The 57,671-nt window shown below is 22.3% G+C and carries 42 protein-coding genes, 6 tRNA genes and 3 pseudogenes (2 of these 51 cut by a window edge); 46 read left to right on the forward strand and 5 right to left on the reverse strand.

What is annotated here, in order from left to right:
* Positions 1-531, reverse strand: the 5' portion of a protein-coding gene (gene ppa, locus WEOB_RS00930) for an inorganic diphosphatase (RefSeq protein WP_281264035.1). It extends 6 nt beyond the left edge of the window; only the first 531 of its 537 coding nucleotides appear in the window; its start codon is at positions 529-531; its stop codon lies off the left edge, out of view.
* A 1,047-nt stretch (positions 532-1,578) separates the two neighbouring features.
* Here ppa and rplU point away from each other — a divergent pair.
* The 17 genes from rplU (at position 1,579) to infA (ending at position 19,689) form a co-directional block, all read left to right on the forward strand.
* Positions 1,579-1,896 carry a 50S ribosomal protein L21 gene (gene rplU, locus WEOB_RS00935; protein WP_281264036.1) on the forward strand — a complete coding sequence of 106 codons (318 nt, stop codon included), beginning with the start codon at positions 1,579-1,581 and terminating at the stop codon, positions 1,894-1,896.
* 33 nt (positions 1,897-1,929) lie between these two features.
* Positions 1,930-2,181 carry a 50S ribosomal protein L27 gene (gene rpmA, locus WEOB_RS00940; RefSeq protein ID WP_281264037.1) on the forward strand — a complete coding sequence of 84 codons (252 nt, stop codon included), beginning with the start codon at positions 1,930-1,932 and terminating at the stop codon, positions 2,179-2,181.
* Between the two features lie 426 nt (positions 2,182-2,607).
* Positions 2,608-3,627 carry an Obg family GTPase CgtA gene (gene cgtA, locus WEOB_RS00945; RefSeq protein WP_281264038.1) on the forward strand — a complete coding sequence of 340 codons (1,020 nt, stop codon included), beginning with the start codon at positions 2,608-2,610 and terminating at the stop codon, positions 3,625-3,627.
* A 456-nt stretch (positions 3,628-4,083) separates the two neighbouring features.
* Entirely contained in the window at positions 4,084-4,560 is a 477-nt protein-coding gene (greA, locus tag WEOB_RS00950) for a transcription elongation factor GreA (RefSeq protein ID WP_281264039.1), read from the forward strand.
* Between the two features lie 346 nt (positions 4,561-4,906).
* Positions 4,907-5,527 (forward strand): RlmE family RNA methyltransferase, encoded by a 621-nt coding sequence (locus WEOB_RS00955; protein ID WP_281264040.1) that lies wholly within the window; start codon positions 4,907-4,909, stop codon positions 5,525-5,527.
* A gap of 61 nt (positions 5,528-5,588) precedes the next feature.
* Positions 5,589-7,469, forward strand: coding sequence for an ATP-dependent zinc metalloprotease FtsH (ftsH, locus tag WEOB_RS00960; protein WP_281264041.1), 1,881 nt, complete (start codon positions 5,589-5,591; stop codon positions 7,467-7,469).
* Positions 7,470-7,666: 197 nt separating this feature from the next.
* Positions 7,667-8,479: a dihydropteroate synthase gene (gene folP / locus WEOB_RS00965; protein ID WP_281264068.1), complete on the forward strand. Its 813-nt coding sequence runs from the start codon at positions 7,667-7,669 to the stop codon at positions 8,477-8,479.
* Between the two features lie 1,252 nt (positions 8,480-9,731).
* On the forward strand, positions 9,732-10,055 hold the full coding sequence (secG, locus tag WEOB_RS00970) for a preprotein translocase subunit SecG (protein ID WP_281264042.1): 324 nt from the start codon (positions 9,732-9,734) through the stop codon (positions 10,053-10,055).
* A 20-nt stretch (positions 10,056-10,075) separates the two neighbouring features.
* Positions 10,076-10,160 (forward strand) — tRNA-Leu (locus tag WEOB_RS00975).
* 19 nt (positions 10,161-10,179) lie between these two features.
* Positions 10,180-10,253: transfer RNA gene (locus WEOB_RS00980), tRNA-Met, on the forward strand.
* Positions 10,254-10,750: 497 nt separating this feature from the next.
* A complete protein-coding gene (nusA, locus tag WEOB_RS00985) occupies positions 10,751-12,241 on the forward strand; it encodes a transcription termination factor NusA (protein ID WP_281264043.1) in 1,491 nt (496 codons plus the stop codon).
* Between the two features lie 30 nt (positions 12,242-12,271).
* On the forward strand, positions 12,272-14,836 hold the full coding sequence (infB, locus tag WEOB_RS00990) for a translation initiation factor IF-2 (protein ID WP_281264044.1): 2,565 nt from the start codon (positions 12,272-12,274) through the stop codon (positions 14,834-14,836).
* A gap of 101 nt (positions 14,837-14,937) precedes the next feature.
* Complete coding sequence (rbfA, locus tag WEOB_RS00995; RefSeq protein ID WP_281264045.1) at positions 14,938-15,306, forward strand: 30S ribosome-binding factor RbfA; 369 nt, start codon at positions 14,938-14,940, stop codon at positions 15,304-15,306.
* A gap of 40 nt (positions 15,307-15,346) precedes the next feature.
* The gene (gene truB, locus WEOB_RS01000; protein WP_281264046.1) at positions 15,347-16,285 is read left to right on the forward strand and encodes a tRNA pseudouridine(55) synthase TruB; all 939 of its coding nucleotides are present in this window, start codon (positions 15,347-15,349) and stop codon (positions 16,283-16,285) included.
* A 70-nt stretch (positions 16,286-16,355) separates the two neighbouring features.
* The gene (gene rpsO, locus WEOB_RS01005; RefSeq protein WP_281264047.1) at positions 16,356-16,625 is read left to right on the forward strand and encodes a 30S ribosomal protein S15; all 270 of its coding nucleotides are present in this window, start codon (positions 16,356-16,358) and stop codon (positions 16,623-16,625) included.
* A gap of 253 nt (positions 16,626-16,878) precedes the next feature.
* Positions 16,879-18,963: a polyribonucleotide nucleotidyltransferase gene (gene pnp, locus WEOB_RS01010; RefSeq protein WP_281264048.1), complete on the forward strand. Its 2,085-nt coding sequence runs from the start codon at positions 16,879-16,881 to the stop codon at positions 18,961-18,963.
* A gap of 507 nt (positions 18,964-19,470) precedes the next feature.
* Complete coding sequence (gene infA / locus WEOB_RS01015) at positions 19,471-19,689, forward strand: translation initiation factor IF-1 (protein WP_281264049.1); 219 nt, start codon at positions 19,471-19,473, stop codon at positions 19,687-19,689.
* Positions 19,690-19,852: 163 nt separating this feature from the next.
* Here infA and trxB read toward each other — a convergent pair whose 3' ends face one another.
* Positions 19,853-20,812, reverse strand: coding sequence for a thioredoxin-disulfide reductase (gene trxB, locus WEOB_RS01020; protein WP_281264050.1), 960 nt, complete (start codon positions 20,810-20,812; stop codon positions 19,853-19,855).
* A gap of 676 nt (positions 20,813-21,488) precedes the next feature.
* Between trxB and serS the strand changes: the two genes are divergently transcribed.
* The 14 genes and pseudogenes from serS (at position 21,489) to mfd (ending at position 40,936) form a co-directional block, all read left to right on the forward strand.
* Positions 21,489-22,796, forward strand: coding sequence for a serine--tRNA ligase (serS, locus tag WEOB_RS01025; protein WP_281264051.1), 1,308 nt, complete (start codon positions 21,489-21,491; stop codon positions 22,794-22,796).
* Positions 22,797-23,232: 436 nt separating this feature from the next.
* Positions 23,233-23,315 (forward strand) — tRNA-Leu (locus tag WEOB_RS01030).
* Between the two features lie 36 nt (positions 23,316-23,351).
* Positions 23,352-23,423, forward strand: a tRNA-Gln gene (locus WEOB_RS01035).
* A 65-nt stretch (positions 23,424-23,488) separates the two neighbouring features.
* Positions 23,489-23,562 (forward strand) — tRNA-Met (locus tag WEOB_RS01040).
* A gap of 383 nt (positions 23,563-23,945) precedes the next feature.
* Positions 23,946-25,274 (forward strand): annotated as a pseudogene (gene miaB, locus WEOB_RS01045) (tRNA (N6-isopentenyl adenosine(37)-C2)-methylthiotransferase MiaB); the annotation flags it as partial.
* A 334-nt stretch (positions 25,275-25,608) separates the two neighbouring features.
* Positions 25,609-25,959 carry an rRNA maturation RNase YbeY gene (gene ybeY / locus WEOB_RS01050; RefSeq protein ID WP_281264069.1) on the forward strand — a complete coding sequence of 117 codons (351 nt, stop codon included), beginning with the start codon at positions 25,609-25,611 and terminating at the stop codon, positions 25,957-25,959.
* Positions 25,960-26,522: 563 nt separating this feature from the next.
* Positions 26,523-29,129 (forward strand): leucine--tRNA ligase, encoded by a 2,607-nt coding sequence (leuS, locus tag WEOB_RS01055; RefSeq protein WP_281264052.1) that lies wholly within the window; start codon positions 26,523-26,525, stop codon positions 29,127-29,129.
* 45 nt (positions 29,130-29,174) lie between these two features.
* On the forward strand, positions 29,175-30,221 hold the full coding sequence (holA, locus tag WEOB_RS01060) for a DNA polymerase III subunit delta (RefSeq protein WP_281264053.1): 1,047 nt from the start codon (positions 29,175-29,177) through the stop codon (positions 30,219-30,221).
* A 912-nt stretch (positions 30,222-31,133) separates the two neighbouring features.
* Positions 31,134-32,966 carry a penicillin-binding protein 2 gene (gene mrdA / locus WEOB_RS01065; RefSeq protein WP_281264054.1) on the forward strand — a complete coding sequence of 611 codons (1,833 nt, stop codon included), beginning with the start codon at positions 31,134-31,136 and terminating at the stop codon, positions 32,964-32,966.
* Positions 32,967-33,034: 68 nt separating this feature from the next.
* A complete protein-coding gene (rodA, locus tag WEOB_RS01070; protein ID WP_281264070.1) occupies positions 33,035-34,144 on the forward strand; it encodes a rod shape-determining protein RodA in 1,110 nt (369 codons plus the stop codon).
* A 409-nt stretch (positions 34,145-34,553) separates the two neighbouring features.
* Positions 34,554-35,213 (forward strand): lipoyl(octanoyl) transferase LipB, encoded by a 660-nt coding sequence (lipB, locus tag WEOB_RS01075; protein WP_281264055.1) that lies wholly within the window; start codon positions 34,554-34,556, stop codon positions 35,211-35,213.
* 167 nt (positions 35,214-35,380) lie between these two features.
* Positions 35,381-36,247, forward strand: a pseudogene (gene lipA / locus WEOB_RS01080) (lipoyl synthase); the annotation flags it as partial.
* A 198-nt stretch (positions 36,248-36,445) separates the two neighbouring features.
* Positions 36,446-37,555 carry a tRNA 2-thiouridine(34) synthase MnmA gene (gene mnmA, locus WEOB_RS01085; RefSeq protein WP_281263721.1) on the forward strand — a complete coding sequence of 370 codons (1,110 nt, stop codon included), beginning with the start codon at positions 36,446-36,448 and terminating at the stop codon, positions 37,553-37,555.
* A gap of 1,281 nt (positions 37,556-38,836) precedes the next feature.
* A complete protein-coding gene (mfd, locus tag WEOB_RS01090; protein ID WP_281263722.1) occupies positions 38,837-40,936 on the forward strand; it encodes a transcription-repair coupling factor in 2,100 nt (699 codons plus the stop codon).
* A 313-nt stretch (positions 40,937-41,249) separates the two neighbouring features.
* Here the strand turns inward: mfd and WEOB_RS01095 are convergent, their stop codons facing one another.
* Positions 41,250-41,594: an HIT domain-containing protein gene (locus WEOB_RS01095; protein WP_281263723.1), complete on the reverse strand. Its 345-nt coding sequence runs from the start codon at positions 41,592-41,594 to the stop codon at positions 41,250-41,252.
* Positions 41,595-42,233: 639 nt separating this feature from the next.
* A tRNA-Ser gene (locus WEOB_RS01100) sits at positions 42,234-42,317 on the reverse strand.
* Positions 42,318-42,503: 186 nt separating this feature from the next.
* On the opposite strand from WEOB_RS01100, the gene WEOB_RS01105 reads away from it, so the two are divergent.
* The 3 genes from WEOB_RS01105 (at position 42,504) to hspQ (ending at position 44,256) form a co-directional block, all read left to right on the forward strand.
* A complete protein-coding gene (locus WEOB_RS01105; RefSeq protein WP_281263724.1) occupies positions 42,504-43,157 on the forward strand; it encodes a Bax inhibitor-1 family protein in 654 nt (217 codons plus the stop codon).
* Positions 43,158-43,437: 280 nt separating this feature from the next.
* Positions 43,438-43,776, forward strand: a complete 339-nt coding sequence (locus WEOB_RS01110; RefSeq protein WP_420885184.1) for a TusE/DsrC/DsvC family sulfur relay protein — start codon at positions 43,438-43,440, stop codon at positions 43,774-43,776.
* Positions 43,777-43,938: 162 nt separating this feature from the next.
* A complete protein-coding gene (gene hspQ, locus WEOB_RS01115; RefSeq protein ID WP_281263725.1) occupies positions 43,939-44,256 on the forward strand; it encodes a heat shock protein HspQ in 318 nt (105 codons plus the stop codon).
* A gap of 514 nt (positions 44,257-44,770) precedes the next feature.
* Here hspQ and WEOB_RS01120 read toward each other — a convergent pair.
* Positions 44,771-46,279, reverse strand: a pseudogene (locus WEOB_RS01120) (Rne/Rng family ribonuclease); the annotation flags it as partial.
* Between the two features lie 561 nt (positions 46,280-46,840).
* Between WEOB_RS01120 and rluC the strand changes: the two are divergent.
* The 12 genes from rluC to asnS form a co-directional block, all read left to right on the forward strand.
* The gene (gene rluC / locus WEOB_RS01125) at positions 46,841-47,803 is read left to right on the forward strand and encodes a 23S rRNA pseudouridine(955/2504/2580) synthase RluC (RefSeq protein ID WP_281263726.1); all 963 of its coding nucleotides are present in this window, start codon (positions 46,841-46,843) and stop codon (positions 47,801-47,803) included.
* A 559-nt stretch (positions 47,804-48,362) separates the two neighbouring features.
* A complete protein-coding gene (gene rpmF / locus WEOB_RS01130) occupies positions 48,363-48,548 on the forward strand; it encodes a 50S ribosomal protein L32 (RefSeq protein WP_281263727.1) in 186 nt (61 codons plus the stop codon).
* 551 nt (positions 48,549-49,099) lie between these two features.
* Positions 49,100-49,351: a hypothetical protein gene (locus WEOB_RS01135; RefSeq protein ID WP_281263728.1), complete on the forward strand. Its 252-nt coding sequence runs from the start codon at positions 49,100-49,102 to the stop codon at positions 49,349-49,351.
* Positions 49,352-49,715: 364 nt separating this feature from the next.
* A complete protein-coding gene (gene fabD, locus WEOB_RS01140) occupies positions 49,716-50,660 on the forward strand; it encodes an ACP S-malonyltransferase (RefSeq protein WP_281263729.1) in 945 nt (314 codons plus the stop codon).
* 2 nt (positions 50,661-50,662) lie between these two features.
* Positions 50,663-51,403, forward strand: a complete 741-nt coding sequence (fabG, locus tag WEOB_RS01145) for a 3-oxoacyl-[acyl-carrier-protein] reductase (RefSeq protein ID WP_281263730.1) — start codon at positions 50,663-50,665, stop codon at positions 51,401-51,403.
* 109 nt (positions 51,404-51,512) lie between these two features.
* Entirely contained in the window at positions 51,513-51,755 is a 243-nt protein-coding gene (gene acpP / locus WEOB_RS01150; protein WP_281263731.1) for an acyl carrier protein, read from the forward strand.
* 252 nt (positions 51,756-52,007) lie between these two features.
* Positions 52,008-52,631, forward strand: a complete 624-nt coding sequence (tmk, locus tag WEOB_RS01155; protein WP_281263732.1) for a dTMP kinase — start codon at positions 52,008-52,010, stop codon at positions 52,629-52,631.
* Positions 52,628-53,632, forward strand: coding sequence for a DNA polymerase III subunit delta' C-terminal domain-containing protein (locus WEOB_RS01160; RefSeq protein ID WP_281263733.1), 1,005 nt, complete (start codon positions 52,628-52,630; stop codon positions 53,630-53,632). Before tmk ends, WEOB_RS01160 begins: the two co-directional genes overlap by 4 nt.
* Positions 53,633-53,652: 20 nt before the next feature.
* Positions 53,653-54,447: a YchF/TatD family DNA exonuclease gene (locus tag WEOB_RS01165; protein ID WP_281263734.1), complete on the forward strand. Its 795-nt coding sequence runs from the start codon at positions 53,653-53,655 to the stop codon at positions 54,445-54,447.
* A gap of 617 nt (positions 54,448-55,064) precedes the next feature.
* Positions 55,065-55,619, forward strand: a complete 555-nt coding sequence (locus tag WEOB_RS01170; RefSeq protein WP_281263735.1) for an OmpA family protein — start codon at positions 55,065-55,067, stop codon at positions 55,617-55,619.
* Positions 55,620-55,720: 101 nt separating this feature from the next.
* On the forward strand, positions 55,721-56,239 hold the full coding sequence (gene fldA, locus WEOB_RS01175) for a flavodoxin FldA (protein WP_281263736.1): 519 nt from the start codon (positions 55,721-55,723) through the stop codon (positions 56,237-56,239).
* A gap of 1,403 nt (positions 56,240-57,642) precedes the next feature.
* Positions 57,643-57,671: the 5' portion of an asparagine--tRNA ligase gene (asnS, locus tag WEOB_RS01180; RefSeq protein WP_281263737.1), read on the forward strand. The gene runs 1,378 nt beyond the window's last position; 29 of the gene's 1,407 nt are visible here — the first part of the coding sequence; it begins with the start codon at positions 57,643-57,645; the stop codon falls past the right edge of the window.

Below are 57,671 nucleotides of genomic sequence, written 5' to 3' on the forward strand. Positions count from 1 at the left end.
CCTTCCATTTAAAGAACTTAAAATTTCTTTTTTAGCTTCATTAGCGTTTTCCCAAGAGTGAATTTTTACCCATTTATTTTCTTCTAGATCTTTGTAATGTTGAAAAAAATGAATTATTTGTTTTTTTAAAAATTCTGGAAAATGGTTAATGTCTGTGCAAAAGTTATATTCTTGAGATATTTTTTTGTGTGGAACAGCTAATATTTTATTATCTATTCCTGATTCATCAGTCATATTTAACATTCCTATTGGTCTACATTGTATAACTGAACCAGGTTGTAAGGGGAAAGGGGATGGAACTAATACATCTATTGGATCTTTATCCAAAGCTATAGTACCATTAATATATCCATAATTACAAGGATATGTCATCATTGTTGGTATAAATCGATCAACAAATAAATTCCCGGTTTTTTTATTTATTTCATATTTTATTGGATAAGTATTTGCTGAAATTTCAATAATAACATATATATCTTCGGGTATTTTCTCTCCAGGTGGTATTTGTTTAAAATTTTTATTTATGATCATATTTTTTATTAGTTACAGTTAGATATAAATTATTTTTATATATTTTAATGAAATACAGAATTTTATGAGATTAAATATTAAATTTTATGTATAATATTTCAACAAAACCTATTTCTTATAGTATCATATTTTTATAAATAATTGAAAGATTTTTCAATAATAAGTAATTATTAAATTAACTTTTTGTTTTAAAATTATTTATAAGGGTGTTAAATAGATTATTATTTTACCTGAACAATATAATCAATGTTATGTTTTACTAAAATAAATATAGATTTTACATAAAATTATTTATATTTTCAAATAAAAATTTTTATTTTGTAAATTTATTTTTTATATTGTTGCTATAATGAATTTTTTTATTATAAAAATCGTAAATATTTTGTTGTTTTATATCGTTGGTATTATAAGAGAATTTTTGTGAATTGGATTAGAAATTTAGTATATGTTTTAAATTTAATATGAAATTTTATTTAATATAATTGGATTTATTTTGTTTATATATTGTATTTTGATATGGAAATAAATGTAAAATTTTTAATTTTATAACTGAATTTATATAATTTGAATGTTATTATTAATTTACAAATATAGTTTATAAAATGATTTTATATTATCTGAATAATATATGAATTTTAATTTAAGAATATTAAAATAATTTATTAATAAAAAAAATTGGTTTATTAATGTTTTATTTAGCAAATAATTTGAGGAAATTTTCATTTTTAAAATTTTAGATTATAAAGCTATATTTAGTGTTTCAATTGAAAAAATTTAAATACATGAAATGTAAATTTTATAAATTAATGTTTTTACCATGTAATTGTTATGTTTATATGATTTAAATATAATTTAGTATGTAATTATAAATACAAATTATTATAAGATTTGTTTTACAAATTTTAATTTTTAAAATTATTTTGGTATTTTATGTTTTGTATTAATACGTTAAGTACAAAGTTTTTATAAGATAAATGTTATTTAAAATCTACGAAAATATTAGATAAACGTTTTTTGAAAGTATGGATAAAGAAAAGGATGATATTTATGCACGCTATATTTCAATATGGTAGTAAACAATATAAAGTAAAAGAAAATCAAGTTATTTATATTGAAAAATTGAATTTAGAGATAAACGAAATTTTGATTTTTGATAAAATAATTATGCTTATTTATAATAGAAATGTTAGAGTTGGTTTTCCATTTATTAATAATAGCAAAATTATAGCTAAAGTTTTAAAGCATGGTCGCTTTGATAAACTTGTTATTGTTAAATTTCATCGTCGCAAGCATTATAAAAAAATTCAAGGGCATCGTCAATGGTATACTAAAATTAAAATTAATAATATTATTGAAAATGGGTAATAATTATTTAAACAAAAGTTATAGAGGTATATTATGGCACATAAGAAAGCTGGTGGATCAACTAGAAATGGTCGAGATTCTATAGGAAAACGATTAGGAATAAAACATTTTGGTGGTGAACTAGTAAATCCTGGATTTATTATCATCAGACAACGAGGTACTAAATTTCATCCTGGAAAAGGAGTAGGTTGTGGAAGGGATTATACTTTATTTTCGTTGAAAAATGGTCAAGTGAAATTTGGAATAAAAGGACCCAAAAAGAAGAAAATTGTTTCTGTTGTTTAAATAAAATCTTATTTTAATATTTTTCGTTTATTAAATTTTACTATTTGTGAATTGCAATTATATATTAATCATATTATTTTATTAATGAGAAATTTATTTTGTATTTACAATAATTAGAATATTATTAAATAATTTTTATAAATTATTAGTAGAATTTTTGAAATTGTATATTTATAATTTTGTTTTTATATGAATATAATATGAAATTTATGTACTAAAATTTAAGTTAGTACACTAATATTGTTGAAATTATTCGTGTTATGTTAACAAATATATTTATTATCATCAAATATTATTTTATTAGTAATATTTTATATCAAAAGAAGTCATTTGGTTATATTATGTTGTGAATACTAAAATGTTAATTTTGATATGTGTAAAAGTTTTATTTTTAAAATAAAATTATTCATTATAATATAGGATTATATGCAGTTTATTGATGAAGTAATTATTAAAGTTTTTGCTGGAAATGGGGGGAATGGTTGTATTAGTTTCCGTAGGGAAAAACATATTTCTCGTGGTGAACCAAATGGAGGGGACGGCGGGAACGGAGGAAATGTTTGGTTGTTAGCAGAAAAAAATTTAAATACTCTAGTGGATTTTCAATTTAAAAAAAAATTTTTTGCTGAATGCGGTTGCAATGGGGGAAGTTCAAATTGTACGGGAAAAAATGGAAAAGATATGTATATTAAAGTCCCTGTAGGAACCAGAGTAGTAAATTTGGATACCAATAAAATTATAGGAGATATGATTTTCGATAAACAGAGTTTAATGATAGCTAAAGGTGGTTTTCATGGATTTGGTAATGCTAGATTTAAATCATTTTTTAATAGTTCTTTAAATAAAAAAGTTTTTGGAAAAAGAGGTGAAATTTGTTGTGTTGAATTAAAATTAATTTTACTAGCAGATGTTGGAATTGTTGGATTGCCTAACGCAGGCAAATCTACTATGGTACGTACATTAACTGCAGCTAGACCGAAAGTAGCAGAATATCCGTTTACTACTTTGTTTCCAAATTTAGGTGTTGTAAAATTAAATTTTGAGAATAATTTTGTTATTGCGGATTTACCTGGTTTAATCGAAGGGGCATCTCGTGGAGTGGGATTGGGTATACGTTTTTTAAAACATTTGGAAAGATGTTATATATTGTTGCATTTAATTGATTTAGCTCCAATAAACGGAAGTGATTTGATTAAAAATATTAAAATAATTTTTAAGGAATTAGATTCATATGGTAATGTATTAAAACATAAACCTCATTGGTTAATATTTAATAAGATGGATCTTATAGAATTTAGTAAAGTTAAATTTTTTATAAAAACTATTTTAAAAAAATTACATTGGAATAAGAAATATTATGTAATTTCTGCATTGCATAAAAATAGTATGCAAAAATTGTGTTTTGATATTGCAAAATTTATCAAGGAAAATTCTGCAAAGAACTAATATAGTTTGATAATATTTTAAAAATGTTAATAGATTTAAAATATTCTTTTATAAAGAATGTTGTATTTATGAAAATTTGTTTTTGTTTTTTTAGTTTTATTAAAATAAAATATTTTTATAAAATTTTGAAATTTAGCTGAAATTTAATATTTATTTTATATGGGATTTAAACATTTGAAATAAATATATTGAAAATTAAAATTTTATTTACAAAATTTTAAATAAATTTTGTATTCTATTTATAAATGATTTTAATAAATTAGTTATTTATATAATGAAATTTTAATTAGTTTAGAAATTGGATTTTTTAAAAAAATAAATAAAAATTTATACAATATTTATTTATGAAGTAACATAGATTTCTAATGATTTTTTGATTTAAAATTTTAAAAATTTATTTGGTTTTTAGTAGTTGTTTATATATTATTATCGAAATTATATGAAAAGGCATAATGTATGAAACAAATTCCGATGACCTTGCAAGGTTTGGAAAAACTTCGAAAAGAACTTGAGTATCTTAAGAATGTACGTCGTTCTCAAATTATTGAAGTTCTTACAGAATCTAGAAAGCATGGAGATTTAAAGGAAAATTCTGAATATCATTCAGCAAGAGAACAACAGGCTTTTTGTGAAGGTCGTATTCAAGAAATTGAAAGCAAACTTTCTCATGCGCAAGTTATTGATGTAACTAAAATTATACCAAGTAAAAAAGTAATTTTTGGTGTAACAGTTAGTATTGATAATTTGTGTACAAAAGAAAAACGTAAATATCGTATTGTTGGAGATGATGAAGCGGATTTTAGAAAAAATTTAATTTCTATTAATTCTCCTATTGCAAGAGGATTAGTTGGTAGGAAAGAAGGAGACACTGTTGTTATTAAAACCCCTAGAGGTAATGTAAAATATAAAATTCTTAAAGTTGAGTATATATAATTTTACTTTAAGAATAAGATTTTTATAATATGTATATTTATATATCTAAAAATTAACATAAATTTATATAATTTTAGTTTTCAAATAATATTTTCTAATTCATTATATGCTATTTATGTATTTATTATTTTTATATACAATATATAAGATTATATTTGTATTTAGAATATTTGTGTATATTCTAGTTTTTGTCAAATAAAATAATTGATGTTATCATATTATTAAGTGTTAGATCTTGTTCAGGATAATATTTATTTCAATTATTTATGAAGTATAAAAGTTTCATAATATTTTGTATAATTTAAGTTGTTCTTTAATATATAAAAAAATTAAGTTATGGTATTTTATGGGAAATCGTTCCTTAAATTCTTTTCGTTGGTTACAAGAACATATTAATGACACATATGTGAAACAAGCAAAAATTAAAAAATTGAGATCTCGTTCTTGGTTTAAAATACAAGATATACAAAGAAGTGATAGATTATTTTATCCTGGTATGGTTATAATAGAATTAGGTTCTTCTCCTGGAGGTTGGTCAAAATATATACTCTCAAAAATCGGGGATAAAGGTAGTATTATTGCTTGCGACATAATTTCTATGTCTGTTATGAAAGGTGTAGATTTTATACAAGGGGATATTTACAACACTATAACTATAAAAAAAATTTTTAAAAAAGCTAAAAATAAAAATATTCAATTAATTTTATCTGACATATCTCATAATCTTAGTGGAATTGCTGTAATTGATATTGCAAAATCTATATATCTTGTGAAATTTATATTAAAAAATATTTGTAGTATTCTTGTAAAAGGGGGAGATTTTCTAGTAAAAATTTTTCAAGGAGAGGGTTTTGAAGAATGTGTGCACGAAATACGTTTATTATTTGAAAAAGTTAAAATTCGAAAGCCCGTAGCTTCTAGATCTCGTTCTAGGGAGGTTTATATTGTTGCAAAAAAAAAGAGATGAAAATTGTTACATGTTAATTTATTTTGATACTGTTAAAATATGAGGTTAATTTTTGAGAAATATGGCTAAAAACCTGATTCTTTGGTTAATAATTGCAGTGATTTTAATGTCTTTATTTCAAAATTTTGGTTCTAATGATTCTGGAAATGGTAAAGTAGATTATTCTACTTTTGTGTCGGAATTAGATCAAGGTCAAATAAAAGAAGTATATATTAATGGGAATGATATTACTGTAATTAAAAAAAATAATAATCGTTATATTACTTATATTCCGATTCATGATTCAAAATTACTTGATTTGTTATTAAGTAGAAATGTTAAGGTGGTTGGTGAACCTCCTGAAGAACCTAGTTTATTAACATCAATTTTTATTTCTTGGTTTCCAATGCTTTTATTAATTGGGGTATGGATTTTTTTTATGAGGCAAATGCAAGGTGGTGGGAAAGGAGCTATGTCTTTTGGAAAAAGTAAGGCTCGCATGTTATCGGAAAACCAAATAAAAACAACTTTTGCTGATGTAGCAGGTTGTGATGAAGCTAAAGAAGAAGTAAAGGAATTAGTAGACTATTTACGAGAACCGGGTCGTTTTCAAAGATTAGGGGGAAAAATTCCTAAAGGAATATTGATGGTTGGTCCTCCCGGGACTGGAAAAACGTTGTTAGCAAAAGCAATAGCAGGGGAAGCGAAGGTTCCATTTTTTACTATTTCTGGTTCTGATTTTGTCGAAATGTTTGTTGGTGTTGGGGCTTCTAGAGTTCGTGATATGTTTGATCAAGCAAAGAAGTCATCTCCTTGTATTATTTTTATTGATGAAATTGATGCAGTAGGTAGACAAAGAGGTACAGGTTTAGGTGGTGGACATGACGAACGTGAACAAACTTTGAATCAAATGTTGGTTGAAATGGATGGTTTTGAAGGGAATGAAGGGATTATTGTTATTGCTGCTACTAACCGTCCTGATGTTTTAGATCCAGCATTATTACGTCCAGGTAGATTTGATAGGCAGGTTGTTGTTGGATTACCCGATGTTCGAGGAAGGGAACAAATCTTAAAAGTTCACATGATTCATGTTCCTGTTTCTTCTGATGTAAATGTTTCGGTTATAGCTAGAGGTACTCCTGGATTTTCTGGAGCAGATTTAGCTAATTTAGTAAATGAAGCTGCTTTATTTGCTGCGCGAAAAGATAAAAAAATAGTATTTATGGAAGAATTTGAACAAGCTAAAGATAAAATTATGATGGGGACAGAACGTAGATCTATGGTTATGACAGAAATACAAAAGGAATCTACAGCTTATCATGAAGCAGGACATGCTATTATTGGTCGTTTAGTTCCTGAGCATGATCCAGTTCATAAAGTTACTATTATTCCAAGAGGTTGTGCTTTAGGAGTAACATTTTTTCTGCCAGAAGGGGATTCCATTACTGCAAATCGCCAAAAATTGGAAAGTCAAATTTCTACTTTATATGGTGGTAGATTAGCTGAAGAAATTATCTATGGAGAAGAGAAAATATCAACTGGATCATTTAATGATATTAAAGTTGCTACGTCAATTGCGCGTAATATGGTAACACAATGGGGTTTTTCAAAAAAATTGGGCCCTTTATTATATGCTGATGAAGAGGGTGAAGTATTTCTTGGTCGTTCTGTTGCGAAAGCAAAACATATGTCGGATGAAACAGCTCGTATTATTGATCAAGAAGTAAAATTATTAATTGAACGAAATTATACTCGAGCTCGTATTTTATTATTGGAAAATTTAGATATTCTTCATTCTATGAAAGATGCTTTAATGAAATATGAAACTATTGATGCATTTCAAATTGATGATTTAATGGATAGAAATATTGTTCGTCCTCCTTCTGGGTGGAAAGATAATTCCATTTATATTAAAAAAGAAAATAATATTTCCACAACTTCTTCAGATATAAATAATAATTAATTTTATTTAAGCGAAATTAAATATAAAAATGTTAAATTTTTTTATATTTATCTTTAAGTAAATAATTTGATTTTATGAATTAAAGTTTTGAAATTTGTTTTTTCATGTTTTATTATATTGGTATTTAAACTAATGGTTTTGTTGTGAAATTGATTATTAGTAATAATAAAAAAGTTGATTTGACTTTCCCTAAAGTTATGGGAATATTGAATGTAACACCAGATTCTTTTTTTGATGGTGGAAAATATAATAAAGTATCTTGCGCGGTTGATCGCGTTTTTTATATGATCAAGAATGGAGCTACTTTTATTGATATAGGAGGGGAATCTACTAGACCAGGCTCGGATATTGTTGAAGAAGAAGAAGAAATGGATCGAGTAATTCCAATAATAGAAGCATTGGCAAGTCGTTTTGATACAATTATTTCAGTAAATACTTCTAGAACATTAGTAATGAAACAAAGTTTATTAGTTGGGGCACATTTAATTAATGATGTTCGTTGTTTTAGTGAAAAGGGATCTTTAGATGTAATATCTAAATTTCGGATACCAATATGTTTAGTGCATATGAAAGGAACTCCGAAAACTATGCAGAGAAAACCAAAATATAACAATATTATATCAGAAATAAAGGATTTTTTTTCTGAAAAAATCTCTTATTTTGAATTGCATGGAATAAATAAATCTAAATTATTATTAGATCCTGGATTTGGTTTTGGGAAAACAGTATCACATAATTATGATTTATTATCAAATTTAAAAGAATTCAATTGTTTTGAATTACCGATATTGGTTGGTATGTCTCGAAAATCTATGATAAGTAAATTTCTTAATGTTTCTTTCGATAAATGTATGTTAGGGAGTATTACTTGTGCAGTTATCGCAGCAATGCAAGGAGCAAAAATTATTCGAACCCATGACGTTAAAGAAACTATGGATGCTTTACATATTGTTTCTTATATTTTAAAAAAATCAAATAAATTTAACAATAAAGATACTAATAAATGTTAATTATTTTTAATTCTTATACAGAAAATTTTTTATATTTGTATTTTATGTTTTTGAATTTATTTTTTAAATTAGAAGAAAAATGTATTTAATAATATCAAAGAAATATTTATACTTAATATATAAAATAGCTTTGTAGATAATATATTAAAATTACTAATTTTGTTTGTATATAGAGTTTAGTTTATAATATTATATAAATGTTGTTTATTTTAGATATTTGATAATAAATTCTTATAAAGGTATAATAAATAGGATTTCCTTGATAAAAAGAATAATGTGTGTTTTTGTATTTGATGAATTGATAAATTTTATATTTTAATAAGAAAAATTTTTGTTATTTTATACATATAAATATTAGATTGGTTTATTATAATTTTGTGTGAATTGGAATTGATATAATATAAATGTTCATATGTAGTGTTTAATTAAACAAGAATGATTTTTTTTTAATTTTGAATTATGAGTATTTTATTATATTAAAAATAAATTTTTTCTAAATTTTTATAATAATTATTAAGATAAATGTTTTGATTTAGCGTGAATATTATAATTTTATGAAATTTTATATAAATAGGTAATTGATTTTGTTGTTTATTTTTGGATATTTAATTAAAGATTAAATTTGTATTTTAGATAATTATAAGTTATATATCGTATTTTAATTTAGATTAGTAATTCTAATTCAGAGATTTATATTATTTACACTAAAGTTAAATTAGTATAGATGTTGTTTTTATATTAGTAAATAAAATTGTTTAATTAGTACATAGAATTTTTGTTAAATGTATTTTATTATTATATAAACAAAGATTATCAATTTGGAAAAAAATTATTATATTCGTGTTTATGAATTTTGTTATTTTTTTATGTTATAATTAGATTCATTATGAATAATGCTTTGTAGATAAAGTGTTTTAAATTCTGTTTAAGATTTTATTGAATTAAATTAATAGAAATAAAAGTGTAGAACTTATGAATTTTTGTATAGTTTAACAATGTTATTTGTGAACACGAAGTTATATGAATAGATATTTTGCATATAAATAATTTCGTGTATGAGTTATGAATTGTATCAAATTTCTAATTTTGAAATCTTGTTCTATTATTTTAAAAATAAAATTAATTTTGTTCCTTTGCATAAATGTTGTTGCAATTGTTTTATTATGTTCTATAATTTTCTTATATAATATGTTTTGGTAAGTAATATTTAATTTAAAATTTATTTTATTATAAAATTTTAGGTGCATTTATCATGTATGAATTAGTATTAGTTATATTTTTAATAGAATCAATAAGTTTAATAATATTGATTATGCTACAACAAGTGAATATGAATTCAAGTTTTTCATATAGTAATGTAAATAGCACTGATATGTTTTTATCTTCAAGTAGTTCTAGTAATTTTATGACTAAATTAATAACTGTTTTTGCTGCAATTTTTTTTTTTCTAAGTTTAGTTCTAGTAAATTTTAGTAATCATCAATATATATGTGGAACTGAATGGGAAGATTTGGTGACAAGAGAAGATATGTGGAAAATGAAAAAAAATTCTTTAGTTGAAGATATTCCATATTAAATTTTAGATAATTGACTTTTACCGAGGTGGTGGAATTGGTATACACGCTACTTTGAGGTGGTAGTGCCCAGTTTGGGTGTGCGGGTTCAAATCCTGTCCTCGGTATTTATATGCATTTATTTATCGCGGGGTGGAGCAGTTTGGTAGCTCGTCGGGCTCATAACCCGAAGGTCATTGGTTCAAATCCAATCCCCGCAACCTTTTTTTAAATATTTTAGATAATGTGATTATATTAATTTTGTTATTATCTATTTTATAAGATGTATTTATTAATTCTTTTTAAAAGAATCAAGGTAGTTTTTAATTTTATTTTATTTTGTAAATTATCTAATATTTATTAGGTAAAATTATCGTAGTATGATGTTATTTGGTAACAAATATATATTTATATAATATTTTAAAGAAATAAAATTTCTATTAGGAATTTTTTATTAATATATAAAATTAATATTTATTAAATATTTTGTGTAAGTAATGTAATTTTTCGGATTAGATTTATTGTAAATTTATTCATATATAAAAATATAGAATTCTTTTTCATTAAAAGTCGTAAATAATAGAAAGATAAAGTATAATTATTATTTATAAAGTAATATGAATCTTTGAAGGAACCTGTTATTTTATTTATTTCTAATTACAATTTTTGAATTGATTTAAAAAATTTTTATATCAAATATTTTATTGAGATCATTAAAATGAATAAAGAAGTTCTTTCTGTTATTGAATCTGTTTCTAATGAAAAGGCTATTCCTAAAGAAAAAATTTTTGAAGCTTTAGAAACGGCTTTAGCTATGGCTACAAAAAAGCAATGTGCCCATGATATTGAGGTAAGAGTCAGTATTAATAGAAAATCGGGAAATTTTGTAACATTTCGACGTTGGCTTATTGTAAATGAGGTGATTCATCCTACCCGTGAAATTACCATAGATGCTGTACACATTGATACCCCTCAAGCTCAATTAGGGGAATATATTGAAGATGAAATGCAATCTATAATTTTTGATCGAATTACCACTCAAACTGCTAAACAAGTAATTGTACAAAAAGTTCGCTACGCAGAAAAGATGACAATACTTGAACAATTTCGTGAATATAAGGGAAAAATTATTAGTGGTGTGGTAAAAAAAATAGATACAGATATTATAAGAATGGATTTAGGAAATAATATAGACGCAATAATTACTCGAGAGGATATGTTGCCAAAAGAAAATTTTCGCATCGGGGATCGTATTCGTGGGGTATTATATTCAATACGTCCTGAAGCTAAAATTTCACAATTATTTGTTAGTAGATCTAAAAAAGAAATGTTAATGGAATTATTTCGTATTGAAGTTCCGGAAATAAATGAGGGAATTGTTGAGATTAAATCTATTGCTCGAGACCCAGGTTTTCGAGCTAAAATTGCTGTTAAGACAAAAGATAAACGTGTAGATCCTATTGGGGCATGTGTTGGTATGCGAGGATCTCGCGTTCAAGCTATTTCTGATGAACTTAACGGGGAACGTATAGATATTATTCTTTGGAATGATAATCCCGCTCAATTCGTCATAAATTCTATGTCTCCTTCTGATGTTAGTTCTATAATCTTAGATGAAGATAAACATACCATGGATATTGCAGTTGAAGAAAGTAATCTAGCACAAGCTATTGGTAAAAACGGGCAAAATGTTAGATTAGCTTCGCAGATTAGTGGGTGGGAGTTAAATATTATGACGATAGATGAGTTACAAAAAAAGCGTCAAGAAGAAATTTCTGTATCTTTAAATATTTTTACTAAAGATTTAGGTCTTGATAAAGATATTGCTATGATTTTAATAAATTCAGGGTTTTCTTCGTTAGAAGAATTGGCATATGTTCCAATAAACGAATTATTAGAAATTAAAGAGATTGATAGAAAAACAATTAAAGAATTACGGGAAAGAGCAAAAAGTGTTTTGACTGCAATTACATTGGATAAAGAAAAAAATTCTTATAGTAAAAATGTACCTTCTGAGGATTTATTATCATTACCGAAACTTGATAAAGAAATAGCATTTAAATTGGCAAAATGTGGAATTTGCACACTAGAAGATCTTGCAGAACAAGGAATTGATGACTTATTGGAAATTGAAGGATTAAATAGCAAAAAAGCTGGAGAATTAATTTTAGCAGCACGTAATATTTGTTGGTTTAGCGATAATGTATAATTTCCAATGTAAATAAAATTACGAGGTATTATGACAAATATAACAGTAAAATTGCTTTCCTTAGAAATACAAATTTCTGTAGGGCATTTATTACAGCAATTTTCAGATATTGGTATTAATAAAACTGAATTGGATTATGTAACGAAAGAAGAAAAAGAAATATTATTATTGCATTTAAAAAAAAATCAAGAGAAATATTTGAATAAATTAACTGTGCAAAGAAAAAAACAAAGTACGTTAAACATTTTTAATATAGAAGGAAAGAATAAATCTATTCATATAGAAATAAGAAAAAAGCGCACTTATTTAAAAGAAGATTTGAATGAAAATACCGTTAAAAATGATTTTTTTAAAAAAAATAAAATTGTTAATAATTTAAGTTATTTGAAAAATGAAAATATAGATTTGCAACAAAGAATCAAAAAAACATGTATTTTTGTAAAAAATAAAAAATCTTTTGAAAAGAATAAAATTTCAAAAAACGAAATTTTATCCTTAAAAAACAATTCTAAGAAATCTTTTAAAAACATGAAAAAAGGTTTTGTAAAAGGAAAATTTAAACATAATAGTATATCAATTTCAAAAAAGAAAAATGTTTTTTTGAATGATTCTGCTTACACTAAACATCATACTTTATATAATGAAAAAAAAGAAGATAAATTTAATTATAAAATAAAAAATAAAAAATGTTTTTATGATAGAGCTTTTACGGAAAAAAAAATAAATCGTTTTATACCTAAAAGAAATAAAAAAAAATCATTTTTACCTTGTAATAATATAACTAAAAAATATGAAACTTTAAATTTATCAATTTCAAAACATAATAATATAAATATTAAAAGAACGAAAAATAAATGTTGTATAGTTATTGGGGAGAATATTACTTTATTGAAATTAGCAAATAAAATGTCTATAAAAGTGCAAAAAATTTTTAATATATTGAAAAATTTAAACATTTTTATTGAAAAAGTTGATCAAATTATTTCTCAAAATATTGCAAAATTAATTGCAGAAAATGTGGGTTATAGAGTTGTTTTGTATCGAGAAGATGCAATAGAGACTTCTATAATGTCTAATAGAAATGTTGGCGTTAATTTTGTTCCATTAGTTCGAGCTCCTGTTGTTACTGTTATGGGTCATGTAGATCATGGTAAAACTTCATTGTTGGACTATATTCGTTCCGAAAAAACTGCTTTAAAAGAAATCGGGGGGATTACTCAAAGCATAGGAGCTTATCATGTAAAAACTAAAAATGGAATGATTACTTTTATTGACACACCAGGGCACGCAGCATTTAGTTCTATGAGAACAAGGGGAGTAAAAATTACAGATATTGTTTTGCTAATAATAGCCGCTGATGATGGAATAATGCCCCAAACTGTTGAAGCTATTCAACATGCTAAAACAGAAAAAGTTCCTATAATAGTTGTTATTAATAAAATTGATAGATTGACAGAAAATTTAGATAATATTAAAAAAGAGTTGTCGGGGTATGGAATTTTATCAGAAGATTGGGGTGGGGAAAATCAATTTGTTTATACTTCCGCGAAAACTGGTCAAGGAATTGATGATTTATTAAGCGCTATTTTAGCGCAAGCGGAAATTATGGAATTAAAAGCTATTCATGAAGGAATGGCTAGCGGTATTGTTATTGAATCTTATTTGAATAAAGGGTGGGGACCTGTTGCTACTATTTTAGTAAAAGAAGGGAAGTTGAAATGCGGTGATATTGTTTTATGTGGATTTGAATATGGTAAAATTCGAGCTATTAGAAATGATATAGGACATAATGTTATTTCCGCAGGACCTTCTATGCCAGTTGAAATACTTGGTTTATCTAATACCCCAAATGTAGGTGATAAAATTGTTGTTGTTTATGATGAGAAAAAAGCAAAAGAAGTTGCTACATATCGAAAAGAAAAATTTAGAGAAATTAAATTAGAAAAACAAAAAAAAATTTTTACATTAGAAAATGTATTTTCTATTTCTAATAAAAATAAAATATTTATATTAAAAATTGTATTGAAATCTAATACCAATGGTTCACTTGAAGCTATTGTTAATTCGTTAAAATCGTTATCTAATGAAAAAATTATAGTAAAAATTGTTGGAATGGGTGTAGGTAATATTACAGAAAGCGATGTTGTGTTAGCAGCTTCTTCTAAAACAATATTAATTGGTTTTAATGTCCGATGTGAAGAGTTTGTTCATAAAATTTTAATAGAAGAAAATGTAGATTTTTGCTGTTATTCTGTAATTTATGATTTAATTAATGATGTAAAAAAGAAAATTTTTAATTTTATTTCATTAAAAGATAAAAGAAAAATTATTGGTTTAGTTGAAGTTCGTAATATTTTTCGTCCAATATCATGTAATATGATGGTTATTGGTTGTGTTGTGATAAAAGGTGTTGTGAAGCGTTATAGTAAAATTCGTGTATTACGTAATAGAGAAATGATTTATGAGGGAAAAATGGAATCTTTGCGTAGATTTAAACATGATGTTAATGAAGTTCAAAGTGGAATGGAATGTGGGATTAGCATAAAAAATTTTCATGAAGTTCGTTTAAAAGATATAATTGAAGTGTTAGAATGAAAAATAATATAAGATAAATTTATAATTATTTTATATCAGATTTTATATTAAAACTTTAATTTGTTAATTAATGTAAAAATTTTGGTGTTGAATTAAATAAAATGTTAACAAAATGCATTCGTACAAAACGTGTTGCGAAAGAAATGCATAAAAAGATTTCTTTTATTTTACAACGTTTTGTTAAAGATCCTAGGATTGGTATAGTTACTATTTCTCATGTTACTGTTTCTAGAGATTTAAGTTATGCTAAAGTTTTTGTTACTTTTCTTAATTTTCGGGAAATAGGAAAGATAAAAATTGCTATCAGATTATTACAAAATATGTCTAAATTAATTCGTCATTTGATTATAAAAGACATAAAATTGCGTTTGTTTCCTAAATTAACTTTTATTTATGATAAATCTTTATTAAATGGAATAAATATATCTAGATTAGTTGAAAAACTTAATAGAAATAATTTATTTAAATAATGTGAAATATTGAAATTAAAAATTTTATATAAAATTTTTTATGTATTATCGGAACATACATGGAGTAGTCTTTTTAGATAAACCGGTGGGATTATCTTCTAATATTTTTTTACAAAAAGTGAAGGTTTTGTTGCGTGTAAATAAGGCAGGTTATATTGGAACATTAGATCCTCAAGCATCCGGTATGTTGCCAATTTGTTTTGGGGAAGCAACAAAATTTTCTCAATATTTATTGAATACTAGCAAACATTATCGGGTTGTTGCTAAACTTGGAGAAAAAACTGATACATTTGATTCTGAAGGAAATATTATTAATATAAGACCTGTAAATATTAATCTTCATAAATTAAAAATTGCTTTATCTTCATTTTTTGGAAGAATTAATCAAATACCTCCGATGTTTTCAGCTATAAAATATCAGGGTAAACCACTGTATAAATATGCTAGAAAAGGTGTTTTTTTTTCCAGAAAAGTAAGATCTGTTTTTGTTTATAATTTAAAATTAATTTATTATGATAAAATAAGTATTGCAATAGATATTATTTGTTCAAAAGGTACTTATATTCGAGCTATTATTGATGATTTAGGGGAAAAACTTGGTTGCGGAGCTCATGTGATTTCGTTACGGCGTTTGGGTATTGGTATTTTTTCAAGTTCATGTATGGTAGATTTTGAAAAATTAAAGTCTAAATTATATGAAAAAGATGTTGAAGATTTATATAAAAAAGAATTTTTCTCAATAAATAATATTTTATTAGATATGCCTATAATTAATTTATCGTCCCATATTGTAGAAAAAATAAAATGTGGGGAATCGGTAATAATTTCTACAAATTTGTTAAAAAGTGGATTAGTATGTTTAATTGAAGAAAATATTAATAAAAATTTTATTGGAATTGGAAGGATTAGTATTTCTACCGGTAAATTAATTCCGGTTCGTTTAGTAACAAGAAATAAAATTGTAAAATCGTTTATATAAAATATAAAAATTTTTCTAAATTTTTAATATTTTTGTATTTTCTTTAAAAGAAAATTGGAGCTTTTGTGTTATGTTAATAGATAGTCAATCAAAAAAAAAAATTATATTAAAATTTGGTAATACTACTAAAAATAGTGGTTCTTCTGAAGTGCAAATTGCAATTTTAACTTTTAAAATTAATCATTTACAAAACCATTTTTTGGTTCATAAAAAAGATCATCATAGTAGATGTGGTTTATTGTATATGGTATCTAAAAGAAAAAAATTACTTAATTATCTAAGAAAAAAAAATGTTTCTATTTATATAGAATTAATTAAGAAATTAGGATTACGACATTAAATACTATTAGAAAATTTTTTGAAATTATTGATATTAATTTAATTTTGAATTTAATATTTAACTAAACTAATGCTAGTTATTAAAAGAAAATATTTTATTAAAAATAATAAAAATAACTAATGTATATAGAATATAATTTGAGTGATATGAATGTAATTTTTATATATGATTTTATATCTATATCTGATATAATGAAATTTGTAGATCATTTTATTTTTAAAAATATTTTGCATATTTTAAAAAGGAAAGTATTGTGTTAAGTTCTGTAATTAGTAAATTCCAATATGGAAAACATATTGTTACATTGGAATCAGGTTTGATTGCCAGAAAAGCTACTTCTTCAATTATGGTTAGTATGGATGATACAGTAGTACTTGTTTCTGTAGTTGTGGAAAAAAAAGAAAAGTTAGGGAAGAGTTTTTTCCCTTTAATTGTAAATTATCAGGAAAGAGCTTATGCTGCTGGCAGATTTCCAGGGGGTTTTTTTAGAAGAGAAGGAAGACCAAACGAAAACGAAGTATTAGTTTCTCGTTTAATTGACAGATCAGTTAGACCTCTTTTTCCAGATGATTTTTTTGATGAAGTGCAAATTGTTTCTACTGTAATGTCGATTGATCCTCAAATTAACCCTGATATTGTTTCTATTATTGGTGTTTCTGCAGCACTTAGTATATCTGGTATTCCATTTAACGGACCTATTGGGGCTGCACGTGTTGGTTATATTAACGAAAAATATGTTTTAAATCCTACTGTAGATGAATTACGTATTAGCGAATTAGATTTAATAGTTTCTGGAACTAATGATGCAATATTGATGGTAGAATCAGAATCAAATTTATTAAATGAAGACAAAATATTAAACGCAATTGTTTATGGGCAAGAAAAGCAAAGAGTAATAATTGAAAAAATTAATAAGTTAGTTTCTGAAATAGGAAAAAATAAATATACATGGAATTCTTTAGCGAAAAATGAAAAGATTTCTTCAAAAATTTCTAAATTAGCTAAATTTGATTTGGAAAATGCATATAAAATTTTTGATAAAAAAGAAAGGTGTTGTGTTATTGATTCAATTAAAATGAAGGTATTAAAATTTTTTTCAAAAGAAAATGATGATGTAAATGAGGATGAAATTGAACTTATTCTAAAAAATATAGAAAGAAATATAATTCGAAATCGAGTTTTATGTAATAAGTTTCGTATTGATGGTAGAAAAAATAATGAAATTCGCGATGTAAATGTTCGCGTAGGTATTTTCCCTCGTACTCATGGTTCATCATTATTTGTTAAAGGGGAAACTCAATCTTTAGTAATTGTGACTCTTGGAACTGAGCGTGATGCACAGAATATAGATGCATTAACTGGTGATCGTATTGAACGTTTTTTATTTCATTATAATTTTCCTTCATATTGTGTTGGAGAAATAGGCATGATTGGACCCCCTAAACGTAGAGAGATTGGCCATGGAAGATTGATTAAACGTTCTATGATGGCGGTTATGCCTTCCATTGAAGATTTTCCGTATACTATTCGCGTGGTTTCAGAAATAACAGAATCGAATGGATCTTCTTCTATGTCATCTGTATGTGGAGCATCCCTGGCTTTAATGGATGCAGGAGTTCCTATAAAATTTGTTATTGCTGGTATTGCTATGGGTTTAGTTAAAGATGGAAATCGTTTTGAAATATTGTCTGATATTTTAGGAGATGAGGATCATTTAGGGGACATGGATTTTAAAGTTTCTGGTGGTAAAAAAGGTATTACAGCATTACAAATGGATATTAAAATCGTAGGAATAACTCACGATATCATAAAAATTGCATTAAAAAAAGCGAAAAGTGCTATTTTGTCTATAATTGATAAAATGGAAAAAATTATTGATCGTCCAAAAAAAGATATTTCTAAATACGCTCCTAGAATTTATATAATTAAAATTAATCCTGATAAAATAAGAGATGTCATTGGTAAAGGAGGTTCTATTATTCGCGCGTTAACTGAAAAAACAGGTTCGGTTATTGAAATTAAGGGGGATGGAACCGTAAAAATAGCTTCTGTAGATATTGAAAAAGCTCATTATGTTATTCGTTGTATTGAAGAGATCGTTGATGCTAAAATTGAAGTAAATCGTGTTTATAATGGAAAAGTAACCAGAATTGTTAATTTTGGTGCTTTTGTTTCTATTGTTGGTGGAAAAGAAGGTTTAGTTCACATTTCTCAAATTACTAATAAACATGTGAAAAAAGTGGATGACTATTTAAAGTTAGGACAAAAAGTGTTAGTAAAAGTTTTAGAAATAGATAATCAAGGTCGTGTTCGTTTAAGTATTAAAAAAGCAAAATAATTATAAAATATTGATTATACAAATATTAAATTGTAAAATATTTAAGTTTCACATATCATAAAACAGATATTTAGATAAATAAGAATTATTTTTAATTTTAGATCATTTGTTTTTAAGAAAATTATTTATTATATTGAGAATCATATGTAATGTTGTGATTTACATTGAAATCGAGTTTTTATACATTATTTGTAATTATGATTTTATATGAAAGTAAATATACAAATGTTTTTTATTAAATTTTATTTATTTATAATATTAAATAGAATCGTAAGTTTATGTAGAAAATTTATTTTTCTAGAGAATAAATTTGTGTGTTTTGATTTTATTTTTTAAATTAATAAAATATATTTTATTTAGTTTTTATTAAATTATAAAATTAAAAAAATTCGCATTTTATATATAAAATTATTATATTTCAATATAAGGGTATTTTATATTTAATTTTATTTTAATATGAAAATAAATTTCATTTTGAATATTTTTATAAATTTTAGGAAAGAATCAATGTTGAAAAAAAATAATCTTGAAATGTCAGGAATTGTGTTAAGTACACTTCCTAATACTATGTTTCGCGTGGAATTAGAAAATGGACATATGATAATTGCACATATATCTGGTAAAATAAGGAAAAATTATATCCGAATTCTTACAGGTGATAAGGTTACTGTAGAATTAACTCCTTATGATTTAAATAAAGGAAGGATTATATTTAGAAATCGATAAAATTCATGATTAGAAAATTTAAATTTATTTAATCTAAAAAATTTAGTGTATTAATTTTTATAATTTTTAGATTAATAATTTTCTATTTTATTTTGAATTTTTAAATAATAAAATAAAATCAAATTCAAAGAATATTCTTACAATTAAATTTAATGAAATAATTTTATAAAAAAAATAATTTATTCAAATATTTTTCAGCATCTAATGCTGCCATACAGCCAGTTCCTGCTGAAGTAATTGCTTGTCTATATTGATTATCTGTAACATCTCCTGCTGCAAATATTCCCGGTACAGAAGTAGAAGTAATGTTGTTTTTTTTAGATTTGTTGGTGTATATATATCCATCTTCTAATTTTAGTTGATTTATAAATAAAGAAGTATTCGGATTATATCCTATTGCAATAAATATACCAGAAATTTCTAAATATTTTTTAATATTTGTGTCTATCTTTTGTATATATATTCCAGTGATTTTTTTGTTGTTTCCTCTAATTTCTTTCAAAATATGATTTTTGTGTAAAATTATATTACTATATTTTGATTTATTTATTATTTCTTTAATAAGAATCTTTTCTGCTTTAAAATTATTACTTCGATGAATTAAATGAACTTCTTTTGCTATTTTAGAGAGATATAAAGCTTCTTCTACAGCTGTGTTTCCTCCACCGATTACCGCTATTTTTTTATTTTTGTAAAAAAAACCATCGCATATAGCGCAAGTAGAGATTCCTTTTCCTTGATAATTTTTTTCATTATGTATTCCTATGCTTTTAGGAACAGATCCAGTGGCAATAATTAATGCATTAAAAGTATATTTATAGTTTTTACTTTTCAGATAAAATGGTTTTTTTTTGAAATTTACTTTAGTTACATGATCATGAATAATATTCGTGCCAAATTTTTTTGCATGAATGTGCATTCTTTCCATTAATTTTGATCCAGTTATTGTTTTTGGATCTCCTGGCCAATTTTCTATTTGGTTAGTATTAATTAATTGTCCTCCTTTTTCTCTTCCGGTAATAAGAACTGGTTTTAAATTAGCTCTAGATGCATATATAGCTGCAGTGTATCCTGCTGGACCTGATCCCAATATAAGTAATTTACTATGTTTTTTTTTTTTCATATTTAATGTATGAGTTATAAATTTTTTAAAGTTTTAGTTTAAAATCAGTATTTTAATTATTTTAAAAAACGATTTAGTGAAATAATAATCTTATAAAGAGTTTTTTAAATTATTTTTATATATCAATTCTTATTTTTTATAAGAAAAAATTCTACATTTTATATTCTATTTTAGAATTCATTGTTTTTATATAAAAATCTACTGTTAAATATGATCTTTAGTTGAATGTCATATTTTAAATATGTAAAATTATATTATGTTTTTTTTATAATGTCTAATAATTAACAAAAATTTTGTGAATATTTGGTATATTTTTGGTATAATGTTTAACTGTAATAATTATATAAATTATCTTATTAAAATTTTTGTAATTCTATATTTTATAAATTTATAGATTTTGTATTTTACACATTTACTTTTAAATTAAATTTTATTTAATATATTTAGATATTGTGATTTATTTAAATTTAAGTATATTTATACAATTTTAAAAAATTAATTTCAATAAATTTTTGTAAATTCATTAAAGTATTTTGATAAATAACATATGAAATATTTTAATATAAAAGCTTACAAATTTTTTTGGCATGTTGTTTAATATTGTAATATATTTAAATTAATAAGTTATTTATGGAATAAATTTTTAAAATTTTTCATATTAATTAAATATAAAATTATGCTTGATTATAATTTATTACGTGACAAACTTGAAGTAATTTTTGAAAAATTATCTAGAAGAAATTTTTTATTAGATATCAAAACTTTTAAATGTCAAGAAAAAAACAGAAAAATATTACAAAATAAAATGGAAATTTTACAACAAAAGAGAAATTTTTTATCTAAGATTATAGGAAAAAGAAAAAGTTGTGGAAAAGATGTAACAAAATTATATAAAGAAGTTAAAAAAATTAATTTAGATTTAAAAATAAAAAAAAGTGCATTCAATATTTTAAAAACAAAAATACATGATTATATGTCCTTGTTACCAAATATTCCAGATAATACAGTTCCGTTAGGGATTAATTATAAAAATAATGTGGAAATTTTAAAATGGGGTATTCCTAAAAAATTTGATTTTTCTATTCGAGATCATGTAGAATTAGGAAGTATTGTAAATGGATTAGATTTTTCTTCCGCATCAAATTTAACTGGTTCACGTTTTGTAGTCATGTGTGGAAAAATTGCTTATATGCATAGAGCATTAGTGCAATTTATGTTAGATGTGCATATTGAGAAACACGGATATTATGAATATTCAGTTCCTTATTTAGTCAATCATACTACATTATATGGAAGTGGACAAATCCCTGTTTTATTTAATGATTTATATCATGTAAATAATGTAGTTGAAAAAAAACAAATAAATTGTCGCAATATCTACGCTTTAATCCCTACAGGAGAAGTTCCTTTAGTAAATTTAATGCGAAACAAAATTTTTAACGAAGAAGTTCTTCCAATAAGAATAATTTCGCATACTCCGTGTTTCCGATCTGAAGCCGGTTCATACGGAAAAGATAGCAGAGGACTAATTCGTATGCATCAATTTGAAAAGGTTGAAATTGTTCAAATGGTACATTCAAAGCATTCAATGCAAGCTTTAGAGGAGATAACCAACCATGCAGAAAAAATTTTACAATTATTAAATTTACCATATCGAAAAACTCTTTTATGTTCTGGGGATCTCAGTTTTACATCTTGCAAAACTTATGATTTAGAGGTTTGGTTGCCTTCAAAAAATGATTATTGCGAAATTTCTTCTTGTTCTAATACAAGTGATTTTCAAGCACGAAGAATTAAGTCTCGTTATAGGACAAAACATGATAAAAAGTTGCATTTTGTGCATATTTTGAATGGATCTGGATTAGCTGTTAGTAGAACATTAGCTGCAATTCTTGAAAATTATCAATTAATTAATGGTGATGTAAATATTCCGTTAGTTTTGCAACCTTACATGAAAGGCTTAACGCATCTTAGTTCGTGTTAAAAAATATTCATAATATTTTGAAATATATAATGATTTTAAATTATTAAATAATAAAAATCAAAAATAATGTTTATAAATTTTATTTTAATAAAGTTATTTTAATTTATTTTAAATATATAATAAATATTTTATTATTTTCGATTGTTTCATTTAAACAATGAATATATTTTAATATTAAATATTGAAAAAATTTTTTGTATATTTTATATATAATATATTTTAGTAAATTATAAAAATACAATAAGTAATTGTGTTCATATAAATTTTTTCAAAAATATTTTTTAAAATGATTTTTAGTAATTATATTACAAAGATTGTATTTTAGGATAAAGTTTGATTTAATAAAATATGTAATTAATATTGTTAGATTTTTTATTGATTTTACTCGTGAATTTGTTAAGAAAAATAATTCTAATTGTGTTTTGTATAAATTTATGCGGGAGTGGCGAAATCGGTATACGCACCAGATTTAGGTTTTGGTACTTATAAAGTATGCGAGTTCAAGTCTCGCCTCCCGTATTTTATTTTTTTGTGTAACATTTTTAATTGAAATTTTGGGGTATAGCCAAGCGGAAAGGCAGCGGGTTTTGATCCCGCCATTCTTAGGTTCGAATCCTGATACCCCAGATTTTTAATTATTAAAATTTTGCAAAATATATTCTAATTGATTTTAGGATTATTTTTATAAATTTGGCTACGTAGCTCAGTAGGTTAGAGCATAGCATTCATAACGCTAGGGTCACAGGTTCAAATCCTGTCGTAGCCATTTCAAAATATATAAGCAATATTAATAAATATGATATAAAATTATAAATAAATTTTTTTGTAAAATGCAAAATTTAATTTAAAAATGTACTTTAATGATATTTATAAAAAAATGATTTTTGAAAAATTTTATTAGATAAATTTTCAAATTTAAATAAGGCACACATTGAAATTTTGTAAATAATTCATAAAATTTTAACAAATTAATATATGAAATATAATTTGAAAATAAATTTTATTATATTAAATTCAAAAAAATATTAGTTTTAGGAATATTGTATATTTTATATAGAATAATTATATAAATGTTGATATCTTAAAATATTGAAATGTTAATATTAAATTATTTGTAATAAATTCATTTTTGTTAATGATATATCATTTATGAAAAAGAAATTATATATAAAAACTTGGGGATGTAAGATGAATGAATATGATTCATCTAAAATAGTTGATTTATTAGAAATGACACATGGTTATTTATTAACTGATTTTCCTGAAAACGCTGATCTTTTATTACTTAATACATGTTCTATAAGAGAAAAAGCGCAAGAAAAAGTTTTTCATCAATTGGGAAGATGGAAAAAATTAAAAAAAATTAAACCCCAATTAATTATTGGGGTTGGGGGTTGTGTAGCTTCTCAAGAAGGATACTATATACAAAAAAGAGCAAATTATGTAGATATTGTTTTTGGGCCCCAAACTTTTCATCGTTTACCTAATATGATAAATTATGTTCATCAATATCATAAAAAAATTGTTGATGTTAGTTTTCCAAATCTTGAAAAATTTAATTTTCGTTTTAAAAAAAAATTTACAAAACCTGTTTCTCATGTCACTATTATGGAGGGGTGCAATAAATATTGCAGTTTTTGTATTGTTCCATATACTCGGGGTAAAGAAATAAGTCGTTCATATAATGAAATTTTGCGTGAAATTAATCATCTTGCCACACAAGGTGTTCGAGAAATTAATTTATTAGGGCAAAACGTTAATGCTTATAGATATAATATCGGTAATGGAAGTGTACTTCGTTTTTCTGATTTATTACGATCAACAGCTTCTATAAATGGTATTGATCGTATTCGTTTTATTACAAGTCATCCTGTTGAGTTTACAGATGATATTATTGATGTGTATCGTGATACACCAAAATTAGTTGATTTTTTGCATCTTCCTGTTCAAAGTGGTTCTGACAAAATTTTGCGAATTATGAGACGTTTTTATACTATTTCAGAGTATAAATCCATTATTAATAAATTACGAAAAGTTAGACCTAATATCCAAATAAGTTCAGATTTTATTGTAGCTTTTCCTGGAGAAAATGAAAATGATTTTCAAGAAACCTTGGATTTAATCTCAGAAGTAAAATTTGATATGAGTTTTAGTTTTATTTATTCAGCTAGACCAGGAACACCTGCAGCAGATATGAATAATGATATTTCTGAAAAAAATAAAAAAAAACGACTTCATATTTTGCAAAATCGTATTGCGCAGCAATCAATGCAAGTTAGTAGAAGAATGAAAGGAACCATGCAATGTGTTCTTGTAGAAGGTATATCAAAAAAAAATATTGGGGAATTTTTCGGTCGTACTGAAAATAATCGTATAGTTAGATTTATTGGGACAAAATCTATTATTGGAAGATTTGTTAATGTGAAAATTTTGCATGTATATTCTCATTCTTTATATGGAAAAATTATTCATATTGAAAAATGAGTTGTTTGTTTATGAAACAAAATTTTATTTTAAATTTATTCTTAAAATATTATTTTTCATCAGACTTTCTAGTATTGTATAAATACATGTTTATTTTTATGAAAAATAACACAAAATATTTTTGTATTCATTCTATGTTTTAATATAAAAAATTATTTAAGATTAAATTTTTTAATAAGTTAATTTTAATGTTATTAATTGGAATAAATATGTTAATTCTTAATTTACAATTAGTATTAAACAATTTTTATTTTTTACCAAAAAAATCGGATTTTATAAAATGGATAAAAGAAGCATATAGTTTTTTTTTAAGAATATTAAAATAGAAATATGCATTCGTTTAATAGAAAAAACTGAAAGTAAAAAGCTTAATATGTTTTTTCGAAAAAAAAAATATCCTGCAAGTGTTCTTGTTTTTCCATTTGAATATCCTGCGCACATAAAAAATTTAGACTCATTTTTTTTAGGAGATATAATTATATGTCCTGAAATTTTAGAAAACGAAATCCCAGTATTTAATACAACATTAAAAGAACATTGGGTTCATATTGTTATTCATGCTTTTTTACATTTGCTGAAATATGATCATATAGTATACGAAGATTTGCGTGTTATGGAACATATTGAAATAAAAATAATAAAAAAAATCGGTTATTCTAACCCTTATGAGAAGAATTGAATTTTGCATTTACAACATTATTAATTTTTTATTTACATAATTCTATTTTATATTTTTAAATGAAACAATATGTTATATGTTTTGAAATAAATTTTGTGTTTGGTGAATATAGGAATATGTGTATTTTAAATTTTATGTAAAATTATTTTGTTTTGATAAAAATTAAATATTTATGTTGTAAATTTTTGTTGATTTTTAAGTTTTAATTGCAACATAATGATTAGAATTGTATGATTTAATTTTATATAAATATGTATTTACATAAAATATAAAGAGTAATTTTTATGATTTTACTTGAATGTAATATTAATAATTAATTCAATCTATTTTTTATTATAGATTTTTTAAATTTTACAATATATATTTTATTTATTAAGTAAATTAATCAGTATTAAAATTTATATTGTTTATTTTATATATAAATTTAACACTAAGCACTAAATTAATTTGTATTTATTAAAATTTAATAATGAACTGTTGTTTTATGAATATTTTATTTAAAATACAAAATAAACTACAAATAATTTTACGAAATAGTTATTATATAGATAATATTAAATTATATGAAAAAATTATATGAACCAAAAAAAATTGAATCTTTTGTTCAAAATTATTGGAATAAATATAAAATATTTAAAGTACAAGATAATTTAAAAAAAGAAAAATATTATTGTTTATCTATGCTTCCATATCCTTCTGGGAAATTGCATATGGGGCATGTTAGAAATTATATTATAGGGGATGTTATTTCTCGATATCAAAGAATGTTAGGGAAAAATGTTTTGCAACCTATTGGTTGGGATGCGTTTGGATTACCCGCCGAAAAAGCAGCAATAACGCACAATGTAGATCCAAATACATGGACATATTCTAATATTAATTATATGAGAAGTCAATTGAAGAATTTAGGGATAAGTTATGATTGGGATCGAGAAATTACTACGTGTGACCCAATGTATTACAAATGGGAACAGTTGTTTTTTATAAATTTATATGAAAAAGGAATAGTATATAAAAAAAAATCAATAGTAAATTGGTGTCCAAAGGACAAAACAGTTTTGGCTAATGAACAAGTTTTAGATGGACGATGTTGGCGTTGTCATGTAAATGTAACAAAGAAAAGGATTACACAATGGTTTATAAAAATTACTTCTTACGCAAATCAGTTATATGATGATTTAAATAAATTGTGTAATTGGCCAAAAAAAGTAATAAATATGCAACGAAATTGGATTGGCCGTTTTAATGTATTTGAAATTATTTTTAATATATTAAATAGTAAAGAGACGTTAAAAGTATATATGCGTTATCCGTTAATGTTTATGAATGCAACTTTTGTTAAAATTACTATAGATCATCCATTGTTATTACAAAAAACAAATAGTTATATGAAAATAATTAAATTTATTAAACATCAACACATAAGTAGTGAAAATATGCAAAATAATTTATTTAATTTAAAAAAAAACAGTGGAATATTTACAGGAATATATGTTATTCATCCATTTAGTAAAGAAAACTTGCCAATTTGGATTTCTCATTTATCTTCAATATATTGCCAAGAAATTGCATGGATTGGTTCTCCTTATGATGATGAAAATGATTTAAAATTTGCTAAAAAAAATAATATACCAATTAGACCAAATGATTATAATGTTTGTTTACAAAATATGCATGCTGCTTGTGTATCATTTATTGATGAGGATATTGAATATAATTTGAAAAATTTTGATATATTAAATTATCAAAAAAAAAATGATTTTCTTTTTAAAATATTGATGTTTTTGGATATTGGAAAAAAAAAAGTACTTTATAAATTACGAGATTGGTGTGTTTCTAGACAACGTTATTGGGGAGTTCCTATCCCTATGATAACATTAGATAATAATATTGTACTACCAGTTTCAAAAGAAGATTTACCTGTTGTACTCCCTCAATGTGATCGAGTGAATTATAGTAAATTTAATTTAAAAAATTGTAGTGAATGGGTAAAAATTTTGTATAATGGAAAATATGTTACTAGAGAAACAGATACTTTTGATACTTTTATGGAATCATCTTGGTATTTTTATAGGTATACTTGTCCTCATTATGATAAAGGTATTCTTAATCCTATTTCTGTAAATTATTGGCTCCCCGTAGATCAATATATTGGGGGAATTGAACACGCTACTATGCATTTGTTGTATTGCAGATTCTACCATAAATTATTTAGAGATGCAGGTTTAGTAAATTTAGATGAACCAATTATTCGTTTATTATGTCAAGGAATGGTATTATCTGATACTTTTTATTATATATCTGAATCTGGAGAATATATTTGGATATCTCCTTCAGAAATTAAAACTGTAATAAAAAATGATTTTAATCATATCACGGGAGCAATCGATTTAAAAGGAAATAAATTAATTTATGATGGTATTAAAAAAATGTCAAAATCAAAAAATAATGGAATTGATCCAAAAGATATGATTGATAGATATGGAGCAGATACTGTTCGTTTATTTATTATGTTTGCTGCTCCCGTTGATTCCCCTCTTGTGTGGAAAGAATCCGGGGTAAATGGTATGCATCGTTTTTTAAACAGGTTGTGGAAAGTAGTATATAAATATGCTTATTTAAATAATTTTTCTGTTGAAAAATTTTTTGATTATTCTTCTTTAACTAATAGTAGCAAAATTCTATATCGTGAAATGAATGAAACTATTTTGAAAGTTACTGATGATATTGATAGAAGACAATCTTTTAATACTGCAATTTCTGCTATTATTAAATTAGTGAAAAAAGTACAATTGTTTTTTTGCAAAACCTATCAAGATGAACTATTAATAAAAAAAATATTAATAGTTGTTGTAAAGATGTTATATCCATTTGCTCCCCATATATGTTTTTTTTTATGGAAAAATTTAGGGGAAACGGAAAATATTGATTTTTCTTCATGGCCAAAAGAAAATAAAGATATTTTACTGATTAATGATCAATTATTTCTTGTTCAAATTAATGGGAAATTTCGCGCTAAAATTATAGTTCCAAAAAATTCTAATAAATATTTAGTGCAAAATTTTGTATTTCGTAGTAATTTAGCTTTAAAATATTTAAAAAACAAGACAATAAAAAAAATAGTTTTTGTTCCTAATAAATTAATAAATTTTGTTTTAATCTCAAAATAAACTAAAAATTTTTGTGTTTTTCTATTGAAATTTTGAAAATAAAATATGATTATTACTTCCTCAAAAGATTTAAAAATACAATTGCAAAAAAAGTTTTTTTTGTTTTATCTATTGTTTGGAAATGATCCTTTTTTATTATTGGAAAATGAAAAAATAATTTTATATTATGCAAAATTTTTGCAATTTGAAAAATATTTTTTTAATTTTTTATTAACAAAAAATATTGATTGGAATAAAATATATAATTTATGTTTATCCCCAAGTTTATTTTCTAATCGTTTAATATTATCATTAGTTTTACCTGAAAAATGGAAAGATGTTGTAAGTATTTCTGATAATTTATGTAAACTTTTTACATTATTACACAATGATTCATTGTTAATTTTAAAACAAAGTAATCAAATAAACAAAATGCAAAAAAATAGCGTATGGTTTAAAACATTTATTAAACAAGATTCTATTTTGATCAATTGTTCAACCCCTGTATATAAAGATCTATATATATGGATTATTAATCGTGCTAAAGAAATGCAGTTATTATTAGATGATTCTGTTTGTCAATTTTTATGTTATTGTTATGAAGGAAATTTATTAGCGTTAGTACAAACATTAAAAATGTTGGTTTTAATTTTTCCTCAAGAAAAATTAACTTTATGTAAAATAAAAACCGTAGTATATGATGTATCTCATTTTACTGTATATCAATGGATTGAAGCAGTTTTAATAGGAAGAGATGAAAATAAAATTCTTCATATTTTACGGAAACTACAATTAGAGGGTTATGAACCAATTTTACTACTACGCAGTATTCAACGAGAAATTTTATTAATATTAAATATTAAGCTTCAAATATGTGATAATATTTCCATAAAATCTCTTTTTCAAAATTATAAAGTATGGAAAATACGACAAGAATTAATATTGCATGCTTTGGAACGGTTAACAATTTCAGTATTAGAAAAATCAATAAGATTCATGATGAAAATTGAATTTTCTTTTAAAAAAGATTTTTATGATTTTTTTTGGATTGATTTGTGTTCTTTATCATTATTATTATCTAATAAGACTTTTATAGACAATTCGTATAATTGATGTTTTTCTTATTTAATTATTTTTACAAAATATTTAATTTTATTTATTAAAATAATTTATAAATTTTTATTTTTCTATTAAATTTTTAATTTAAAAAAATAATTTTTAATTATATTTACTAAATCAGTTTATTTCTATTTTTGAAAAAGTATTTAAAAAATTATACATTTCTACTTTAAAAATAATAAGAAATGTATTATGGATTTTAGAAAATTTTTTGTAATATTTGTTTAAAATAATGGAAATATTTGAAATATTAAGATGTAAATATAATTCTAAAATTTTATTAAAACTAATTTTTAAAAAGAATTTTCAGTATTTTCTTTAAATAATGTAGAAAAAAATCATTAAAATTATGTTTATATTAGCATTATCTTAATAAGATAATTAATATAATATTAAAAGTAAGTTTTATCTGTATAAAAAAATTATCTAATTCAAATATTATTTTATAAGATTGCTGAGTTTATTTATTTAAATTGTAATTAAATATGTTATTAAAAATATTGATAAGTAAATATACAGTTTAATAAATAATTTGAATGTTTATTTTATTAATATAATTTTATTTAAAATTTTTAATTTTTTGTTTCTTATTAATCTTAATACTATTTTACTAATTAGAAAATTAACATTTTATTGTATTAAATTTTATAAAATAAAATTTTATTTGTATTTCTAATTAATAAATTACAAAATATTAATTATTTAACATTAAATAAAAATGTTTATATAATTTAGTAAAATTTCATTAAAATTTCTTGGAATAGTTTATTTGCAAAAATTATGTATTTATAAAAAAAATAAATTTTATATAATTAAAAATATTTATGTAAAAAATCAATTTTATATTTAATAATTAAATTAAATATTAGAATAATAATATAAAATAAAGAATGTTTTAATGTCTCGATGAAAATGTTTTTATTTAAGAAACGTATATTGTTAGTATCATATGTTATAATATTTTTTATTGGAGTTTTAATTGTAAATTTGTACTATCTACAAATATTTTCTTTTAAAGAATATCAAATTCGTTCTAATAAAAATAGAATTAAATTTATTCCTATTATTCCAAAAAGAGGAATAATTTATGATTGCCACGGAATTCCTTTAGCATTAAATTATACTTCTTATCAATTAGAAATAATGCCTAATAAAATAAAAAATTTAAAAAAAACTATTAATTCTTTACAAAATATTGTACATCTATCTAATAATGATATTATGAAGTTTAAAAATTTATGGAAACGGGAAAAATACCGTTTTCTTTCTTTTCCTATAAAATGCAATTTAACAAATTCGCAATTGGCGTCTTTTTTTGTTAATCAAAATCGTTTTCCTGGTGTATACGTCAAATCTTATCAGTGTCGTTATTATCCCTATGGTTCAATATTAGCTCATGTGTTAGGTTATGTTTCTAAAAATGATGATTGTAACATAAATCAATTTCATGATAAAAACAAAATAAAAAATTATGCAAAAATTAAAAATGTAGGAAAATTAGGTATTGAACGTTTTTATAATCAGGTATTATACGGTGTTCCTGGATATATAATTATTGAAGTTGATAGAATAGGTAATATGGTTCGCAAATTACATGAATGTTCTCCAATATCAGGAAAAAATATTATTTTATCTTTGGATATATTTTTACAAATATATATCACAAAATTATTAAATAATATTCGTTCCGCAGTAGTTGTAGCAGATCCTAGAAATGGAGAAATTCGCGCTCTACTTTCCAGCCCAAGTTACAACCCTAATTTATTTACAAAAAGTATTTCTACTGTAGATTATTTTGCATTATCTAAAAATGAAAATTTTCCTTTTATAAATCGAGTTACACAAGGTTTATACCCGCCTGCTTCTACAGTAAAACCCCAAATTTTAGTATCTGCATTAACGCATGGAATAATTAAAGAAAATTTTTTTATGTATGATCCTGGTTGGTGGAAATTTCCTGGATCAAAAAAATATTATCGAGATTGGAAAAGGTGGGGGCATGGTTTATTTAATCTTACGATAGCAATAGAAGAATCAATTGATACTTTGTTTTATCAATTAGCTTATGATATGGGTATTGATTTACTTTCTGAATATATGAAAAAATTTGGATATGGAAAATTGACTGGAATAGATATTAAAGAAGAATACTCTGGTATTATGCCAAATAAAGAATGGAAATTAAAAAAAATTAAACAACCTTGGTATCCTGGAGATACAATATCTATTGGGATTGGACAAGGATATTGGATTGCTACCCCCATACAAATGCTAAAAGCTTTAATGATATTAATTAATAATGGGAATATTTATACCCCCCATTTATGTGTTTATATTAGTGATCTTAAAAACAAGATGTTGTCTTATCAAAAAAAATATTTTAAAGTGGAAGGTTTGTTTTCTTCTAAATATTGGCATGTTGTTAAAGAAGGAATGTATGCTGCTGCTAATTGTATAAATGGTACAGCTTATAAAAGTTTTTCAAACGCAAAATACAAAGTGGCGGCAAAATCTGGAACAGCACAAGTTTATAGTTTAAGAGATAATGAAATTTATGATATTAATAGGGTGAGTGAAAAATTACGAGATCATAAATTAATGGTTTCTTTTGCTCCTTTTGATACACCGACTATTTGCATAGTGATTGTTTTAGAAAACAGTAATATGAATACAATGATAGGAATAATCACTAGAAAAATTTTTGATTATATTTTATTGAATGATTGTTATATTAAATAAAAAATTAAATTATTGAAATTTCAAAATTTTTATTTAAGAAAAATAGTTATAATTTTATTATGTTTGTTATGATATGTAATCTTAAGAAATATTTTTTTAATATAAAATTATATGTTGATAGAAAATTATTATTTTTGATTTCTATTTTATTAATTTATAGTATTTTTATTATCTGGAGTGCTAGTAATGAAAATATATATATTATAAAATGGAAAATTTTTCAAATTAGTGTTGGTTTTTTTTCGATGATTATTTTCGCAAAAATTCCTCCTAAAATATATGAGTTATTTGCTCCATATTTATATATTTTATGTATTTTATTATTGTTAATAGTGAATTTTTTTGGACATGTTAGTAAAGGTGCGCAACGCTGGTTAGAAATAGGGTATATACATTTTCAACCTTCTGAAATAGCTAAGATTTCTATTCCTTTAATGATAGCTAGATTTATCTATCGAAATAATAAATTTTCTTCTTTTAGTTTTATAAATGTATTTTTTTTATTAATAATTGTAATTTTTCCAATTATTTTAATTATATTGCAACCTGATTTGGGTACAGCTATTTTGATCTTGTTTTCTAGTTTTTTTATACTATTTTTATCTGGTATAAATTGGAGATTGTTTTTTCTTTTATTTATATTATTTGTATTTTTTTCTTTTATTTATTATTTTTTTTTTATGCATGAATATCAAAAGATGCGTATAATAATGTTACTATATCCGGAAATTGATCCTTTTGGATCTGGGTATCATATAATTCAATCAAAAATTGCTATTGGATCTGGGGGTTTTTGGGGAAAGGGTTGGTTAAATGGAACACAATCAAAATTAAAGTTTTTACCAGAATGCCACACTGATTTTATTTTTTCAGTTTTAAGTGAAGAATTTGGATTTATTGGTGTATTATTTTTGTTATTTTTATATATATTAATTATATGGAGAGGATTATATATTTCGATAAATGCAAAAAATATATTTAACAAAATTGTATCTAGTAGTTTAATAATAGTTTTTTTTACTTATATATTTGTTAATATTGGGATGGTTAGTGGAATTTTACCAATTGTTGGTGTTCCATTACCATTAATTAGTTATGGTGGTTCATCTTTGATTACATTGATGATTGGATTTGGTATAATTATGTCAATAAATTTTTATGAAAATAATTCAAAATGAATATTTTTACTTTTGTAATGTAAAATAAATTTATTATTCTATTGTATTTATAATAAATAAAAATTTGGTTATGTAATTTATTTTGTAATACGAAATATTTATAGATTCTATTTTAAATTTTTCCAACTTATTTGATTAATTTGGTATATAATTGTATAAAATTTTTTAGAAATATTATTTTATAAAATAAAAGTAATTTTGCAATTTACATAGTTATTTTAATCGATAGTAATTACTATTATTCATGATATTTTTAAAATAAAAAAATGAATTAGAAAATTTTTTTGAATAAGTGTTCTATTCATATTTGAATTATTTTTAATTGATTTTAGATATAATTTCTAAATTCGTATTAAGATTTTATAGTTACTATATAAATTTTTCATTATATAATAGATATTATTTTTATATGTTAAATTTTATAATTGTTCGATATTTAGGTTTACAACCATATGAAAAAATTTTGAATGCGATGAATTTTTTTGTTGATCATCGTACTTCTTCTGATTTTGATGAAATTTGGTTAGTGCAACATCCGCATGTTTTTACTCAAGGAAAAAATCAAAAATTTAATTTTCCAAAAGTATTTAACACTATTCCTATAGTGCAAAGCAATCGGGGAGGGGGTATTACATATCATGGACCAGGACAACAAATTATATATATTTTATTAAATTTACGAAATCAAATATTTAAAATATCTAATTTAATTGTTTTGTTAGAAAATATAATCATTACAACGTTATCCTATTTTTCTATTAGTTCTTATTCTATAATTAATTCTCCAGGAGTATATGTTAATAAAAAAAAAATTTGTTCTTTAGGATTACGAATTAGTAATAAATATTTATCACATGGTTTATCTTTGAATGTTAATATGGATTTAACACCTTTTTCTTATATTGATCCTTGTGGTTACTCCGGGTTGCGCATGACGCAAATGAGTAATCATTCTGTTGTAACAGAAGAAAAAGAAGTAATTCCAATATTATTAGAAAATCTATCTCGTTTTTTACATGTTAAATGTAGTGATATAAAATCGTGGAAAGAAAAAAAATATAAAATTTAAACTTGTATTATTTTATAAATAAATATCATATTTAATAAATAAATTTTTTGTAAATTATATTTATATTAATAGAACATTATATGTTAAATAATATTCATCATATAAATAAAAATTTTAAATATAATGTATGATTTATTTCTAATGTATATTTTATATTAAAATTAATTATGCTAAAAAAACCTTTTTGGATAAAAATTAAAATACCATCAAACACTTCTCGTATACAAAACATCAAAAAAATTATACAAAAAAATAATTTAAATTCAGTATGTGAAGAAGCTTCTTGTCCAAATTTACCAGAATGTTTTAATGCAGGATCTGTAGCATTTATGATACTGGGGAAAATTTGTACGAGGCGTTGTCCATTTTGCAATGTACAAAATGGACGACCCAGTAATCTTCCAGATGCTAATGAGCCGAAACGTTTAGCAAGAACGATTTTAAAAATGAAATTAAAATATGTGGTTTTGACATCAGTAAATAGAGATGATCTTCGTGATGGTGGGGCAAAACAATTTGTTGATTGTATTAAACAAATTCGTTTAAAAAATCCTTTAATTCGTATTGAAATTTTAGTTCCTGATTTTCGAAAAAAATTAGAAAGAGCTTTAAATATTATTAATACAACTCCTCCTGATGTATTTAATCATAATATAGAAACTGTTCCACGACTTTATAAAAAAGTTCGTCCTTATGCTAGTTATGAACATTCGCTAGAATTACTTAAAAATTTTAAAAAACATAATTTAAATGTGTGTACAAAATCTGGTTTAATGGTAGGATTAGGAGAAACAGATCAAGAAATAATAACAGTTATGCAAGATTTATATAAATGTAATGTTGATATATTGACAATTGGCCAATATTTACAACCTACTTTCAAACATTTACCTGTTAAACGTTATGTTACTGTAAAAAAATTTCATATTTTAAAAAAAACAGCTTTATCTATAGGATTTACATACGTAGCATGTGGCCCGTTTATAAGATCTTCTTATTATGCTAATTTACAAGATGAAAAAATTGATATTTAAACAAAATATTATATAAAATTTATAATATATTTAGTGTTATCACGTTAATATTAATTAACATGATATTTTTTGTTTAATAACGTATTAATATTGTTTATTTTTTATTTTTAAAAATGAATTATCAATTTTAATATTATATTTATTTTTATAAAAATATACTTTACATATTTTATTATTAACATTTTATTTTGGAAAATTATGCATAATCTTTTAAAGAAAAAGGTAATAGTAGGTATGTCTGGTGGTGTAGATTCTTCTGTTTCTGCATTTTTATTAAAAAAACAAGGGTATTTAGTAGAAGGATTATTTATGAAAAATTGGGAAGAAGAAGATCACGCAGAATATTGTATGGCAAAAAAAGATTTAACAGATGCTCAAGAAACATGTAAAAAATTAGGAATTGTATTACATACAGCAAATTTTTCTTCTGAATATTGGGATAATGTTTTTTTACATTTTTTACGAGAATATAAATTTGGTCGAACACCTAATCCAGATGTATTATGTAATAAAGAAATAAAATTTAAAGTTTTTTTAGAATTTTCTATTAAAAATCTTGGAGCAGATTATATTGCAACTGGACATTATGTACGTAGTCTTAAGATGAAAAATAAATATTGGTTATTACGTGGTTTAGATTGTAATAAAGATCAAAGTTATTTTTTATATAATCTTAATAATATTCATCTTTCAATCTGCATATTTCCATTAGGAAATTTAATTAAAAAAAAAGTGCGGCATATTGCTTCTCAGCTAAATTTGTCAATTGCTGATAAAAAAGATTCAACTGGAATTTGTTTTATTGGAAAAAGAAAATTTCGATGTTTTCTCAGTCGTTATCTTCCAAAAAAACCAGGATTGATTATTTCTTTTATTACTGGAGAAAAAATTGGATACCATCAAGGTGTAATGTATTACACAATAGGACAAAGAAAAGGATTGGGAATTGGTGGGATACATAATAATAAATCTGCTCCTTGGTATGTAGTAGATAAAGATTTAATAAATAATTATTTATTTGTGGTTCAAGGAATAAATAGTCCTTATTTGAAATCTATTAGTATGGTAGTTAATGAATTAAATTGGATAAATTTGGATATATCATGTAAATCATTACAATGTACAGTAAAAGTTCGTTATAGACACGTTGATGTTCCTTGTTTAATAAAATTTTTGCCAAATAATCATATACAAGTTTTTTTTAATAAGCCAGTTTCTTTTATTTCCCCAGGGCAATCAGCTGTTTTTTATATGTATGAACGATGTCTAGGAGGTGGTATTATTAAATCTCGAAAATTATTATGTTAAGTTTTAATTTACATGAATTTTAAAATTAAATTTTAATTTTAATATAAATAATATTAGTCTAATTTGAGTATATTTAATTTGAAATATTATAATATATTTTAATCAAAATGTTATAAAATATTAAGAAATATATAAAATTATGTTTATTTGAGTTAATGAATAAGTAGCTATATATCAAATAAATTGTAAGAATGAATATAAATTTTTTTATTTTGTTTTATTTCAAATATATAAGTTTATAACTAAAATAAAATGAAATTTTATTTGAGAAATAGATTATGTAAATAATACATTCAAAATGTTAGTATAATGAATTTTATTTAAATAAAGTGAAAAATTTCATTCTTCATAACAATAAAATAATAAAATATTTCTTAGAATTTTCGTAATTTAATAAAATTAAAGAATTTATTTTATATATTTAAAATATTAATGGTTATCTTATTTTTAATATAAAAAAATAAATTGTTTTAAAATGTAAAAAGTTTTTTATCAAGAAATTTTTAATATTATTACAATTCCCATGATTATATTGTATTTACAATTAATCAATAATTTTTTTGTTTTTAAAAATAAATGGAAAATGTTGTGGTCATATAATTAAACAACATTTACAGTTTTAAAAATATAAATTTAAGAAAATTAACTGATTTTTTTGGATATTATATATAAATTTGATTATTTTATTCAAAATTTATTGATATAAGTTAAATGGAAAATTTCTTATCATTAAGAGTTCATTAAAATTTTAATAATCTTAAATGAATTTAAACTTTTATATCTTTTATTTATTTGATTATGTATCATATTTTAATATGATTTTGATAATTTAATTAAGATTTCAAATTATATTTTTTTAATTTTAAAAATAATATAATTTTTAATAAAAGGGTTTTTTAAAAGAAGTATAATTAATTTTATATAAAAATTTTTATAAATTTTGTATAAATAATTTTAATTGCATTTAAATTGATTTAGAGAAAAAAAATAGATTTTTTATGTTTTATTATTTAAATTCCATATTTCAATTTTATTTGTATTATCAAAATATTTATATATTAAAAAAAATTTGTTTATATTTATACAGTGCTTATTAAATTTTAATAATTAAACTATATTATAAAATAATTTTTGAATTGTATAATTTATCAAATTCCATATTTATGGAAATTTAAATTTTATTTTGATAATTAATATTATTATTTATATTTTAGATATTTGAAAAATTTTATAAAATTTATATAATTTAATATGGATATTAATTAGATAGTTTTATATATTATGAAACAGAACATAAAAAATAAATATACTAATACAAATTTAAATTTAAAAAATGTTTCGTTGTATGAATTATATATTGGGCAACCCATAGTACATGTTAAATATGGGGTTGGAAGATACGATGGAATGAAAACATTAGAAATTAATGGAATAAAAATGGAGTATTTAATTATTCGTTATTTCAACAATGACAAATTATATGTACCAATATCTTCATTGTATTTAATAGACCGGTATATTGGATCTACAAAAGAACAAATTCCGTTACATAAATTGGGAAATAACATTTGGATACGTTTAAAAAAAAAAGTTTTGAAAAGAATTCAAGATATTTCTATTAAATTATTAAATTTTTACGCAAAACGTATAGCAAAAAAAGGTTATTCTTTTCAATATAATAAAAAAGAATATAAATCTTTTTGTGAAAAATTTCCTTACGAAGAAACTCCAGATCAAAAAAACGCTATGGATATTGTGTTATATGATATGTTACAACCATTTTCTATGGATCGTTTGATTTGTGGGGATGTGGGTTTTGGAAAAACAGAGATTGCTATGCGTGCAGCTTTTATTGCTATACAAAATAATAAACAAGTTGCTGTATTAGTTCCAACAACTTTATTAGCACAACAACATTTTTATAATTTTAAAAATAGATTTTCTAATTGGCCAATATGTGTAGAAATGATTTCTAGATTTTGTAACAAAAAAGAACAAAATAGGATTTTAAAAAATACTCATATAGGTGAAATAGATATTTTAATTGGAACACATAAATTATTACAACGTGATGTTAAATGGAAAAGATTGGGATTATTAATTATTGATGAAGAACAAAGGTTTGGTGTTCGACATAAAGAACAAATAAGGTCTATTCGCGAAAATATAGATATGTTAACTTTAACTGCTACACCTATTCCCAGAACATTAAATATGGCAATTCATGGTATACGCGATTTATCTATTATTTCTACTCCTCCCGCTAAAAGAAAATCAATAAAAACTTTTGTATGTGAATATGATAAAAATATAATTTGTGAAGCCATATCTAGAGAAATTTTTCGAAACGGGCAAGTTTATTATCTTTGTAATGATATAAATTTTATTGAAAAAACAGCTTTTTCTTTAAAGAAAATGTTGCCAAATATTTCTGTTTCTATTGCTCATGGAAAAATGAAAGAACGCGATTTAAAACAAGTTATGGATGATTTTTATCATAAGTTATTTAATGTATTAGTATGTACAACAATTATCGAAACTGGAATAGATATTGCTAATGTTAATACCATTATTATTGAACGAGCTGATCGATTTGGATTAGGACAGTTGTATCAACTACGAGGCCGTGTAGGACGATCATGTAATCAAGCTTATTCTTATTTGCTAATACCATCTTTAAAAGAACTTAGTAAAAATGCTTCTAAGAGATTGGAAGCTATTGTTTCTTTAGAGACTTTAGGATCTGGATTTTCATTGGCAACACATGATTTAGAAATTAGGGGTCCAGGTGCTTTGTTTGGAGAAGACCAAAGCGGAGATATACAAAATATTGGTTTTTCTTTATATATGAATCTTTTAAGAGATACAATTGATACATTGAAAAATGGAAAAAAATTATCTTTAAATGATATTTTAAATCAACAAGATATTGAAATAGAACTAGGTGTTCCAGCATTCTTTCCAGAAGATTATATATCAAATGTAAATATACGTTTATCATTATATAAAAAAATTTCTGATATTAAAAAATGCAGTCAAATAGAAAAATTAAAAAAAATGATTATTAATTGTTTTGGGCCTCTTCCAAAATCAGCGGAATATCTTTTTTCTTTAGTTTATATTAGAGAAAAAGCAAAATTTTTAAAAATTAAAAAAATAAAAAGCACAAACAGAGATGGATTAATTGAATTTTATTCAATTGGTCATATTAATTTTCTTTATTTAATCAAATTAATAAAAAAATATTTTAATAGATATTATATATCAAATACATCAATGGAATTAAAATTTATTCATAATTACATAAAATTTGATGAGAGATTACATTTTATAAATATTTTATTAGATAAAGTTAAAAAAAATATATCTTTTATTAATTAATATTAAATTATAAATTTTATTTAAAAATTGTTTAAAGTAATTTAATAGATATAATATCTTGATGTGAATACAATTTTGTTTATTTAATTCTTTTAATTCTACTTCAATATTGAAATTTTAATTTCATTAATTTAAATTTTTCATATACAAATTATTATATTTAATTAATTTTTATATTAAATACGAATATGCTGTTTATATATATTAAAATTTAATACGATTAAATATAAAACAAATTTTTATAAATTTCATGAAATATGAAACTATGTAAAGTTATAACATTTTAATTTAAAAATATATTTTATGTAATTATTTACGGTAAACAATTTAATTGTTTTCCTCCTAATAAATGCATATGTAAATAATAAATTTCTTGTGTTCCATGTTTATTACAATTCACAATTAGCCTATATCCTTTTTTGGCAATTTTCTTTTTGGTAGCAATTTTTGCTGCAACAGTAAAAAACCGACCAAGCGTAATTTCATGCTCTTTTTTTACATCATTTACAGTGGGTATAAAGATATTAGGAACAATTATAATATGAATTGGTGCTTTTGGATTAATATCTGAAAATGCTGTTACTAATTTATCTTGATAAATAATATCAGAGTGTATTTTTTTTTGTATAATGTTTTTAAAAATATTTTGTGTTTTCATTATTTTTCCATAAAGAAAGATCTTATCTTTATAAGTTAAAGTTTAATTGTTGTAAATTTTATTTAAGTAAAATTTTAAAATATATTTGTTATATTAAAACAGTTTTATAAATTAATAAATTAACTAAATAAGATTTTTTCAATTTTTGAAATAATTTAAAATTTATTTTTTATATAAAATTTATTTTTTACATTATAAAATTTTATGATTATAAAAAATGAAAATATTTTATAAATAAGTTATTTAAATGTATAAATATCATATTAAATTTTGTTTTTAAAAATTTAAAAAAATTTCCTATATAAATAAAATTTATATGATTTTAAATAAATAACAAATATATAATCATTTATGGTTATGTAATTACATTTACATAATATTTAATATTCATATACAAACATATATGTTTAATATTAAATTGTTTTTATGAGTATCAATATATCAAATATGTAATTATGAATAATTTGGATTTTGATTTATAATTTTCAAGTAAATATTTAAATTTAATTAATAAATAAATATTGATTAATTTATTCTTGATATATATAATGTGAATTGGGTTTTTTGTTTTTTATATTATTTAATAATAAATCTTTCAATTATTTGAAAGAAGTTATTTAAATTATTATTAAAATAATTCGGAGAAGTAGAGATTCGAACTCTAGAACGTTTTACGTTTCCGGTTTTCAAGACCGGCGCCTTAAACCACTCGGCCACTTCTCCATAATTAGAAATTATAGATAATGTATTATTTTTTGTAAAGAATATTTGAGATATTAAAATCAGAATTTATATTCCAAATTATAAAATAATTCAAAAAATTTTGTATATATCAAATTTTATTTATAAAATATATAATATTTGTATAGTGTATATAAATTTATTAATATTTGCATTGGGGGAATTAATATGAATCGTTTTATTGTAACGTCTTCGAGCGGGCAGTCTTTATTAAATACTCATAAAGTTTTACGAAATACTTATTTTTTATTATCTTTAACATTAGCTTTTTCTGCTTTAATTGCTACTATAAGTGTTTTATATCAGCTTCCATCTCCAGGAATAATTGTAATGTTATCTGGGTTTTATGGGTTACTATTTTTAGTACATAAATTAGCTAATAGCTCAGCTGGGATTGTAGCAACATTTGCTTTAACTGGCTTTATGGGATATACTTTGGGGCCTTTGCTTAATATGTTATTATCAATAGGATCGGGTAATGTAATTACATTGGCATTGGGAGGAACAGCATCTGTATTTTTATCTTGCTCTATATATGTTTTAACGACTAAAAAAGATATGTCTTTCTTATCTGGAATGATGATGGCTGGATTCATCGTTATTTTAGGAGCAATTATTTCTAATATTTTTTTACAAATTTCAGCATTATCGCTCACTATTAGTGTAATGTTTATTCTGTTTTCTTCTGCTGCTATTTTATGGGAAACAAGTAATATTATTTATGGAGGGGAAAATAATTATATCCGTGCTACTGTCAGTTTATATGTTTCGTTATATAATATTTTTGTTAGTTTTATAAGTATATTTCGTAAACAAACATGATAAATTTTTTTGTTACTTGATTAAATTCATTGTTAATTAAATAAAAATTAATTTTTTAAAAAAGAATAGTAGTTGTAAAAATAAATGTGCTAAAATTTTTTCGTGTAATAATATTGACACGTTATCTTATTTTTTTATTTTGTAGTATTTTTGTGTATTTTTGTTTTTATTTTTATTAGTGTGTTGTTAACAACAATATCATGTGTTTTATATAGTGGTTTATAAATCTAAAATTTATTTAATTGAAAACGTTAAAAGAAATTTTAAAATAATGGGTTCTGTGCATAAAATTTTTATGAAATCAATAAAAAATGTTTCTGTTGATTCTGATGGATATTTGAATAATATTTTTGATTGGAATAAAAATATAGCTATAGAAATCGCTAATTGCGAAGGAATAACTCTGAGTGAAGAACATTGGAAAATAATTAATTTTTTTCGTTCTTTTTATTTTCATTTTAATACTTTACCTAGTTTTCGTATATTAGTAAATAAAATGCTAAAAGAGTTTGAAAATAAAAAATGTAATAGTTGTTATTTATTTTATTTATTCCCTGGTGGACCAATGAAGCAAGCGGTAAAAATTTCAGGATTACCTAAACAAGAAAGATGTTTGTAAAAGTATATTTATAAAATAAAAAATTTTGTGCTGATTTAATCTAAATAAGAATTAAGTTTGATAAGTTGAATTTTTGAATAAATTTACAAAGTTTAAATGAATAAATTTATAAATTTTTACATTTTAAATTTTCTGATATGAATTAGGTTTTTTGGGGGTCTTATGATTACAAGTAAATTTTGCATAGGACAACAAGTAAGGCATAAACTTTTAGGATATTTAGGTGTAATTATTGATGTTGATCCTGAATATTCTTTAGAAAAACCAACATTAGATGAAATTGCAATCGATGATAGCTTGCGAAAAGCACCTTGGTATCATGTTGTTATGGAAGATGATGAAGGAAAACCAGTGCATACTTACCTTGCAGAAGTGCAAATAGGGTATGAATTATTTCTAAACCATCCAGAACAACCAACATTAGATGAATTAGCAAAGTCTATTCGCCTTCAACTTCAAGCTCCTAAATTGAGAAATTAAATTTAATTATTAAATATATTTTCCAAAATATTAATAAACTATAAATATATGAATGTTTAATTACATTATAAAATATAACTTTATAATAAAGTTAAAACATATAAAAATTAATTTATCTATTAAAGTTATCAATTTATAGTGAATTTACATAATAAAAATATATTGTTTTTGAATTTTTCCTAATATATATAAAAATATATAAAGAATTAGAAATTTGCATAAATAGTGTATGTAAAATTTTAATAATATTAATTCTAAATGTTTATTTTAAAATGTTAGAAGTTTTTATTTTAAAAGATAAAATCTTGGTTTAATTTATTAAATTTAAAAATTTAATAAAATTTTATTTATAAAAATTTATGAAAATATTTTTGTAAATTTATTTTAAATATAAAAAATAAATTTTGAATAGGGAACAAATAAATATTTAGTTGAAGTTTTGTTTTTAAAATTTTGTATTTTAAATACATATTATTTAATTTTGTAAAATTTTTTATTTGATAAAATTCTGTGATAAATAGTTTTTTACAGAAAATTTTTCACCTTTTTTAATACGAAATATTGTGTATTTTGAAATTTTTATACAATTATCTGGATCAACAATAGCATGAATTTTATTTCGATATCGTCTTTCTGTGTTATTTGTAATTTTTTTTTCTTCACTTAGCAAATAAGATATGATAGAGATAGGAGCTATTATATAGCTAACGTGTGTATTTTTTTCTAGAATTTTTTTATTTATATTTTTTAATATAGACAAAGAAAGTGATGTATTTTTTTGAATAGTTCCACTACCTTTACAGGTAGGACAAACATTTCGCTTGAATTCAACTATAGAAGAGTTAATTCTTTGCCTAGATAATTCTAATAGTCCAAAATGAGATATTTTTCCTATTTGAATACGCGCTCGATCTTGTTTTGTTGCTTCGCGAAGACAATTTTCTATTTCACGATGATGTTGAATTGGGGACATGTCTATAAAATCAATGACCACTAAACCACTTAAATCTCGCAATCGAAGTTGTCTAGCAATTTCATACGTAGCCTCTAAATTTGTGTTGAAAGCAGTTTCTTCAATATCATTCCCTTTCGTAGATTTTGCGGAATTAATATCAATAGCTGTCAATGCTTCCGTAGTATCTATAGTAATAGAACTTCCAGAAGGAAGACTAATTTCTCGTTGAAATACAGATTCAATCTGTGATTCAATTTGAAAATAGCTAAATAAAGGAATTTCACTATTATAAAATTTAATTTTATTAATATAATCTTTACGTCCCAGTAAAGTAATATATTTTTTTGCTAAAGTTAATATTTGAGTATTATCGATTAATATTTCAGAAATATCGGGTCTCAAATAATCTCGAAAAGCACGAATAATTATATTACTTTCTTGATGAATTAAAAAAGGAGCTTCGCAATTCATTGAAATTTCCTTAATTATTTCCCAATTTTTTAATTGAAAAGATAAATCTCTTTGCAATACTTCTATCTTTTTTTTTAATCCAGCAGTACGAATTATTGCACTCATTCCAATAGGAAGATTTAATAAAGATAACATTTCTTTTAATTCAACACGATCTTTTCCAATAATACGTCTAGAAATACCTCCAGAATTCGCGCTGTTAGGAAATAATACTAGATAACTACCTGCTAAGCTTATAAAAGTAGTTAATGCAGCACCTTTATTTCTTTTTTCTTCTTTATTTATTTGTACAATTATTTCTTGCCCTTCTCGTAATATATCTCTGATATTAAATTTATTTCGATGTAAAAAATATTCAATTGGTAAATATTCTGGTGAAATTTCTTTAAAAGGTAAAAAACCATTTTTTTCAACCCCATAATTTACAAAAACTGCTTCTAAACTAGGTTCTATGCGAGTAATTTTTCCTTTGTATATATTAGATTTTTTTTGTTCATATCCAGGAATTTTTATATTCAAATCATATAATTTTTTTCCATCTATCAAAGCTATTCGTAATTCTTCTTGTGAATTTGCATTAATCAACATTCTTTTCATTGTAATTTATTTATTCCATTCAATATTATAATTAAATCAATTTTTTTAATTATATTTTTGTTTAACAACTAAAATCTGTTTAATTTTATTTATGTTAAATTTTTACGAATCAATTTTTATTGATTCCTAAAAATTTATAATTATATAAATCTAGTGTATTTTTAAAGTTTTACATAAATTCAACATTAATTGTTATAGATATAATTTATAAGGTTCATTCAATATTTTAATAATATTAATTCAAAATTATCTTCAAATATGTTTGAAATTTTATTTAATACATTGTATAAATATGTTTTGTATATTAATAACAACTACTATTATTATATCATTATAATCTTCTATATTTAAAGACAAATTTTAATTAGAAAATTTTTTTTAATTTTAAAAATTAATTATTTATTTTAAATAAATAAAAATTTAAATATATCTAATATTTAAATATATTAATTGATTAATAAAATGATATTTCAAAAAATAAAATAAATTACATTATATTTAAATTATGAATTTTATTTTAAAAAATAATATAAATAATAACAAAATATTATGTTTCATTTTATGAAAAAACAAATATATTTAAAACTACATATTATAACTATTACCAAAAATAATGCTTTGCAGCGTATTGATAATTTTTTATTTCAATACTTTAAAACAGTTCCGAAAAATATGATTTATCGTATTATTCGTAAAGGAAAAGTAAGGATTAACAAAAAAAGAGTTAAACATAATTATAAATTGCAAAAAAATGATATTGTTCGTATTCCTCCTGTTAAAATTGAAAAAACAAGAAAAAATTTTTTCAAAAAAATTTCATTTCATAAATTCATCTTATATGAAAATAAAGAATTAATTGTTATAAATAAACCTACAGGTATGGCTGTACACGGAGGTAGTGGTTTGAAATATGGAATTATTGAAATGCTAAAATTTTATTATAAAAAAACTAATTTTTTAAAATTGGTTCATCGTTTAGATCGCGATACTTCAGGAATTTTATTAATAGCAAAAAAAAATTCAATATTGCGAAAATTACACGATCTTATGCAAAAAAAAGAAATTAATAAAAAATATTTAGCGCTAGTAAAAGGAAAATGGTCTTCTAAAATAAAAAATATAACCATTCCATTATTTAAAAAAAGATTAGAAAATGGAAAACGTATCGTTCAAATTAATCAAAAATACGGAAAATATTCAAAAACTCTTTTTAAAGTAAAGGAAAATTTTTCTTCATTTGCAACATTAGTTAAAGCGAAACTGATTACTGGACGAACTCATCAAATTAGAGTACATGCTAAATACGCAGGACATCCTATTGCATATGATGCTTTGTATGGTGATAAAGAATTCAATCTTAAACTTAAAAATTTTGGTATTGACAGATTATTTTTACACGCATATTCATTATCTTTCCAATACCCAAATACTAATGAAATTTTTTCAATTACAGCACCTTTGGATAAACATTTATCTCAATGTTTAAAAAAATTACGATCTAATAACAATGAATTAAACGTGTAATATAAAAATTAATATAATTAAAAATAGATTGATATTTATACTATTTTTTAAATTTAATCAATTTTATCAAAAGTAATTATATAAAATATTTTATTGTAAAAAATAAAATTTTACGCATATTTATTATTTGAAAATAATTTATTAATTTTAACATTATGTTTTAATTAAAATTAAATGAAGGAGTAGTTTTTTTAAAATAAAATATAGTTTATTTTTAACTTTTATTTACATAAAATAAATAATTATGATAGAATTTTATAAATTAATATTTTATATTATTTACATAAATATATTTTATTATTTATTAATTAATTTTATAGAGATATTTGTTAAATATAAAATAATATGAAATAATATATACAAATATTATATATTGTTTGAATAAGTGAAAACATAATATATAAAATAATATTTTTATTTTTTTAAACTTAACATTAACAGAATTATTTTACATTATTATTTATTTATTATAAAAAATTTTATGTAAATATAGTATTTTTTAAATATATAATGGATTTAATTAAAATTAATAATAAATAGTCTAAAGAGGGAAATTATAATGGCTGTTCAAAAAAATAAATCTACTCGATCTCGCAGAGGAATGCGTCGTTCTCATACAAAAATTCTTTTTCCGATATTATCAATTGATAATATTTCTGGGGAAACACATATAAGACATCATGTTACTGTTAATAATTATTATAGAGGAAAAAAAATAAATATTGATTTAAAACATAAAGTGTAAATATATTAAAGTGTTTTCATTAAACCAATTAAATAATTTATAAATATATTTATTATAATATTATATGTTTAATATCTTTAATATTATATATTTGTAATATTTAATTTGATATTTAAAAAATTTTTTGTTTTAAATTATTTATTAGTTTTGAATTTATGTAATATTAAATTAATCTTTTATAAATTTTTATTGTCAATATAATAAGTTATTTAATATTTACTAAAATTTTTGATACAAAAAGTTATCTATCTGAGCGTAGTTTATTTAATTTTAATTTGAAAAAAATGAAAAATATTTCGAATTAATGGATTATTGAAGAATTAGAATTTATAATCATTATATTGTACAAATACTAACGAAACTGTTTTTAAAATGAAAATTATGTTCCGCTAAACAAAACGTTAAATATATTTGGTATTCGTATTAATAAAACTGGAATGATCATTGTAGTTATTATTTTTTTCTATTCATACTTTTGAGCTCTGTTTGCCAATTCAATATAATTTAAATATTAATGATATTTTTTTTGATTTAATAAGAAGCAACATGTTTTGAAAGTTATTTATATGCTTAGTGTAGTAGATAATTATATCAAAAATAATGTAACCAAATATGTGTTATTTATTGAATCTAATACAATAAGTCAAATTCTTGATCCAAATGATAGAGATACTCTAATTTTATTTAGAATAGATTTAAGTACAGTACAGGTTAATCCAATAACTGAGTATTTTTCCATCTATTTACACGTTAATGGAAAGTGTAATAAAATATTAACATTGCTTTATTATAAAGCATATTAGTCCTTCTTCTTATAATTTATTCAAGTGTATTTCGATGAGATATTAAGATAACAAGATGTGAATTAATACATATTATAAATGAAACTCTTAATTTTAATTATAAAAAAATTAAATTAGCTAATTTTGTATCAAGCAAATTTTCATATTATTGCTCTTGTGCAAAAAAAAATTAAAATAGATATGAAAAAAGTTATTATATTTAATAAATGTAAAAATACTTCTCTACCGAATCTATTCCATTAGGTCGGAATAAAGAATACGGGATAAATAAATTCGAAAAGAATATTTAATTTTTTTAGAAACATTTGAAAAGAATTTACTTGAAGTTCAACATTATTTTATTTTTAATTGATTTTTAAGGAGAATGACTATTTTATCTGTAGTATTTCCAGGGCAGGGTTCTCAAAAAATAGGAATGTTATCAAATCTTTCTACAATATATACAGAAGTAATTGATACTTTTAACGAAGCATCAACTGTTTTAGGATACGATTTATGGAAATTAGTACAAAATGGACCAGAAGTTGAATTAAATAAAACTTGGAAAACCCAACCCGCGATATTAGCTGCATCAGTGTCAATATGGAAAATTTGGAAAAAAATAGGCGGAAAAATGCCAGAATTAATGGCTGGACATAGTCAAGGGGAATATTCAGCATTAGTATGTTCTGAAAGTATAGATTTTGTTGCAGCAATTAAATTAGTAGAATTCCGTGGCAAACTTATGCAAAAAATGTCTCCTTTAGGTACAGGTTCCATGTCTGTTATAATTGGTTTAGATATTAATAGTATTCGTTTTATTTGTAATAATGTTAAACAAGAACAAATTGTGGAGCCAGCAAATTTTAACACCCCAACGCAAATTGTAATTTCTGGACATAAATCAGCTGTAAAACGTGCTGAAATTGCTTGTTTAAAAGCTGGAGCAAAAAATGTATTTACTCTTCCTATTAGTATTCCTTCACATTGTTTGCTAATGAAACCAGCTGCTAAGAAATTAAAAGAAAAATTGAAAACGTTAATCATATCAAAACCAAATATTCCAGTAGTAAATAATGTGAATGTATGTGTAGAAAATGATCCTATAATCATTAAAAAATCTTTAATTAGACAAATGTATAATCCAGTTCATTGGAGTAATATTGTACAATATTTTTTTGACAGAGGAATAACAGTATCTTTGGAAATGGGTCCAGGAAAAATTTTGACTGGACTTGTGAAAAAAAATATTAGTTCTTTAACAGGAATATCAATAAACGATTATATGTCTTTAATGTTAGCAATAAATCAGCAAAATTATTGGAGATAAAAATGAGTTTTAAAAATAAAATTGTATTGGTAACTGGAGCAAGAAAAGGTATTGGATATGCAATTACAAAAATATTTTTAATTAAAGGTGCTATTGTTATCGGAACTTCTACTGATATCTTAAGAGTTGAAAAAATTAATAATTATATAAAGAAATATGGTAAAGGAAAAGGAATGAAATTGGATATATCTAATGTAGATTCTATTGATAATTTTTTTAAAAAAATACAAAGAAATTTTGGAAAAGTTGATATTTTAATTAATAATGCAGGAATTTTATGTGATAATTTATTAATAAATATGAAAGAAAAAGAATGGCAATCTGTTATAAATGTAAATTTAACATCTATATTTCGTATTTCTAAAAGAGTAATACGATATATGATTAAACAATGTTACGGTAGAATCATAACAATTGGTTCTGTCATTGGAAGTATAGGAAATATTGGACAAACAAATTATTCTGCAGCTAAAGCAGGTTTAATTGGGTTTAGTAAATCATTAGCAAAAGAAGTAGCACATAAAGGAATAACAGTAAATGTTATAGCTCCAGGATTCATTATTACTAATATGACCAAATCTTTGTCGAATAAACAACGTGCAAAAATATTATCTAAAATTCCAATAAAACGATTTGGAAATATCAAGGATATTGCTAATATTGTTGCTTTTTTTGCTTCCGAAAAAGCATCATATATTACTGGAGAAACAATTCATGTTAATGGTGGTATGTATATGCCATAATAAAATAGTTAGTATAAATTTTATTAAAAGTTTAAATAAAATTAAAAATTTTATATTTGTCTCTTAAATATTATAAAATTGCGAAAAATCTTGATAGGAATTTAATAATATGAATACTATCGAAAAAAATGTAAAAAAAATTATTGTTGAACACTTAGGTGTTAAAACAAAAGAAGTAATAAATAGTGCTTCTTTTGTTGATGATCTTGGGGCAGATTCACTTGATATTGTAGAATTAGTTATGGCATTAGAAGAAAAATTTCATATTGAAATTCCTGATGAAGAAGCAGAAAAAATTACCACTATTCAATCTGCCATTGATTTTATAAAAAAAAATAGACACATATTATAAATTAATAAGTTATTTTATTCATCCATTTTAATAAAAACAAAATTTTAATTATTCAAAATCTTTTTAATTTGATATTATTAACAAATAAAACTACATTTTTATAAAATTTGTAAAATTTTGTAAGTTTTAATTTATTTGTAAAATATTTTATATATCACATATAAATTTTAAATTATATAAAATGTAGTTTTATTCAATAATAATTTTCATATATTATGTTAATAAAAAGTACACTGTTGTAACAGGAATTTTATGTTAGGAAAATTTATTGTAGTTGAAGGTTTAGAAGGTGCAGGAAAAACAACTGCATCTAAAGAAATAATAAAAATTTTACATAATTATGGTATTTTTAATATTATTAAAACACGAGAACCTGGTGGAACGCCGTTAGCAGAGAAAATGCGTGTATTAATAAAAACAGGATTTAAACAAGAACCAATTACCAAGTATGCAGAATTGCTTATGTGTTACATAGCAAGAGCGCAATTAGTTGAAAATATTATTAAACCAGCTTTATTACAAGGTTCTTGGGTAATATGTGATAGGCACGATTTTTCTTCTTTTGCATATCAAGGAGGAGGGAGAAAAATAAATAAAAATTTACTTAAAGTACTACATTATTCAATATTAAAAAATTTTCATCCTAATTTAATATTTTATTTAGATGTATCTCCTATAGTTGGTTTATCTCGTATAAAAAAAAGAAATAAAACAGATCGTATTGAAAAAGAAACATTATCTTTTTTTAAAAGAACTCGTTTTTATTATAAAAAATTAGCAAAAAAAAATAAATATACTTTTATTATCGATGCTAATGAAACTCTGGAAAAAGTTAATAATTCTATAAAAAATACATTAAAAAACTGGTTAAAATGAAAAAAAAAACACTAAATAAAAATTTATATCCTTGGCTAATCGATTCGTATGAAAAAATTTTAAATAATTACAAAAATAAAAACAAAGAATGTTTTCCTTTATTTTTACATAGTCTGTACAATGTAGGAGAAGATATTTTGTGCTACACTATTAGTTGTTGGTTAATATGTTCTGAACCCAATAACATAAAAAATTGTGGTATGTGTTATTATTGTAAATTGATGCAAGTTAATAGTTATCCTGATTATTATGAAATAAAACTCTCGAATAAAAAAAACGATTCAATTAATTTAGAAAATTTATATTGTTTTATTGATAATGTATATAGATTTCCTTTTTATGGAAAAACCAAAGTAATATCTATATATTATATTGAATTTTTTTCGAAACGAATTATTCGTTTAATATCAAAAGTATTAGAAAATCCACCAAAAAACACTTATTTTCTGTTTGTTTGTTTAAAAGAACCGTTAGAAGAATTAACGAGAATTAAGAGTTATTGCTTTTATTGGAAAATTCCGTATCCTGAAGAAAAAATTGGATTAAATTGGTTAAGTAAAAAAATCACTAACAACCATTATTCTGTTTTTGAGCTTAAATCTGCGTTGCGAATTTATAATGGTTCTCCAATAAAAGCAAAAAATTTATTACAACCTGTTCTTTGGAAAAAACGGAACATGTTATTTTCAAAAATGAAATATGCAATTTTTAAAAAAAATTTTTTGTTTTTATTACCAGATTTCTTGAAAAATAATGCACAAGAATTAATATTGTGGATTTTAACATTGTTGTCTGATTCTATAAAACAACATTTTGCAATACAAAATTTTTTAATTAATATCGATCAAATAAAATTAACACAATTTATAGTGCAAAGCTATTCTGTTAATGAAATATATGTGCAATGGAATAATTGGATAAAATGTAAAAAAATATATTATAAACTTGATAGTATTAATCAAGAATTGTTATTTACTAATATTTTATTAAATTGGAAATAAATTTCATAGGCATTAATTATATGTTTTTAGTTGATTCACACTGTCATCTTAGTAAATTAAATTATGAAACACTACATATAAATATACAAGATGTGATAAAAAAAGCAAAAAAATGCAATGTAAAAATGATATTGTCTGTTTGCAATACATTATCAGATTTTAATACAACTATTAAAATGACAGGATATTATAATAATAATGTAATATTAAGTTGCGGAATTCATCCATTATATGTTAACAAACTATGTAATTTTCAAAAATTACGTTCTATATCTAAATTAAGTTGTGTCAAAGCACTAGGCGAAACTGGATTGGATTTCTTTCGTAAGAAAAATAACAAAAAACAACAAAAAATATTTTTTCGAAAACATATACAAATCGGAAAAGAAATAAATAAACCTGTTATCATACATACTAGAAATGCAGAAAAAGAAACATTGAATATTTTGCAAGAAGAAAAAATAGAAAAATGTGGGGGTGTAATACATTGTTTCACTGGAAATCGAAGAATAGCTAAAAAATTTTTAGATTTAGGTTTATATCTATCAATATCTGGTATCATTACTTTTAAAAATTCAGAAATTTTGCAAAAGACTATTCAATACATTCCATTAAGTTATTTATTATTAGAAACAGATTCTCCTTATTTAGCTCCAATTCCTTACAGGGGAACAGAAAATCAACCTGCATATATTAATAATATTGCATACGTTATTTCTAAAATAAAAAAAATATCACTAGAACATCTATCTTCTATAACAACATTTAATTTTTTCCAATTATTTAAAATTTATCCATTAAATAACATAGATTAAATATCTAATTATATATTTTGGCTAAAAAATTTTATCCTTTATTAATAAATAAATGTGAAATTTTTTTAAATTAACTTAACATTAATATACTTAATAAAATTATTGTTTTACTTCAAATATAATTTTGAAATAGAATCGTTTATATTTCAACTAAATATGCATAAAATTTTAAAAAAATTATTATTAATATTCAAAAATACTTTTAATTTTAAAATAAATATTAACAAAAATATTATAAATAATTATAAAAAACTTTTTAAATATAAAAATACTGAATAATATATAGTAATTTTAAAATTAAAATAAAAATACAAAAATATTTTTTAATTTGATTAATATTTAATTTAAAATTATTAAATTGAATAATTTTATCATTTTATAAAATATAAATTTAAAAATATAAATAAATCATATAGAACATCATTCATATATTTACGTATTATTTACACAATTTTGATATATAAAGGATTATATTTAAAAAATTAATATTGTAATATTTATCATATTTGTGTACTATGTAAGAAAGTTAATAATTAAATATAAATTTTGTTATTTTATATTTTATACTTTTCTAAAATCAATATATTAATACAGTAATTATTAAGAGGAAATAATAAATGAAGTTTATTGAATTTCTTAAAAAAATGGTTTTTATTGTTTCTTTTGCATTAATCACATCATGTGATAATCATAATAAAGATATAAATTTTGATATAGACGAAAAAGATATTTCTGCACAAGATATAAAAAATGAACTTAATATTATCAATGAAAATGAAATAAATCAAGATAATTCTAATGAAAATTTTCATTTAACATTACGAAAATTACAATATAATAATACTATATATTTCGATTTAAATAAATATGAAATTCGTCCAGAGTTTTTTCACATATTAGATGAATATGCAAACTTTTTGTCAAACAACCCATCTTATGTAGTAATAATTGAAGGACATACGGATATAAGAGGAACAGAAGAATATAATATTGCATTAGGAAAAAAAAGAAGCAATTCTGTTAAGAAATATTTGCAAAATAAAGGAATTTCTATTAATCAAATTGACACTATTTCTTATGGAAAAGAAAAACTTATTTCATTTGGTTATGATGAATTTTCTCATGCAAAAAATCGTCGTGCTGTAAATATATTAAAATGTTTAAATGAATAAAATTTTAAATTTGCAATATTTTATTAAAAATTAAAAATATTTAACATTTATTTTATTAATATTAGTTATTATGTAGACAATAAAGATTAGAAAAGGTTTTTATGAAAAAAATTGGTATTTTTTTTGGTAGTGATACTGGAAATACTGAGAATGTTGCTGAAATTATACATAGAAAACTTGGAAAAAATATATCCGATATTTTTGACATAGCTAGATCTAATAAGAAAAAAATTGAAAGATACGATAAATTAATACTTGGTATACCAACATGGTATTACGGGGAAATGCAATGTGATTGGGAAAATTTTTCACCAATATTAAAGAAAATAGATTTTACTGGAAAATTAGTTGCAATATTTGGATGTGGAGATCAAGAAGATTATTCAGAATATTTTTGTGATGCTTTAAATAGCATCTATATTATTACAAAAAAACAAGGAGCAAAATTTGTTGGAAATTGGCCTATTGAAACTTATAATTTTGAATCATCAAAAAGTTTAATTAATGATACACATTTTGTTGGTTTAGCTATTGACGAAGATCGTCAGCCCAATTTAACTTTTAAAAGAATTAATTCTTGGGTAGAACAAATTTATGATGAAATGAATTTCATATCTTAAATGTTTAAAAATAAAATTATATTGGAATGTGATTTAGTTTAGTTTGTATAATGATTAAATTTGATACATCAATTAATATATTTATTTTAAAAATATTATTTTGTTTAATAAATGTAGAATTATTTTTATGTATTCAAAATAAATATTATTAAATGTATTAATTATATTAAAAAATGATTTTTTTATATAAAAGAAAATTTACTAAAATCTAGTAGCGGAAATTTTTCAAAAAAACACTAAAATTATCTGTTCTAAATATATTAATAATAAAATTGTTAAAATAACAGAAGATAAAGAGAAATTATAATAAGAGCTTTTTTCATAGAAGAAAAATTAAAATATTCATCGTATGGAATTTTTTGTCATTTTATTAACGATCCTAATCATATTTAAATATTTGGAATTAAACGCAATATAAAAAATTGGATTATTTAGCTTTAGATTATAGGAAAAAGGAAAAATCGATAAATGTAAATTAGATAAAGTTTATTGTACAAATTTTACCTAATTTAATTATTAAAGTTTTTCAAATAATAATTTTAATGAAAGTTACTAAAATAAATTTAATATAATAAAAATATTATATTTTATAATTTTGTTTTTATATAAAATTTATTCATTTCAAAACGATTTTTTAATATATTTAATACATTAAAAATAATTTTTTATCTACAAATATTGATAATTATTATTTTTTTTAAAATTCTTGATTTTTTATTTTATATTTAATTATATAGACACTTCTACATAATTAATTAATACAAATTTAAAAAATAGTTAAAATAAAAATTTAAATTTAGCTAAAATAATTAAATTAATTAAAATAACAATTAACTGTGTAGAATGAATATATTTTACAAGATTTTATTTTTTAAAATACAATAAATATTATTAAAAATATACCACAAAATTAGTATTTAATAAAAATTTATTTATATTGTAAAATCTTAAATAAATTTCTAATAAAATATTAATCTTTTTGATAATTTAAATAAAATATAAATTTCATAATTTTCTAAAAATTTTTTTAAAAACATTATACAATGCTTTAAATTATAAAACATATTTAACTTTTAATTATATTAATGTTAAATTATCAAAATATAATAGCTAAATTAATAACATATAAAAGAAAATTAATTTCTAAATTATCTGATTATTTAGAAAAATTATTCCAAATAAAGTAAAATTTTAAAAATTTTAAAACTATTTAATATTTTATAAAATTAATATTTTAACAATTTAAATTTAAATATTTGCAATAAAAAATAATTTTGTATTTATATTTAAATAAATTAATATTAAATAAAATTTTATTTAATATATATTAGTCATAAAATTCATTATGACATTCTGTATTCATAGAATTTTTTAAAAAAACAATTTTAAAAGAGAAATATATTATGGGGTTAATATCACCTATATCAAACAT

It is taken from the genome of Candidatus Westeberhardia cardiocondylae (assembly GCA_001242845.1).
Taxonomy (GTDB): Bacteria; Pseudomonadota; Gammaproteobacteria; order Enterobacterales; family Enterobacteriaceae; genus Westeberhardia; species Westeberhardia cardiocondylae.

Coding starts and splice junctions, on each gene's coding strand:
- rplU (WP_281264036.1), top strand. CDS start 1,579: ATGCACGCTATATTTCAATATGGTAGTAAACAATATAAAGTAAAAGAA.
- rpmA (WP_281264037.1), top strand. CDS start 1,930: ATGGCACATAAGAAAGCTGGTGGATCAACTAGAAATGGTCGAGATTCT.
- cgtA (WP_281264038.1), top strand. CDS start 2,608: ATGCAGTTTATTGATGAAGTAATTATTAAAGTTTTTGCTGGAAATGGG.
- greA (WP_281264039.1), top strand. CDS start 4,084: ATGAAACAAATTCCGATGACCTTGCAAGGTTTGGAAAAACTTCGAAAA.
- WEOB_RS00955 (WP_281264040.1), top strand. CDS start 4,907: ATGGGAAATCGTTCCTTAAATTCTTTTCGTTGGTTACAAGAACATATT.
- ftsH (WP_281264041.1), top strand. CDS start 5,589: ATGGCTAAAAACCTGATTCTTTGGTTAATAATTGCAGTGATTTTAATG.
- folP (WP_281264068.1), top strand. CDS start 7,667: ATGGGAATATTGAATGTAACACCAGATTCTTTTTTTGATGGTGGAAAA.
- secG (WP_281264042.1), top strand. CDS start 9,732: ATGTATGAATTAGTATTAGTTATATTTTTAATAGAATCAATAAGTTTA.
- nusA (WP_281264043.1), top strand. CDS start 10,751: ATGAATAAAGAAGTTCTTTCTGTTATTGAATCTGTTTCTAATGAAAAG.
- infB (WP_281264044.1), top strand. CDS start 12,272: ATGACAAATATAACAGTAAAATTGCTTTCCTTAGAAATACAAATTTCT.
- rbfA (WP_281264045.1), top strand. CDS start 14,938: ATGTTAACAAAATGCATTCGTACAAAACGTGTTGCGAAAGAAATGCAT.
- truB (WP_281264046.1), top strand. CDS start 15,347: ATGTATTATCGGAACATACATGGAGTAGTCTTTTTAGATAAACCGGTG.
- rpsO (WP_281264047.1), top strand. CDS start 16,356: ATGTTAATAGATAGTCAATCAAAAAAAAAAATTATATTAAAATTTGGT.
- infA (WP_281264049.1), top strand. CDS start 19,471: ATGTTGAAAAAAAATAATCTTGAAATGTCAGGAATTGTGTTAAGTACA.
- trxB (WP_281264050.1), bottom strand. CDS start 20,812: ATGAAAAAAAAAAAACATAGTAAATTACTTATATTGGGATCAGGTCCA.
- serS (WP_281264051.1), top strand. CDS start 21,489: ATGCTTGATTATAATTTATTACGTGACAAACTTGAAGTAATTTTTGAA.
- leuS (WP_281264052.1), top strand. CDS start 26,523: ATGAAAAAATTATATGAACCAAAAAAAATTGAATCTTTTGTTCAAAAT.
- holA (WP_281264053.1), top strand. CDS start 29,175: ATGATTATTACTTCCTCAAAAGATTTAAAAATACAATTGCAAAAAAAG.
- mrdA (WP_281264054.1), top strand. CDS start 31,134: ATGAAAATGTTTTTATTTAAGAAACGTATATTGTTAGTATCATATGTT.
- rodA (WP_281264070.1), top strand. CDS start 33,035: ATGATATGTAATCTTAAGAAATATTTTTTTAATATAAAATTATATGTT.
- lipB (WP_281264055.1), top strand. CDS start 34,554: ATGTTAAATTTTATAATTGTTCGATATTTAGGTTTACAACCATATGAA.
- mnmA (WP_281263721.1), top strand. CDS start 36,446: ATGCATAATCTTTTAAAGAAAAAGGTAATAGTAGGTATGTCTGGTGGT.
- mfd (WP_281263722.1), top strand. CDS start 38,837: ATGAAACAGAACATAAAAAATAAATATACTAATACAAATTTAAATTTA.
- WEOB_RS01095 (WP_281263723.1), bottom strand. CDS start 41,594: ATGAAAACACAAAATATTTTTAAAAACATTATACAAAAAAAAATACAC.
- WEOB_RS01105 (WP_281263724.1), top strand. CDS start 42,504: ATGAATCGTTTTATTGTAACGTCTTCGAGCGGGCAGTCTTTATTAAAT.
- hspQ (WP_281263725.1), top strand. CDS start 43,939: ATGATTACAAGTAAATTTTGCATAGGACAACAAGTAAGGCATAAACTT.
- rluC (WP_281263726.1), top strand. CDS start 46,841: ATGAAAAAACAAATATATTTAAAACTACATATTATAACTATTACCAAA.
- rpmF (WP_281263727.1), top strand. CDS start 48,363: ATGGCTGTTCAAAAAAATAAATCTACTCGATCTCGCAGAGGAATGCGT.
- fabD (WP_281263729.1), top strand. CDS start 49,716: ATGACTATTTTATCTGTAGTATTTCCAGGGCAGGGTTCTCAAAAAATA.
- fabG (WP_281263730.1), top strand. CDS start 50,663: ATGAGTTTTAAAAATAAAATTGTATTGGTAACTGGAGCAAGAAAAGGT.
- acpP (WP_281263731.1), top strand. CDS start 51,513: ATGAATACTATCGAAAAAAATGTAAAAAAAATTATTGTTGAACACTTA.
- tmk (WP_281263732.1), top strand. CDS start 52,008: ATGTTAGGAAAATTTATTGTAGTTGAAGGTTTAGAAGGTGCAGGAAAA.
- WEOB_RS01160 (WP_281263733.1), top strand. CDS start 52,628: ATGAAAAAAAAAACACTAAATAAAAATTTATATCCTTGGCTAATCGAT.
- WEOB_RS01165 (WP_281263734.1), top strand. CDS start 53,653: ATGTTTTTAGTTGATTCACACTGTCATCTTAGTAAATTAAATTATGAA.
- WEOB_RS01170 (WP_281263735.1), top strand. CDS start 55,065: ATGAAGTTTATTGAATTTCTTAAAAAAATGGTTTTTATTGTTTCTTTT.
- fldA (WP_281263736.1), top strand. CDS start 55,721: ATGAAAAAAATTGGTATTTTTTTTGGTAGTGATACTGGAAATACTGAG.